The sequence below is a fragment of the Streptomyces sp. NPDC026575 genome, from assembly GCF_055567415.1.
In genome coordinates, this window is the sequence record NZ_JBVHQM010000014.1 from 167,499 (window position 1) to 222,145 (window position 54,647).

Genomic DNA, 54,647 nt, shown 5'->3' on the forward strand with positions numbered 1-54,647 from the left:
GGCGAGGGGGCGGACGCCGCCACCGGGGCCGTGACCGACGCGGTGAAGGGCGCGGTGAAGGGGGCGGTGCGGGACGCCGTCTCGGGCGCCACCTCCGCCTCGGACGCCACGCACCCGGTGGTCGTCGAGCCCGCCACCGTGGCGCCCGGCGCCGCCTTCACCGTCTACGACGGCGGCAACTGCCGGGGCGAGCCGGCCGAGGCCGGCTTCGGCGGCGCGGACATCCCGGCCCTCGCGCTGACCCCCCTCGACGGCCGGTCCGGCGGCACCGCGACCATGCCGCAGGGCATCGCGCCCGGTACGTACCCGGTCACCGTCACCTGCGGCGGGGCGGGCGGCGGACCGAACCCCGCGGCCTACGGAGCGTCCGGCGACCAGCAGAGCGGCGGCGACGGCCGGCATGCCTTCGCCGGCACCGTGACCGTCTCCGACGCCTCCGGCGGCACGGACGTCTCCGACGGCAGCAACGTCTCCGGCGGCACCAACACCTCCGGCGGCACCAACACCTCGGGCGACAGCAACGCCTCCGGCGGTGCCGACGGCGTCGTACCGCAGGGCGGTTCGCACACCGGCCTCGGCGGCGCCGCCCGCACCGGCCCGGCCGGTACGGCGCTCGGCGGTGCGCTGCTGCTGGGCGCGGCCGGCTGGGGATTCCTCACCCGCCGCCGGCCCCGCGGTCCCCGAGGCTGACGGCGGTGCACGCGCACCCGCCGCGGCGCGGCGCCGCCCTCGGCCTGGTCATCGGCATCGTCACCTGCCTCCTGGCGGCCGGGGCCCTCGCCCTCGCCGCCGCCCGGCTGCGCGACCGCGACGCCACCAGCGAGGTCGACGGCGGCACCCACACCGTGCTGCGCACCGAGATAGCCAGAAGCGTCAGCGGCCAGCTCACCCTGCCGTTCCGCCACGGGCCGGACGCGGTGCGGTGCTTCGGCGACCTCCGGCCCGTGCCGGCCGCGGCGGTGCGCTGCACGGCGCACTTCCCCGTCGGCCCCGACCGGCAGCTGACCGTCGAGGTCACCCGGGTCCAGCACGACAAGGTCACCTACCGCCGGCGCGCCGTGCCCCGCTGACCGACCGGCAGCCGACCGTCCGAGGCAGCCGGTCGTCCGGTGCGGCCGGACGACCGGGCCGGCGCGCGGGCCCGCGGACTACCGGCCGAGCCGCACCGCCGTGGCACCCCGCGCCAGCCATGCGTTCGCCGCCTCGACCCGGCTGCTCACCCGCAGCTTCGCGTAGGCGTGCTCCAGGTGCTTGTCGACGGTGCGCGGGCTGATCGCCAGGCGGTGGGCGATCTGCTGGTTGCTCAGCCCGCGGGCGAGCAGGGTCAGCACGGCGGACTCCCGTCGGGTGATCAGGGGCGGGAGGGCGCGCGGCGGGGCGAGCCGGTCCATGGCGTGGCTGAGCCGGGTGCGCAGCAGGGCGGCGGCCGCCACGTCGTCGTCGGAGAAGTCGCTGCCGCTGCGGCTGATCGCCATGCACACCTTGCGCGGCACGCCGTCGGCGTAGCCGGCCGGGAACGACATCGCGAGCTGCTGCTCGGCGCCGAACGGCCGGTAGACGTCGGTGTAGACGGCGAGGGAGTGGAACTCGCTGCGGGTCTGCAGCGTGGAGCGGCGCATCGGGGTACCGGGGCCCGCCGTGGTGTGCAGCACCAGCGAATCGGTCGCCGCCTCGCGGGTGAAGGCGTCCCGTACGTCCTGGCTCAGCAGATCGGCGGGCAGAGTGAGCGGCCGGTCGGATGTCCCGGCGCGGGGCGACCAGATGATGCTGTCGCCGGGGACCGCGGAGAGCATCACCGGAAGCAGCGCCGGGACGAGGGTCTCCTCGTCGACGGCATCGATCAGCAGGTCCACGACGGCGAGAATGCGTCGCAGCCCGGCCTCCGCGGCCGCATTCATACCTCCAGCGTACGAGCGGGTAGGGGGCAGTCAAGGCGGGGCCGCGAGGGCGGGGAGGCGCCGCGGCCCCGGGGATGCCACCCGGCCGGCCGGGGGAAGACCGGCCGGGCGCGTCAGGCGCTACTAACGCCCGACGGCATAGACGCGGTTGACCGGACTCTCGGCCGCGAGTCGCCAGTGGTGGAGTCCGGCCTCGTCCGCGATGTCCCGCAGGGCCTCCTCGCCCGCGTGGTTGCCCAGCGCCTGCGGACCGTGCTGGGCCAGCGCGGACGGCAGGCATACGGCGACCGAGGCGGCGGTGATGGCCCGGCCGACCGGGTTGGCGTTCTCCGTCACGTTCGCCGAGGCGTTCGGCTCGACGATCATGCAGGTCCCGCCGTCGGCGAGCGCGTGCTCGGCGTGCCGCAGCGCGCCGCCGGGGTCGCCGATGTCGTGCAGGCAGTCGAAGAACGTGATCAGGTCGAAGTCCTCGCCCGGGAAGTCCTGGGCGGTGGCGACCTCGAAGCCGACCCGGTCGCCCAGCCCCTGCTCGGCGGCGTTGTCGCGGGCGGCTTCGACGGACGGCCGGTGGAAGTCGAAGCCCTGGAAGCGCGACCGGGGGAAGGCCTGCGCCATCAGCGTCGTGGAGTATCCGTAGCCGCATCCGACGTCCGCGACGCGGGCGCCGCGCTCCAGCTTCTGCACCACACCGTCCAGCGCGGCCAGCCACTCCGGCACCAGAGCGGCTCGGTAGCCGGGCCGGAAGAACTTCGCGGTGCCGTCGAACAACGCCGGGCCGTGTTCCTCCCACCCCACGCCCTCGCCGGTGCGGAAGGCCTCCAACAGGCTCTCCTCGGTGGCGTAGAGGGCCTGCAACATGGTGAAGAAGCCGGCGGCGTAGGTGGGCCGTGCCGGGTCCGCCAGGACCGCGGCGTGCTCGTCGGGCAGCTCGTAGGTGTCGGTGGCGGGTGCGTGCGTGACGTACTCGCCGGCCACCTGGGCGGCGAGCCATTCGCGCACATAGCGCTCCACGAGCCCGGTGCGCTCCGCGAGCTGTGCGGAGGTGAGCGGACCGGCGCCGGCCATGGCCGAGTACAGGCCCAGCCGGTCGCCGAGCGAGGTGCACAGGCCGGCTACCGCGGCCCCGCCGTCGGTGATCACACGCTCCAGGAACTCCTGTACACGCCCCTCGTCCACAGTGGTCCCGCGGGCGGCCCCGGCGGCCCTCGCCATCCCTCCCACCTCCTTACGTTCTCCCTCTTTTCTCACTACCGCTCATCTCTCACTCCAGCAGCACGGCCGCCGCTCGCGCCATACGGGATTCGCCGTATGCGGAGGGCGGGGCCACGGGCCGAGACTGGGAGGGGAGGAGGTGCACCATGCGAAAGAAGATCGACTGCCGTGACTTCCCGAGCGAGACGAACTGCAGCCTCGTCATCTCCGGTGAGGAGGACGAGGTGGTCCGCGCCGCCAGCGAGCACGCGGTCTCCGTCCACGGACACACCGACAGCCCCGAACTGCGCGAGCAGATCAGGTCGACGCTGAAGAACGAGATGCCGCAGCACGCGTGAGGCGCGGCCGGGCGGCGGGGGCCGGGGGCCGGCGCCGGGGCCTACGACCGGCGGCGGGGCTTGCCGCGCTTGCTGCCACCGCCCCGGGAACCGCCGGCCGTGCCCCGTGAGGTCCGGCCGGCCGACTTGCCGGCCGCGGGCTTCCGCCGTGCGCCACCGGTCTCGGGGCGCTTGGCCTTCGCCTCCGCCGGGGCCGGGCGGCGCCCCCGCGAGCTGTTGACGGTCCGCCCGCGGACGATCCCGATGAAGTCCTCCACCATGTCGGTGGTCTCCTCCTGCGGCCACGACAGCGCCACCTGCGACGCGGGCGCGTCCAGGACCGGACGGTAGGTCAGGTCCTTGCGGTGGTGCAGCCGGGCCAGCGACTGCGGGACGACGAGCACGCCCACCCCCGCCGCCACCAGTTCGATGGCGTCCGCCGTCGTGGCGGGACGCTCGATCGCGGGCCGCCCCGGCAGGCGCTCCCAGCCGAGGGTGTCGTCGAGCGGGTGCAGCACGATGTCGTCGGCCAGATCCTCGGCCGACACCTCCTCGACCGCCGCCACGATGTGGTCCTTGGGGACCACGACCACCGTCGTCTCGGTGTACAGGGGGATCGCGCTGAGGTCGTCCCGGTCGACCGGCAGCCGTACGAAACCCGCGTCGGCGCCGCCGCCCCGCAGGACCTCGCACGCTTCGGCGGCGGACACCCCGATGAGGGTCAGGGGGACGTCGGGCAGCCGCTCGTTCCAGATCCGCACCCACTTCGTGGGCGTCACTCCGGGGACATAAGCGAGCCGGAACGAGGGGGATTCTTCCGAGCCGGTCACCGCACCAGGCTACCGGTCGTGGTCAGAGGTAGCGCACACGCTCGATACCCTTGACACATGACGTCGCACAAGACCGCCCAGACGATGAAGCCCGCGACCGCGGCGAAGAAGCTGGGCGTGTACCTCGAAGCCACCCCCGCCGAGTTCCAGGAGGGTGTGGTCTCGCGCACCGAGCTGAACGCCCTGCAGGCCGATCCGCCCGAGTGGCTGCAGGAGCTGCGACGCAACGGCCCGCACCCCCGTCCGGTGGTCGCGGCGAAGCTGGGCGTGTCCATCTCGGGTCTCGCCCGCGGCGGGGTCACCGAGGCGCTCACCACGGAGCAGATCGAGGAGCTCAAGAACGAGAGCCCCGACTGGCTGCAGCAGGAACGCGCCACCCAGGCCGAGGTCCGCAAGGAAGCCGTGCGCATCAAGGAGAAGAACGCGGCCCGCGCCGCCGCCCCCGACAGCCCGCGTTCCTGACCCCACTCGGCGCCGCGCCGCCGCGTCACCGCCGTGGGCCGGTACCGCCGCCGGGACGGGGGAGCCGGGCGCCCTAGCGGACCGCTTCGTCGTCGAGCCGGTCGACGGCCAGCAGCGCCGCATCGTCCGCCAGGTGGCCTCCGGTGTGCCGGACCAGCCCCTGGTGCAGATACTCCAGGAACGCCGCCGGGGGGCAGGCGGGCGCCGCTTCCATCGCCTCGGGGAGGTCGAAGAAGGCGTTGTCGCGGTCCCGGGCCTCGATCACGCCGTCGGTGTGCAGCAGCAGACGGTCGCCCGGGGTGAACGGATAGCTCTCCGCCTTGGCGGGCGGGCCGGTGAACAGGTCCTCCAGACCCAGGGGCGGCAGCGGCGAGGCGGGCATCAGCGCCCGCACCCGGCCCTGCCGCAGTACCAGCGGCGGTGGATGGGCGCGGTTGACCAGTTGGACCACGGCCATGTCCGGCACCTGGGCGATCAGCGCGGTCACGAACCCCTCGGCCAGCGCCTCCGCATCGACCGCACCGGGCACGGCTTTCTCCCGCTGCAGCGCGGCCGCGCAGTGGTTCATCACCTCCACCAGGTCGTCCTCGTAGTGCACGGCCTCCCGGAACGCGCCCAGCACGACGGCGGCGCCCCGCACGGCGGGCAGCCCCTTGCCCCGTACGTCTCCCACGATCATCCGGACCCCGTACCGGGTCTGCACGGCCTCGTAGAGGTCCCCGCCGATCTGCGCCCCGGTCTCCGCCGCGAGGTAGATGCCGGCCGCCCGCACCGGGCCCAGCCGGGCGGGGACCGGACGCACCAGGACCTCCTGCGCCGCCGCGGCGATCCGGCGCACCTGGTCGAGTTCGCTGCGCCGGCGGGTGTGCATGGCGCCGCTGGTCGCGATGCTGGCCGCGGACACCAGGAAGATGGCCAGGAAGTTGGTGTACACCTGCTGGCTGCCCCATGCCTGGTTGTAGGTGGCGGTGGCCACGCTGACGGCCAGCGCGACACACGCCGCGGCGATCGTCCCCTTGGGCCCCATCGTCACCGCGGCCAGCGCCGGTGTCGCGGTGAGCAGCGGGCCCGTGTAGAGAAAGTGCGCGGGCGAGAACTCGATGCCCACCACGAGCAGCGCGATCGCGAACGGCACGCACTGCGCGACGGCGAAGAGGGCCCGGCCGTGACCGCCGGTTCCCGGGCGAGTCGGAGGTGAGCGGAGGGGGGACCGCATGGGTACAGCCTGCCTCGCCGAGGGGGAGTGCTCTACTCAGCGCCCCTGCGCCCCCGGTGCGGCCGGGTGACCCGGCCGACCCGCGGGGCGTCCGCGCCGCTTCTCTCCGCCGGACGGGGCCGGGGCCGCGGACCGGCGAGCACTACCGTGCAGTGCATGACTCTTGCGGTGTAAGGTACTGCCCCATGGAGGAGACATCCGCTCCACGCGCGCAGTGGCTTCGGGGTGTGCTGGACATGTGCCTGCTGGCGCTGATGGCACAGGCTCCGATCTACGGATACGAGATGGCCGTCCGGCTCGGCGAAGCAGGGCTGGACGTCGCCGACGGGTCGATCTACCCGGCGCTGGCGCGCCTGCGCAAGCGCCGGCTCGTCGAGGTCGAACGTCGCACCGGAGAGGGCGGCCCCGCCCGCACCTACTACAGGCCCAGCCCGGCCGGATGGCAGATGCTCCGGTCGTGGAGCCGCGACTGGAACGAGTTCGCCACCAGCATCGGCTCCATAGTCACCCACACCGCGGAGAAGGAACCATGACGATGACCGTCGAGACCGTGATCTCCCAGGCCATGGAGACATGGTGCCGTCTGGGGGTCGACGAGGACGCGGCCGCCGAGATGGCCGAGGAGCTGGCCGCCGACCTGACCGCCGCGGTCCGCGACGGCCGGGACCCCGGCGCGTACATCGGGGACGACGTGGACGCGCTCGCCACATCCTGGGCGGTCGAACGCGGACTGCTCCTGCAGCCGCGCCTGAAGGAGACGGCGCTGGCCGCGGCCGGGGGAGCCTTCGTGCCGGCCGTCCTTGCGCTGGTGTTCGCCTTCCTGTCGTGGAGCCACACCTTCGATCCCTGCACGGGCGTGGGGACCGGGCCCGACGGAGAGGTGCAGGGCTGCCGCAGCACACTCGACGCTCCCTGGATGTGGGTCGGCTGGGTCGCGTGCACGGTCGTCGCCTACTTCATGGTGCGGCGCAATGTGGCGGTGACGCTCCAGCACCATCTCGCGCCCGTGCGCGAAGCGACCATGCGGGCCCTGACCAGGAGGCTTCCCCTCGTCATCGTGGCGGCGGCCCTGGTGGGCGGGGGAATCGGCCTGCTGGGGCCCGCTGTGTTCGGGTACTTCGCGATCCTCGCCTTCCCGCTCGCGCTGCTCGGGATGCTCGGCGCCGTTGCCGGGGGAGTCGCCCTGGTCCGGCACCGGACCTGCCCGAAGCCGGAATCGGCGTCACCGGCCGAGTGAGCCGTCGGGGCGCCGCCGGTCCGAAGCGACGCCGGGCTGAGCCAGTTCGAGTACCTCGTGCCGGTCGGCCTCTTCCGCCCCGCCGGCCGCGTAGCGGGCACCCAGGGAGAGGCCCGTCACCGTGCCTCGCGGAGCCGGAGAAGGTACGCCGCGGTCAGTGCGACGGCACGGTCCGCGTCCTGCGAAAGCTCCACGAGGGCATGTGACGCCCTCGTCCCCGGGATGCCCGCCAGCGCCTGGGCCAGCCGCCCGCGTGCCGGCGCTTCGGTGGCGTCGTGGGCGAGGCGGTCGACGAGCCGGCTCGCGATCCGATCCGCCGTCGCGGTGTCGCTCGCCAGCACACTCAGGGCGTCGGCCGCCTCGGTGTCGTTCCTCCCCGCCACGATCATGTCGAGGAGCGTCGGGACCGCATCGGCCACACCATGCGCCCCGAGCGCCAGGGCCGCATGTCCGCGGACCACGGCGTCGGGGTGCGCCAGGGCGTCCCGCAGATGCGCGGCAGCCGCACCGCCGGGCATCTCGGCGAGGGACCGCACGGCACGTTCCCGCACCGCGGCCACCGGTGAGCCGAGGCCCTGCGCCAGCAGCGCCGGGCCGCGGTCGCCCGATCGCGCCAGCGCCCATCGAAGGGCCCCGGCGACGTTCGGCTCCGTCTCGCTCAGTGCCGCCTCGACCAGGGCCTCCACCGGCACCGGAGCCTCGTCGACCGAGGAGAGGGCCGCGCGCTGGCGCGCGCCGGCGCTCGTCGACTCCAGCGCCTGGAGGAGCGCGACGACGTGGAGGACGTCTTCCCAGCCGGCGGGGTGTGCGGCATCGATCCGGCGCAGCCGCGTGAGCAGCTCGGTCTCCGCCGCGATGCGTGCGCGGGTCCGGCGGATGAGGTCGTCGACGAGTACCGAGGGCGCGAAGCCGGGATCGTCGAGCGCGCGCCCGATCTCGCGCAGCGACAGCCCCAGCGACCGCAGGCTCTCGATATGGAAGATCCGCTGGATGTCCTCCCCGGAGTACTCCCGATAGCCGGAGCCGGTACGGCCCGAAGGGCGCACCAGACCGAGCGACTCGTAATGCCGGAGCATCCGGGCGCTGACCCCGGACCGTCGCGCCACCTCACCGATCAACACGCCCTATCGTCCCTCCCGGCCGGCCCCGCCGAGGGCCACGACGCGCTTCGCCTCCTCGATGGCGAACCCGAATCCGGCGTCCGGGTCGCGCAGCAGCCGTTGGGTGGCGAGCGCGTGCACGCGCCTGCCCGGGTCGGGGGCCGTCGTCGCGGCACGCACCGCCGGCACCATCACCTCGCCCAGCGCGACCAGCGCCCGGCTGAGACTGAGCTGCGTCTCCCGCCCACCGCGCCCGAGCTGTGTCGCCAGCACCGCGGCCAGCGCGGACTCCTCGCCTTCCGGCACCAGCACGACCGCGGCCCGCCAGGCGCTCCGCGCCACCTCGTCGTCGGCGTCGGACAGCAGCGCCCGCGTGATCGCCGGCCACGCCCGCCGGTCCCCGATCTTGGACAGCGTGTGCAGCGCCTGGCTCCGCGCCTGCGCACGCTCCGAGCGGACTTCGCGCAGCAGCCCGGGAAGTGTCATGGACACCGGGTGGCGGGTGAGCGCCCAGGTCAGCATGTCGCGGACGAAGAACTCGGGCTCGCTCGCGCATCGCTCGATGAGCGTGTCGACGAAGCGCGGGTCGGGCGTCGTGCCGACCGCCAGAGCGGCCCGCAGCCGCACCGGAGAACGGCCGTCCGCCAATCCCCGGAGCGCCCGTACCGCATCCGTCTCCTGTCTCGTGATCGTCATCGAGACCACCTCCTCGGCGAGCAGTGAAGCCCTTGTCACCGTGTCAAGGTCAAACCGTGCCCGCCGCGGGAGCGCCGGTCACCTGCCGCGGAAGGCCCGCAGTCGGCCCACCCTCGGTCGCACAAGCGACCCGTCGCCCCACCCCAAGGGCATTGCATAAAACTGCTGCATTCCGTATAGTCATGCCATCGAGGAGGAGGGTCCATGACGGTACGAGCGGCAGTGGCCGGTGCGAGCGGGTATGCGGGCGGTGAGGTGCTGCGCCTGCTTCTGGGGCACCCGGAGGTCGAGATCGGTGCGCTGACCGGGCACTCCAACGCGGGCCAGCGCCTGGGATCGCTGCAGCCGCAGCTGCTTCCGCTGGCCGACCGGGAGCTTCAGCCGACCTCCGCGGAGGTGCTGGCCGGCCATGACGTCGTCTTCCTCGCGCTGCCGCACGGCCAGTCCGCCGCGGTCGCCGAGGAGCTGGGGCCGGACGTCCTCGTCGTCGACATGGGGGCCGACTTCCGGCTCAAGGACGCGGCGGACTGGGAGCGGTTCTACGGCAGCGAGCACGCCGGCACCTGGCCCTACGGCCTCCCCGAACTGCCGGGTTGCCGTGCTGCGCTGGAGGGGTCCAAGCGCATCGCGGTGCCCGGTTGCTACCCGACCGCCGTCTCGCTCGCGCTCTTCCCCGCGTACGCCGCCGGGCTCGTCGAGGCCGAGGCCGTGGTCGTCGCCGCGTCCGGCACGTCCGGGGCGGGCAAGGCGGCCAAGCCGCATCTGCTCGGCTCGGAGGTCATGGGCTCGATGTCCCCGTACGGCGTGGGCGGTGTGCACCGGCACACCCCCGAGATGATCCAGAACCTCGGCGCGGTCGCGGGCGAGCCGGTCACCGTCTCCTTCACCCCGACCCTGGCGCCGATGCCGCGCGGCATCCTCGCCACCTGCTCGGCGAAGGCGAAGCCCGGCGTGGACGCCGCCGTCGTACGGGCCGCGTACGACAAGGCCCTCGCCGACGAGCCGTTCGTCCACCTGCTCCCCGAGGGGCAGTGGCCGGCGACCGCCGCCGTCTACGGCTCCAACGCCGCGCAGATCCAGGTGGCGTACGACGCGGCGGCCGGCCGGGTCATCGTGATCAGCGCCATCGACAACCTCACCAAGGGCACCGCGGGCGGCGCCCTGCAGTCCATGAACATCGCCCTCGGTCTCGACGAGACCACCGGACTTTCGACGATCGGAGTCGCGCCGTGACCGTTACGGCAGCCAAGGGATTCACGGCGGCGGGCATCGCCGCCGGGATCAAGGACAACGGCAACCCGGACCTCGCCCTCGTGGTGAACAACGGGCCGCGACAGGCCGCCGCCGGCGTCTTCACCTCCAACCGCGTCAAGGCCGCCCCGGTCGTCTGGTCCGAGCAGGTCCTCAAGGGCGGCACGGTCTCCGCCGTCGTCCTCAACTCCGGTGGCGCCAACGCCTGTACGGGCCCGCTGGGCTTCCAGGACACCCACGCCACCGCGGAGAAGGTCGCCGAGGTGCTCGACGGGCACAGCGCCGGCGAGGTGGCGGTCGCCTCCACGGGGCTGATCGGCATCCGGCTCCCGATGGACAAGCTGCTGGCCGGCGTCGGGCAGGCCGCCGCCGAACTCAGCGAGCACGGCGGCGAGAAGGCCGCCATCGCCATCAAGACCACGGACAGCGTGCACAAGACCGCCGTGGCCCAGGGCGACGGCTGGACCGTCGGCGGTATGGCCAAGGGCGCCGGCATGCTCGCCCCGGGCCTGGCCACGATGCTCGTCGTGCTCACCACCGACGCCGATGTGCCCTCCGCCGGCCTCGACGCGGCGCTGCGGGCCGCGACCCGCACCACCTTCGACCGGGTCGACTCGGACGGCTGTATGTCCACCAACGACACCGTGCTGCTGCTGGCCTCCGGCGCCTCCGGTGTCGTACCGGACCAGAGCGCCTTCGCCGAGGCCGTGCGCACGGTCTGCGACGACCTCGCCCGGCAGCTGATCGGGGACGCCGAGGGCGCCAGCAAGGACATCCGCATCGAGGTGGTCAACGCCGCCAGCGAGGACGACGCCGTCGAGGTCGGCCGGTCCATCGCCCGCAACAACCTCCTCAAGTGCGCCATCCACGGCGAGGACCCCAACTGGGGCCGGGTGCTCTCCGCCATCGGCACCACCTCCGCGGCCTTCGAGCCCGACCAGCTCAACGTCGCCATCAACGACGTCTGGGTCTGCAAGAACGGCTCGGTGGGGGAGGACCGCGACCTGGTCGACATGCGCTACCGGGAGGTGCGGATCACCGCCGACCTCGCCGCCGGCGCCGAGTCCGCGGTCATCTGGGCCAACGACCTCACCGCCGACTACGTCCACGAGAACAGCGCGTACTCCTCATGAGCGAGCAGAGCGAGGGAATCATGCACGGGTGCGCGCTGAGCTCACAGCCCGCCGAGCGAAGCGAGGCCGGCGCATGAGCGCACGCAAGCACACCGCGCTGCCCAAGGCCCGCACGCTCATCGAGGCGCTGCCCTGGCTGACCCGGCACCACGGCAAGACCGTCGTCATCAAGTTCGGCGGCAACGCGATGGTCGACGAGGACCTCAAGCGGGCCTTCGCCCAGGACGTGGTCTTCCTGCGGCACGCCGGACTGCGCCCGGTCGTCGTGCACGGCGGCGGCCCGCAGATCAGCGCCCAGCTGGAGCTGCTCGGCCTGGAGTCGGAGTTCAAGGGCGGCCTCCGGGTCACCACGCCCGAGGCGATGAACGTCGTACGGATGGTGCTCGCCGGCCAGGTGCAGCGCGAGCTGGTCGGCCTGCTCAACGAGCACGGCCCGCTCGCCGTCGGCATGACCGGCGAGGACGCCCATCTGATGACCGCGACCAAGCACTTCGCCGACATAGACGGCGAGCGGGTGGACATCGGCCGGGTCGGCGAGATCACCGCCATCGACCCCGGCGCGGTGCACGCCCTGCTGGAGGACGGCCGGATCCCGGTGATCTCCTCCATCGCCCGCAGCAGCGACGACGGTGACCACTCCGGCGTCTTCAACGTCAACGCCGACACCGCCGCGGCCGCGCTGGCCGCCGCGCTGGGCGCCGAGACGCTGATGGTGCTCACGGACGTGGAGGGCCTCTACGAGGACTGGCCGCACAGCGACGAGGTGATCTCCCGCCTGACCGCCACGGAACTGGAGCAGCTGCTGCCCGACCTGGCCAGCGGCATGGTTCCCAAGATGCAGGGCTGTCTGCACGCCGTCCGCAACGGGGTGCACACCGCCCGGGTCATCGACGGCCGGGTCCAGCACTCGATCCTGCTGGAGATCTTCACCGACGAGGGAATCGGCACGATGGTCGTGCCGGACACGAACACGATCGAGGGGGCGACGTGACCAGGGCGGCACACGACCAGGGGGCGGCGCTGACCAACGCCGGCCTCACCCGGCGCTGGCAGGGCGCCATGATGGACAACTTCGGCACCCCCCGCATCCCGCTCGTACGCGGCGAGGGCGTCAAGGTGTGGGACGCCGACGGCAAGGAGTACCTCGACTTCCTCGGCGGCATCGCGGTCAACGCGCTCGGCCACGCCCACCCCGCGGTGCTCCGTGCGGTCTCCGACCAGGTCGCCACGCTCGGCCATGTCTCGAACTTCTTCGTCAGCGAGCCCACCGTGGCGCTCGCCGAGCGGCTGCTCGCACTGGCCGGCCGCCCGGGCCGGGTCTACTTCTCCAACTCCGGCGCCGAGGCCAACGAAGCCGCCTTCAAGATCGGCCGGCTGACCGGCCGCACCCACATGGTCTCCACGGTCGGCGGCTTCCACGGCCGCACGATGGGCGCCCTGGCCCTCACCGGACAGCCCGCCAAACAGGCCCCGTTCGCCCCGCTCCCCGGCGAGGTCGACTACGTCCCGTACGGGGACGTCGAGGCGCTGCGCTCCGCCGTGACCACCGACACCGCCTTCGTCATCCTGGAGCCCGTCCAGGGCGAGAACGGCGTCGTCGTCCCGCCGCCCGGCTACCTCCGGGCCGCCCGCGAGATCACCGCCGCCACCGGCACCCTGCTGGTCCTGGACGAGATCCAGACCGGTATCGGCCGGACCGGGCACTGGCTGGAATCCCGCGCCCAGGGTGTCGAGGCGGACATCGTCACGCTCGCCAAGGGCCTCGGCGGCGGTCTGCCGATCGGTGCGACGCTGGCGTTCGGTCCGGCCGCCGAGCTGCTCACGCCCGGTTCGCACGGCTCGACGTTCAGCGGCAACCCCGTCGTCTGCGCCGGCGCCCTCGCCGTCCTCGACACCATCGAGAAGGACGGCGTCCTGGAGAACGTCACGCGGGTCGGCGAACGGCTGCGCAAGGGGATCGAGGCCCTGGGGCACCCAATGGTCGGCCAGGTCCGCGGCGCGGGCCTGCTCCTCGGTATCGTCTTGACGGAGTCCCTCGCGCCCCAGGTGCAGCAGGCGGCTCAGGACGCGGGTCTCCTGGTGAACGCGGTCGCGCCGGACGTCATCCGGCTCGCCCCGCCGCTCATCGTCTCGGACGAGGAAGCGGAGGTGTTCCTCCGGAGGCTTCCCGCCGTCCTCAACACGGCCCACCAAGGGGCCCACGGGGAACAACGATCCGGAGACTGACGAGACCGATGACCGAGCCGCAGGACAACGAGGTGCACAACGGCGGTCAGGCCGTGCCGCAGACCCGTACCGCCCGCCACCGCCGGATCGTGGACATCCTCAACCGGTTGCCGGTCCGCTCCCAGAGCCAGCTGGCGAAGCTGCTCGCCGACGACGGGCTGTCCGTCACCCAGGCGACCCTCTCGCGCGACCTGGACGAGCTGGGCGCGGTGAAGATCCGCAACACCGGTGGCGAGCTGATCTACGCGGTGCCCAGTGAGGGCGGCGACCGCACACCGCGGGCGCCGCTGGGCGAGTCGGCCAAGGAGGAGCGGATGCGCCGCCTCTCCGGCGAACTCCTCATCTCCGCCGAGGCGTCCGCCAACCTCGTGGTCCTGCGGACCCCGCCGGGTGCCGCGCAGTTCCTGGCCTCCGCCATCGACCAGGCCGAGCTGCACGACATCCTCGGCACCATCGCCGGCGACGACACCCTGATGCTCATCAGCCGCGACCCGGCGGGCGGCCAGGCGCTCGCGGACCATCTGCTGAGGCTGGCGCAGAAGGCGCACTGACCTCACCCGACTGCCGCGAACAACTCTTTGTGTCGAAACATATGCATATAGTTACGGAGGTCTGATCACCCTCGACTGCGCCGGGCGCGCCCGGTCCGCAGGAAGGAGCGCCGGGGAGTGAAATCTCTGTGCAAGGGCGGGCCGCGCGTCAGGGCGATCGGGGCGCTGGCGGCCTCCGGCGCCCTGGCTCTGACGGCCTGCGGTGCGAACGCCACCTCCAGCCCCTCCGCCGCCTCGCCCGGCACCGGCAGCACCACGGCCTCGGCCGGCGCCGCCGGTATCGCCTGCGGCGCGGCGGCCACTGTGCGGGCCTCCGGTTCGACGGCGCAGCAGTACGCCATGAAGTACTGGATCAAGAACTACACCCGGGCCTGCCCCGACACCAAGATCAACTACACCGGCAACGGCTCCGGGGACGGCCAGGACGAGTTCCTCCAGGGCAAGACCGCCTTCGCGGGCTCGGACTCGCCGCTGTCCGGCGAGCAGATGGACCAGTCGGAGAAGGTCTGCCCCGGCGGCCACGCCGTCCATCTGCCGATGGTCGGCGGACCGATCGCGGTCGGCTACCACCTGCCCGGCGTCGACCGGCTGATCCTCGACGCCCCCACGCTCGCCAAGATCTTCAACGGCCAGATCACCACCTGGAACGATGCGGCGATCGCCCGGCTCAACAAGGGCGCCAAGCTGCCGTCGACCCCCATCAAGCAGTTCCACCGCTCCGACTCCTCCGGCACGACGGACAACTTCACCGCCTACCTCGGCGCCGTCGCCCCGGACGCCTGGCCCTACGAGCACAGCAAGGAGTGGAAGGGCAAGGGCGGCACGGGCGTCAAGGGCTCCTCGGACCTCGCCACCCAGGTGCAGCGGACCACGGGCGCGATCGGCTACTTCGAGCTGCCGTACGCGGTCGCCCGTATGATCCGCACGGTCTCCCTCGACACCGGCGCACCGGCTCCCGTCGATGCCAATGTGATCTCGGCGTCCCAGGCGATCGCCGGCGCCGAGCCCGCCGGCGACTCCGACCTCGTCCTCAAACTCGACTACACGACCAAGGCCCCGGGCGCCTACCCGATCGACGTGGTCACCTACGAGATCGTCTGCAACAAGGGCAACAAGTCCTCGACCTGGCCCGCCACCAAGGCGTTCCTGACCTATGTCGCCAGCCAGAAGGGCCAGGAGAACCTGACCTTCCAGGGCTATGCCACCCTCCCGGCCAAGGTCGTCGACAAGGTCCGCACCGAGATCGGCGGTCTGTCGTGACCCGCGTCTGACGCGCCGCGGCGCCGCCTGGGCGCCGCACACCCCGCGCTTCGCCGGGGGAACGGCAAAGGGTCCGTCGGACGGAAGAGACTTCCCGTCCAACGGACCCTTTCGCACCGTCGGGACGACAGGATTTGAACCTGCGACCCCTTGACCCCCAGTCAAGTGCGCTACCAAGCTGCGCCACGTCCCGGTGCTCGAACCGGCCGGAAGCTTCCCGGCCGGGGCGTGCAGAAGAAAAATACCCTGTCCCGGCCCCTGAATCCAAAGCGGGGCCTCGGAGGGGGGCTCGCCGGGCTCCCGGTGCGGCGGCGGCGCCCGTGGTTCGATGGGGTTATGGGTGAAATGTCCGCTGGTGATGGTATCCGGGTGCGGCGGGTGTACGAGCCGCCGGAGGCCGCGGACGGGGCGCGGGTGCTGGTGGACCGCCTGTGGCCGCGCGGGCTGTCCAAGGAGGCCGCGCAGCTCTCCGAATGGTGCAAGGACGCGGCACCCTCGTCCGAGCTGCGGCGCTGGTACGGCCATCAGGAGGACCGGTTCGCCGCCTTCGCCGAGCGCTACCGCCAGGAGCTGGAGGGCGAGGCCGCGCGGCGGGCGCTGGAGCGGCTGCGCCGGCGCGCCGAGCGGGGGCCGCTGACGCTGCTGACGGCGACGAAACAGGTGCCCCTGAGTCATGTGGCGGTGCTCGTCGAGGTGCTGCGGGAGGGGGCGGAAGAGGGGGCGACGTAGGGCGGAATGGCGTCCGAGGTGGCGGTCGGCGCGCCGCTGACCTGCGTGTTCCTCTCCGCGTTGACGAATCATACGGTGGAGTGCATACTTATACCCATCAGTGAATGCACCGTAAGGAGAAACCCGTGACCGAGCGCGTCGTACTCGCCTACTCGGGCGGCCTGGACACCTCTGTCTGCATCGGCTGGATCGCCGAGGAGACGGGCGCCGAGGTCATCGCCGTTGCCGTGGACGTCGGCCAGGGCGGCGAGGACCTGGACGTCATCCGCAAGCGCGCGCTCGCCTGCGGTGCGGTGGAGGCGGAGGTCGCCGACGCCAAGGACGAGTTCGCCGACGAGTACTGCCTCCCGGCGATCAAGGCCAATGCGCTGTACATGGACCGCTACCCGCTGGTCTCCGCGCTCTCCCGGCCGACCATCGTCAAGCACCTGGTCGCCGCCGCCAGGAAGCACGGTGCCACCACCGTCGCCCACGGCTGCACCGGCAAGGGCAACGACCAGGTCCGCTTCGAGGCCGGCATCTCCTCCCTCGCCCCCGACCTCAAGTGCATCGCGCCGGTCCGTGACTACGCGATGACCCGGGACAAGGCGATCGCCTTCTGCGAGGAGAAGAACCTCCCGATCGCCACGACCAAGAAGTCGCCGTACTCGATCGACCAGAACGTCTTCGGGCGGGCCGTGGAGACCGGCTTCCTGGAGGACATCTGGAACGCCCCGATCGAGGACGTGTACGAGTACACCGAGAACCCCGCCGTCTCTCGGGAGGCCGACGAGGTCGTCATCACCTTCAAGGAAGGTGTGCCGGTGGCGATCGACGGCAAGCCCGTCACCGTCCTGCAGGCCATCCAGCAGCTCAACGAGCGGGCCGGCGCCCAGGGCATCGGCCGGATCGACATGGTCGAGGACCGGCTGGTGGGCATCAAGTCCCGTGAGGTGTACGAGGCGCCGGGCGCGATCGCGCTGATCACCGCGCACCAGGAGCTGGAGAACGTCACCGTCGAGCGCGAACTGGCCCGCTACAAGCGGCAGGTCGAGCAGCGCTGGGGCGAGCTGGTCTACGACGGCCTGTGGTTCTCGCCGCTCAAGCGGGCCCTGGACGGCTTCATCGACGAGGCCAATCAGCACGTCAGCGGCGACATCCGGATGACGCTGCACGGCGGCCGCGCCGTGGTCACCGGCCGGAAGTCGGACAAGTCCCTGTACGACTTCAACCTGGCGACGTACGACACCGGCGACACCTTCGACCAGTCGCTGTCGAAGGGCTTCATCGAGCTCTTCGGTATGTCCAGCAAGATCGCGGCCAAGCGCGACCTGGCCTGAGCCCGACCCGTCACCTTCGTACGGCAGCCGCCTCCCCGCCCCGCGGCAGGGGGGCGGCTGCCGGGTCCGGCGGCGTCCCCCGGACGGCCGCCGGCACAGCAGCCTTGAGGAGCAGAGCAAGTGAGCAACGGAAACAGCGGCGACGTCCGGCTCTGGGGCGGGCGTTTCGCCGACGGACCGGCCGAGGCGCTGGCCCAGCTGTCCGCGTCGGTGCACTTCGACTGGCGGCTGGCGCCGTACGACATCGCCGGCTCGCGCGCACACGCCCGGGTGCTCCACAAGGCGGCCCTGCTCACCGAGGACGAGCTGACGCGCATGCTCGCCGGGCTCGACCAGCTGGAAGCGGATGTCGCCGACGGCTCGTTCACCGGCACCATCGCCGACGAGGACGTGCACACCGCCCTGGAGCGGGGGCTGCTGGAGCGGCTCGGCCCGGACCTCGGCGGCAAGCTGCGGGCCGGCCGGTCGCGCAACGACCAGGTCGCCACGCTCTTCCGGATGTACCTGCGCGACCACGCCCGGATCATCGGCGCGCTGATCGCCGACCTCCAGGAGGCGCTGGTGGGGCTCGCCGAGGCCCACCCGGACGTCGCGATGCCGGGCCGCACCCATCTGCAGCACGCCCAGCCGGTGCTCTTCGCGCACCATGTGCTGGCGCATGTGCAGTCGCTGTCCCGGGACGCCGAGCGGCTGCGGCAGTGGGACGAGCGCACCGCCGTCTCCCCCTACGGCTCGGGCGCGCTGGCCGGCTCCTCGCTCGGCCTCGACCCGGAGGCGGTCGCCGCGGACCTCGGCTTCGAGCACGGCAGCGCCGGGAACTCCATCGACGGCACGGCCTCCCGGGACTTCGTCGCCGAGTTCGCCTTCATCACCGCGATGATCGGGGTGAACCTCTCCCGGATCGCCGAGGAGGTCATCATCTGGAACACGAAGGAGTTCTCCTTCGTGACCCTGCACGACGCCTTCTCGACCGGCTCGTCGATCATGCCGCAGAAGAAGAACCCGGACATCGCGGAGCTGGCCCGGGGCAAGTCGGGGCGGCTGATCGGCAATCTGACGGGCCTGCTGGCGACCCTGAAGGCGCTTCCCCTCGCCTACAACCGCGACCTCCAGGAGGACAAGGAGCCGGTCTTCGACTCCTGCGACCAACTGGAGGTGCTGCTCCCGGCGTTCACCGGCATGATGGCCACCCTGACCGTCCACCGCGAGCGGATGGAGGAGCTGGCGCCGGCGGGCTTCTCGCTGGCCACCGACATCGCGGAGTGGCTGGTCAAGCAGGGTGTGCCGTTCCGGGTGGCGCACGAGGTAGCGGGCGCTTGCGTCAAGGAGTGCGAGGCGCACGGCATCGAGCTGGACCAGCTCACCGACGAGCAGTTCGCCAAGATCTCCCCCCATCTGACCCCCGAGGTCCGCGGCGTGCTCAACGTCCCCGGCGCGCTCGCCTCGCGCAGCGGCCGCGGCGGCACCGCCCCTTCGGCGGTCGCGGTCCAGCTCGCCGAGGTGCGGGCCGATCTGGTGAAGCAGCAGGAGTGGGCGGCGGCCAAGCAGCCGCGGTGAGCAGGACAGGCGTCTGGCGACGGCCCGTACCCGGAAGCGACCGGGTACGGGCCGTCGGCGTTCGATGAGAGAGCAAACCCTCCAGTGAGACGTCTGTGTCTCATTCGGCTAGCATGTGTCTCATGGCCGTGGACCGCGAACATGTACTCAAGGAAGCCGCCGCGCTGCTCACCCGCCGGGCGACGACGTCGATGGACGAGATCGCCCGGGCCGCGGGGATCAGCCGCGCCACCCTGCACCGGCACTTCGCCGGGCGGGACGCCCTGATCAGAGCCCTGGAGGAGCACGGCATCGCGCAGTTCGCGCAGGCCATGGACGCCGCGCGGCTGGACGAGGACGACGCGGCCGAGGCGCTGCGCCGGCTGATCGCCGAGGCCGAACCGGTCGCCGCCGTACTCGCCTTCCTCTTCACCGAGAACCAGCTCTTCGAGGGCGGCGAGATCAACGCCGGCTGGGAGGAGCTCGACGCGCGGATCACCGCGCTCTTCCGCCGCGGCCAGGAAGAGGGCGACTTCCGGGTCGAACTGAGTGCCGCCTGGCTCACCGAGGCGTTCTACGGCCTGATGGGCGCCGGCGCCTGGGCCGTGCACGAAGGCCGGGTCGCCCGCAACGACCTCAACCACTCGATCGCCGAGCTGCTGCTCGGCGGCATCCGACGGAGCATGGAGAAATGACCGAGACCATAGCGTCAGGACGGGCCGGTTCGGCCCATGTGGACGACCAGCCCCGCCCGGGCCGCTGGCTCGCGCTCGCCGTCCTCGTCCTGGCCGTACTGCTCGTCGGCGTCGACGCCACGGTCCTCGGCCTCGCCACCCCCTTCCTCAGCGAGGACCTGCAGCCCTCAGGGACGCAGCTGCTGTGGATCGGTGACATCTACTCCTTCGTCATCGCCGGTCTGCTGGTCTCCATGGGCAGCCTCGGCGACCGGATCGGACGCAAGAAGCTGCTGCTGATCGGCTCCGTCGCCTTCGGCGCCATGTCGGTGCTCGCCGCCTACGCCATGAGCCCGGAGATGATGATCGTCGCGCGGGCGCTGCAGGGCGTCGCCGGTGCGACGCTGATGCCGTCCACCCTCGCGCTGATCCGCAACCTCTTCCACGACCCCAAGGAACGCAGCCTGGCGATCGGCATCTGGGGCGCGATGGCCTCGGCCGGCATGGCCGTCGGTCCGGTCCTCGGCGGCTTCCTGCTGGGGCACTTCTGGTGGGGCTCGGTCTTCCTGATCAATCTTCCGGTGATGGCGCTGCTGGTGGCCGTCGGCGCCAAGGTGATCCCCGAGTCGCGCAATCCGGACCCCGGGCCCTGGGACCTCCCCAGCGTGCTGCTGGCCCTGGTGGGCATGGTCAGCGTCGTCTACGCCGTGAAGGAAGCGGCGGTGGAGGGCTACCGCTGGGACATCGCGGTGGCGGCCGTCGTCGGCGTGCTCGCACTGTTCGTGTTCGTCCGCCGGCAGCTCACCCTCGCCTCGCCGCTGCTGAACATGAAGCTCTTTCACCACCGCGGGTTCACCGGGGCCGTGCTGGCGGATCTGCTGACCATCCTCGGCCTGTCCGGGCTGGTCTTCTTCCTCTCCCAGTTCCTCCAGATGGTGCAGCAGCGCTCGCCGCTCAACGCCGGACTGGTCGAACTCCCGGCCGCGGTCGGCGCGGTGGGCGCCGGTCTGGCCGCCGGATGGGTCGCCCGGCGGCTGTCCGTACGGATCGTGGTGGCCGGCGGACTGGCGATGGTCGGGCTCTCGCTCGTCGGCTGCACCACGCTGCACGCCGACACCGGCACCGCGGCGATGTGCGTGATCCTCTTCGTCGTCGGGGTCGGCGCCGGCTTCTCGTTCACCGTCACCGCCGATGTGATCCTCTCCAGCGTGCCCAAGGAGGAGGCGGGCGCCGCCTCCGCGGTCTCCGAGACGGCCTACGAACTGGGCGCCGCGCTCGGCATCGCGCTGCTCGGCTCCATCGTCACGGGCATCTACCGGGACTTCGCCACCCCGCCCGGCGTGCCCGAGGGCTCCGCCGACGCCGCCCGCGAATCGCTCGGCGGCGCCGTCGAGACGTCCGGCCAGCTGCCCGCCGACCAGGCCCAGGCGCTGCTGAGCGCCGCCCAGGGCTCGTTCGTGGACGGTGTGGACGTCGCCGCCGGAGTGGGCGCGGTGGTGCTGCTGGGCGCGGCGGCCGCCGCCTGGTTCCTGCTCCGCGGCCAGAAGCTGGCCGACAGCCCGGCCGAGGCCGAGGCCGCGGACCTGCCCGCCGCCCAGGCGCCGCGCGGCTGATCCGCCGGCGGCGCGACCGGCGCGGCGTACGGCCGCTCCGCCGGATGGCGGGTGTGAGCCCGGCCCCAGGGCGTGTCTTGTAGATCACTTCGCTCCGCACCCGCGATGATCATCGGGACACGCCCTGGGGGCGACTGTCCCCCGCCCGTTCACGCCCGGTACGCGCCTTGGCGACCGGCCGTCCCGCGCGGCTCGGTTGACTCTCCGGTCGTCCCCCTACGGACGGCCCGCTCAGGAGAGTGACGCAGTGCGCGACATCGGACGACGGTCCTTCTTCACCGCCGCGGGGGCCCTGGCCACCGCGAGCGCCATCGGCAGCGACGCCTACGCCACCGACCACGCCCGCGACGCGGGCACCGCCGACGAATACGTCGACGTCCAGCTCCTCAACATCACCGATCTGCACGGCTATCTGCAGGGCGCGCCCGGCGCCCACTCCGTCATCACCGGCGCCGGCGGCAAGCAGTACACCGTCGGCGGAGTCGCCTATATGGCGGCTCACCTGGAACGGCTGCGCGACGGCCGCCGCAACTCGCTGTTCTTCGCACCCGGCGACCTCTTCTCCGGCTGGGAGTTCGACGCCGCCTCCTTCGCCGACGAGCCGACCATCGAGGCCCTCAACGCCATGGGGATGGACTTCGCCTCGGCCGGCAACCACGAGTTCGACAAGTCGGCGACGTTCCTGAGATCGCACATGGAGGACGGCGACGGGTTCCCGGTCACCGGCCGCGACGACGACTTCGAGGACTCCACCGGCCGCCGCTTCCGGGGCGCGAAGTTCCCCTACTACAGCGCCAACATCGTGTGGAACGCCAGCGGCGAACTCGTCCTGCCGCCGTACAACATCGCGTACGTGGACGCCGGCGGCGGCCGCCGGCTGCCGGTCGGCTTCATCCATCTGACCGCCATCGGCACCGAGTCCTTCCCCGGCTCCTACCAGCCCGGCCTGCGCACCCTGGACGAGCTGGAGACCGCCAACCGCTGCGCCAAGGAGCTCAAGTCGCGCGGTGTCAACGCCATCGTCCTCAGCGTGCACGACGGCGCGGTGGCCGGCAGCGACTTCTCCAGCGGCAAGAACCCCTCGGGGCCCGCCTACGAACTGGCGCTGCGCGCCTCCCCGGACATCGACGCCATCGTCACCGGCCACTGGCACAACGCCTTCACCATGATGCTGCCCGACCCCGACGGCACCCCCCGCCCGTTCGTCGAGGCCGGCTGCTACGGCCAGCTCGTCAACGAGATCAACCTGCGGCTCGACCCCGACACCGGAGCGGTGATCCGTGAGCTGACCACCTCCGTCAACCACCCCAACACCCGTGATGTGGCACCCGACCCGGAGCTGCGGTCGATCGCCGCGTACTGGGCGAACTACGGCTCCCGCCGCGCCGGCAGCCGGATCGGGACCCAGACCGCCTCCTTCACCCGGCGGCGCAACGCGGTGGGGGAGTCCACCATGGGCGACCTCGTCGCCGACTGGGCCCTGTGGGCGGGCCGGCAGCCGCTCGGCCCGATGGACGACCCCGCCGACCACCCCAACACTCCCGCGGAACTCGCCGTCATCGCGGTCGCCCCACGCGTCGGGCAGGCCGTGATCGCCGGCGATCTGATCCGCGACGAGGCGGCGGACGGCGCCCTCACCTTCGGGCAGGCCTGGAACGCCGTCGGCTTCGGCGACCCCATCATGACCGTCACCGTCACCGGCCGGCAGATCCACGACGCGCTGGAGGAGCAGTGGGCGCCGACCGCCGGCGGGAGCCTGGGCTTCTCGCCGCTGGCGGTCTCCGGCAACGTGCGCTACACCTTCGACGCCGCGGGCAAGGTCGGCCGACGGATCGACCCGGCCGAGGTGTTCATCGACGGCACCGCCCTCGACCTCACCCGCCGCTACCGGCTCGCCGCCCCCTCGTACACCCTCATCAACCAGGACGGCTTCAGCGCCTTCACCGGGTTCACCGCACCGGTCCGGCACACCCGCGACTTCGAGAGCTTCATCACCTTCGTGCGCACCAGGGAGCTGCTGGAGCCCGCACCGCTGAACCGGGTCTCGGCCCGGAACACCCAGGCGCCCGGCGCCCACACCGGCGTGGTCGCCCAGCGCGGGCAGCAACTCCTCCACGACGGCAGCCCCGTACCGCGGCCCGAGGTGGCGCTGCGCACCGCGCGGACCGGCGGTGCCGAGGGCCAGCGCGCGCACCGCGGTTTCCGCGTCCCCTGCTGACCCGCGCGGGCCACGCCCCCGGGCAGCGCAACGGGCCCCGTCCGAGGATCGGATGGGGCCCGTTCGCGGTGGCCGACCGGTGGGTCAGGCGGCCCTGGCCTTGGTGGCGTACATGTCGACGTACTCCTGGCCGGACAGCTCCATGACGTCGCTCATCACCTCGTCGGTGACGGCCCGCAGGACGTAGCGGTCGCGGTCCATGCCGTCGTAGCGGGAGAAGTCCAGCGCCTCACCGAAGCGGACGGTGACCGGGGCGATGCGCGGCAGGCCCTTGCCGCCGGGCTGCACCTTGTCCGTGCCGATCATCGCGAAGGGGACGACGGGCGCGCCGGTCATCAGGGTGAGCCGGGCGATGCCCGTACGGCCGCGGTAGAGGCGGCCGTCGGGGGAGCGGGTGCCCTCGGGGTAGATGCCGAAGGCCTTGCCCTGCTCCAGGATCCGGCGGCCGGTCATCAGCGCCGCCACACCGCCGTGGCCGCCGTCCCGGTCCACCGGGATCATGCCGGCGCTGGTGAAGAACCAGGCCATCAGGCGGCCCTTGAGGCCCTTGCCGGTGACGTACTCGTCCTTGCCGATGAAGTACACCGGGCGCTTGACGAGCAGGCTCAGGAACAGCGAGTCGATGAAGGTGACGTGGTTGCCGGCCAGGATCACCGGTCCGGTCGCCGGAATGCGCTCCATGCCCTCGACCTGTGGGCGGTACAGGACACGCATGACGAATCCGAGGATCGCCTTCAGCACAATGCGGGACAACGGGCCCTCCGGGTCGTGGCTGGTCAATGTCGAGCGGGAGCAGAACTCTGCAGCCCAGGACCATACTCGCGGGTTACTCCCGCGCGCACATCGGGTTCACGAGGTCGATACGCACAGTTGACTCAGGGTTGATGTGTGTTACCACCATGTTCCCTCCGAAGTCGGCGTGCGTCTCCCCGGCATGACCCGTCCGTGCTTACGATCGGCCCGGTTCCGCGGGCAGGTGCGCAACACGCCTTGACGCATCCCGGAAAACACCCGGAAGCACCCGGAACCTCACCAAAGAACACACACAAGGAGCGTGGGTATGCAGAAGCGGCAGCAGCCGGGACGGCGGACGGTGCTGGGGGCGGCGGCTCTCGGCGCGGGAGCGGCGGTGTTCGGCGGGGCCGGCCAGGCGAGCGCGAGCGGACGCGGTGCCGCGGGCCGGGAGCTGCCGGTCCCGTTGATCGTCGGCCACCGCGGTGCCAGCGGCTACCGCCCCGAGCACACCTTCGGGTCCTACCAACTCGCCCTCGACATGGGCGCGGACGTCATCGAGCAGGACCTCGTCCCCACCAAGGACGGCCACCTGGTCTGCCGTCACGAGAACGACATCACCGCCACCACCGACGTCTCCGCGCACCCCGAGTTCGCGGACCGCAAGACCACCAAGACCGTCGACGGCACCGCGCTGACCGGTTGGTTCACCGAGGACTTCACGCTCGCCGAGCTCAAGACGCTGCGCGCCAAGGAGCGCATACCGGGCACCCGGCAGCACAACACCCTCTACGACGGCCGGTGGCAGGTGCCGACCTTCGAGGAGGTCCTGCGCTGGGCCGAGAGCGAAGGCCGCAAGCGGGGGCGCCGGGTCTGGCTGCACATCGAGACCAAGCACCCCACCTACTTCCGCAAGCTGGGCCTGGGGCTGGAGGAGCGGGTGGCCAGGGCGCTGCGCGCGCACGGCCGGCACCGCAAGGACTCCCCGAACTTCCTCCAGTCGTTCGAGCCCGGCAGCATCCAGCGGCTCGGCCGGCTCGTGGACTGCCCCAAGGTGGTGCTGCTCGACGCCCCCGACACCCGGCCCTGGGACTTCGTGGAGGCCGGTGACCCGCGCACCGTCGCCGACCTCATCAAGCCCGCCGGCCTGAAGTGGATCGCGGGCTTCGCCCAGGGCATCGGCCCGTCGCTGACCGAGATCATCCCCAGGGACGCGGCCGGCAAGTCCGGCAAGCCCACCTCGCTGGTCAAGGACGCGCACGCGGCCGGCCTGGTCCTGCACCCGTACACGGGCCGCAACGAGAACACCTTCCTGCCCACCGACTACCGCCGCGGCACCGACCCCGACGCCTACGGGGACGCGCTCGGCTACTTCGCCGCGTGCCTGGCCACCGGCATCGACGGCATGTTCTCCGACAACCCCGACACGGCGCTGCTGGCCGCCGAGGAGTTCCGCAAGCGCTGATCTTGCTTTCGAAGGCGCGCGACGCCTTCCGGACCGGCACCAGCAACCTGGATTCTCATTTGAGTTGGGAATGTCACAGGCGAGCTGGCTGCCGGTCCGTTCCGTTTGCCCCAAACGCCTGCGCAGAATGCTCACGGCGGCGATTGCCGCCGCCACATTCCGGGGAGTCCGGAAGTCAGGGCACCACGTCCGGGCGCACCCCTCTCACCCTCAGCGCGCCCGGGCCAACCGACAAGGGGAGGCATACGGGCATGGGCACGAGTGTGACCATCTCTGCGGCGACCGACGAGGACGCCGAGCAGATCCTCAAGCTGCAGTACCTCTGTTACCAGACGGAGGCCGCGCTGTACGACGACTACGGCATCGAGCCGCTCACCCAGACCCTGCAGGCGCTGCGCGCCGAACTGAGCGGGGGCTGCGTCGTGGTGGCCCGGCTCGGCGAGGAGGTGGTCGGGTCCGTGCGCGGCACGGTCGAGGCGGACGGCACCGCGCGGATAGCCAAGCTCATCGTGCACCCCCGGCTGCAGCGGCACGGCCTGGGCGGCCGGCTGCTGGCCGCGGTCGAGGAGCGGCTGGCCGCCGAGCGGGCGGCCCGGCGCTTCCGGCTGCTGACCGGCCACCGCAGCGAGGGCAACATCCGGCTCTACCGCAGCCACGGCTACGCCCCGGTGGCCACCGAGCAGCTCAGCCAGCGGCTGAGCGTGATCACCCTGGAGAAGGAAGCGGCCGCCGAGGAGTTCGCAGCCCGGGCCTAGCTCCCGGCCAGGACCCATCGGACAGGCCCTAGGCACGCCCCTTCGCGGAACGGGAACGGGCCCGCACGACGGCGGGCCCGTACACCGGACTTCGGCCGCCCTACGCGCTACGCGCCCGGCGCAGCCACAGCATCCCGGTGACCGGCAGCAGGACGGGGATGAAGAGGTAGCCCATCCCGTAGTCCGACCAGACCGTGGCGTCGGGGAAGGCGGACGGCTCGATCAGCGTCCAGGTGCCCACGGTCAGCACGCCCACCAGCTCGGCGGCGCAGCACACCAGCGCCGCCCTGCGGGCTGCCTCCCCGCCGCGTACGAGCGAGTAGGTGATGAAGCCGTAGACCAGGCCGGCCAGCGCGGACAGGGTGTACGCGAGCGGGGCGCGGTCGAAGTCCGTGGCGATCTGGACGACGGAGCGCGACACGGCGCCGACGACCATCACGCCGTACAGCCAGACCAGCAGGATGCCCGGGCCGCCGATCAGCTTCCGGCGGGTGCGCGGCGCGCCCTCCTCGGCGGTCTTGTCGGTCGCGGTCACCTCAGCCTCCCCAGATGTCGAACAGACGCACTTCGAGCACGGCCAGGACCACGCCGCCCGCGGCGACCGTCGCCGAACCCCAACGGGTGCGCTCCGCAAGGGACATGAACCCCGCCGCCGGAATGCAGGCGAAGGCGCCGAGCAGATACGCCACGAAGATCGTCGTGCCCTGCTCCGGCTTCTCGCCGCGCGCCAACTGGACGATGCCGATGATCAGCTGGACCACGGCGAGCAGCGACACCACGGCCATGCCGATGAAGTGCCAGTCCTTGGTCTGCTGGTCTCGGTAGGCGGCGAAACCGCACCAGGCGGCGAGCGCGAGCGCGGCGACGCTGGTCGCGACCGTCAGGGCATCAAGCATGCGCAGACCCTATTACGGGCCAAAAGACCCGATGCGCCCACCCCCGGGGTCGCCCGTAGGCTCGGACACCATGAAGATTCACGCGGACGCCCTCCTCTTCGACAACGACGGCACACTGATCTCCTCGATCGAGTCCGTGAACCGCTGCTGGGCCCGTTGGGCCGGGGAGTACGGCATCACCGCGGAGGAGTTCGCCCGGATCGAGCTGCACGGCCGCCCGGCGGTCGAGATCGTCGCCGATCTGCTGCCCGCGGACCGGGTTCCGGCGGCGCTGGCCCGGATCGAGCAGTTGGAGGTCGAGGACGTCGCCGGGGGAGTGGTGCGGCTGCCCGGTACCCGCGCCCTGCTGGAGAGCCTGCCCGCCGAGCGGTGGGCGGTGGTCACCTCCGCCACCCTGCGGCTGGCCGAGGCGCGGCTGGGGCAGGCCGGGATCCGCCCCAAGCACCTGATAGCCGCCGACGACGTCCGCCGCGGCAAGCCGGACCCGGAGCCCTATCTGCTCGCGGCGGAGCGGCTCGGCGTGGACCCGGCCCGCTGTGTGGTCTTCGAGGACGCGCCGGCCGGGCTGGCGGCGGGCCGCGCGGCGGGGATGGTGACCGTGGCGTTGACCACAACGCACCGGGCCGACGAGCTGTCCGCCGATGTCCTGGTTCCGGACCTCTCGGCGATATCCGCGCAGGCCATGGACCGGGCGGTGGAGATCACCGTCGCCCCGTGAGCGGCGTCCACGGACCGGTCGAGCCTGTCCGGTATACGGACACTTGATCGGTCCATACCGCCGTCTGGTTTACTTGCCGCCATGACCACGACGAGCTGCCGCACCCCTGCGACCGAGGCGAAAATGACGCCCGGTGCTCGTTGCATGTGTCGAATGTGTGACTGCTGAGGGCCCCCGCCTGTGTCTCGCGCCCCGAAGCGAGGCCCTGCCGCCATGCGCCGTACGTCGGTTCCCGACGCCCTCGGCCGCCCCGCGTCACCGGAACCCGGAGCCGGGCCCTCGCGCCCGCCGCCGCTCCCCGTTCCCCTCTGCCGCACTCGCAAGAATGCCCCGTGCCCGGCGGGCGAGCCGCCGAGCACTCGACAGTGACGGAATTCCCTGTGATCACCACAACGGGCCTGAGCAAGGTCTACCGTTCAGGAGACCGCGAAGTCACCGCCCTGGACGGCGTCGATCTGCACGTCCGCGAGGGCGAGGTGTACGGCGTCATCGGCCAGAGCGGCGCCGGTAAGTCCACCCTCATCCGCTGCCTGAACCTCCTGGAGCGCCCCACCTCCGGCACGGTCACCGTCGCCGGCCAGGAACTGACGTCCATAGCCGGGCGCGGCCGGCGCGCGAGCGCCCAGCTCCGGGCCGCGCGCAGCCACATCGGCATGGTCTTCCAGCACTTCAACCTGCTGTCCTCGCGCACCGTCCAGGACAATGTCGAACTGCCGCTGGAGATCCTCAAGGTCGACCGCCGCGAGCGCTCCCGCAAGGCCCTGGAGCTGCTGGACCTGGTGGGCCTCGCCGACAAGGCCGAGGCATACCCCGCCCAGCTCTCCGGCGGCCAGAAGCAGCGCGTCGGCATCGCCCGCGCGCTGGCCGGCGACCCCAAGGTGCTGCTCTCCGACGAGGCCACCAGCGCCCTGGACCCGGAGACCACCCGCTCCATCCTGACGCTGCTGCGCGACCTCAACCGCAAGCTGGGCCTGACCATCGTGCTCATCACGCACGAGATGGACGTGGTCAAGACGATCTGCGACTCGGCCGCGCTGATGAAGAACGGCCGGGTCGTCGAGCAGGGCACCGTCGCCGAGCTGCTGGCCACCCCCGGCTCGGAGCTGGCCCGGGAGCTGTTCCCGGTCGGCGGCGAGCCCTCGACCGGGCAGAGCACCGTCGTCGACGTCACCTTCCACGGCTCCGCCGCCACCCGCCCGGTCATCTCCGAGCTGTCGCGCACCTACAACGTCGACATCTCGATCCTCGGCGCCGCCATGGACACCGTCGGCGGCAAGCAGATCGGCCGGATGCGCATCGAGCTGCCCGGCCCCTTCGAGGAGAACGTCGTGCCCATCGGCTTCCTGCGTGAGCAGGGACTTCAGGTCGACGTCGCCGGCGTGGCCGGTGAGACCGGTTCCCCGGCGATCCCGGCGCCCGCCGCCGAGCTGGACAAGGAAGGTGCCAAGTGAGCTGGAACCAGATGCAGCCGCTGCTCTACGACAACACGCTCGACACCCTCTTCATGGTGTGGTGGTCGACGTTCTACGCGGTGCTGGTCGGCGTCCCGGTCGGGGTGCTGCTGCATCTGACCGACCGCGGTGCCATCCTGCAGAACGTCGTGGTCAACAAGGTCCTCGGCGCGATCGTGAACATCGGACGGTCCTTCCCGTTCCTGATCCTGATCGTCGTGCTGATCCCCTTCACCCGGCTCGTCGTGGGCGTCTCCATCGGCCCGACCGGCGCGGTCGTCCCGCTCGCGATCGCCGCCATCCCGTTCTTCGCCCGGCTGGTCGAGGCCGCACTGCGCGAGGTCGACCACGGCCTGGTCGAGGCGGCCCAGGCGATGGGCGGCGGCACCTGGACCATCGTCTTCAAGGTGCTGCTGCCGCAGGCGCTGCCCGCGCTGGTCGCGGCCGTGACCACCACCGTCATCACGCTGATCGGCTACTCCGCGATCGCCGGTGCGGTCGGCGGCGGCGGCCTGGGCAACCTCGCCTACACCTACGGCTACCAGCAGTACGAGACCGCGCTGATGATCACCACCGTCGTGGAGCTGATCGTCCTCGTCACGCTCGTCCAGCTGCTCGGTGACCTGGTCGTCCGCCGGCTCGCCCGGCGCGGCGCCCGCGCCTCCTCCGTACGCGTCGGCCTGCGCCGCGCCCGCAGCGAGGAGCCGGCGGCCGCCACCGAGGCCGTCTGATCCCCTCCGCACCACCAGCACCACCAGCACCACCCAAGAGCCCGGACCCTTTGCCGGGCGGACATCACACGGGAACCCCGTTCGTGAACAGGAAAGAGGCACTCTTCGTGCGTAACACCATCAAGATCACCGTGGCCGTCGCCGCCGCCTCCGCCGTGGCCCTCGGCGCGAGCGCCTGCTCCGCCCCCTCCGACACCACCGCCTCCGGCGACAAGGGCGACAAGAGCGCCCCCCTCGTCGTGGCCGCGAGCCCCACCCCGCACGGCACCATCCTCGACTTCGTCAAGAACGAGCTGGCCGACAAGGCGGGCCTGAAGCTGGTCGTCAAGCCGTTCAACGACTACAAGATCCCCAACAAGGTCACCGACGACGGCCAGGTCGACGCCAACTTCTTCCAGCACAAGCCGTTCCTCGACACCTTCAACAAGGAGAACGGCACGCACATCGTGCCCGTCCAGAACGTCCTCATCGAGCCGCTGGGCCTCTACTCCAAGAAGATCGACAAGCTCTCCGACCTGAAGTCCGGCAGCACCGTCTCGGTCCCCAACGACCCGTCCAACGAGGGCCGTGCGCTCAAGCTGCTCGCCGACAACGGCGTGATCACCCTCAAGCCCGGCGTCGGCTCGGAGGCCAAGCTGACCGACGTCAAGGACGACAAGGGCATCAAGATCACCGAGCTGGAGGCCGCACAGACCGCGCCGCGCATCGACGACGTCGACGCCGCGATCATCAACGGCAACTTCGCCATCGGCGCCCAGCTCAAGCCCTCCAAGGACGCGCTCGCCCTGGAGAAGGCGAAGGACAACCCCTACGCCAACTTCCTCGCCGTCAAGAAGGGCAACGAGAACGACCCGCGGATCAAGAAGCTCGCCAAGCTCCTGAACTCCCCCGAGGTCAAGAAGTTCATCGAGGACAAGTACAAGGACGGCTCGGTCATCCCGGCCTTCGGTCCGGCCAAGGGCTGATATGTCCTGACGGGGTGAAATGTGCTTGCCGGCTGCTCCGGTTGGCCTTTCCCCGGTTGGGTTTTGCCGGTTGGCTTTCCCGGTTGGGTTTCCCGGTTGGGTTTTTCCCCTCCGCCCACCCCCCTACGGGGGGTGGGCGGGTGTAGTGGAGAGGTTGCGCGCGCCGCCGGGCCGATCCGCCCCGGCGCGGCCCGGCCTCGTCGCGCGCGACCCGGCCTCGTCGCGCGACCCGGCCGCGTCGCGCCCGTCCAGCCCCCTGGCTCCCGCCCGCACCCGCCCGCCGCCCGCCCCTGCCATCGCTCCGCCGCAGGTCACCGCGCGGTTGCCGGTCGGGCGGACGATCCCCGGTCCCCGGTCCCGCGCCACGCGCGGCCGGGGACCGCGCGCGTGGCACACCCGCAGTCCGATGCTGCATGCTGGTGCATTCATACGGTCAAAACGGCCCGTGACCTCGCGGCGGACAGTCCGCGACGTCCCGGAGCACCAGGTCAACGGCGTTGGAGCAGCGGCATGACATCCACCTTTCCGGACATCTCCATCAGCACCGACCGGCTGGTGCTGCGCCCGTTCGAAGAGGCCGACGTGCCCGCCCTCGCCGAGATGATGTCCGACGAGCTGGTCACCGCCTGGACCGCGCTGCCGCACCCGTACACCACCGCCGAAGCCCGCGCCTGGGCCACCGGCAAGGCCGCCGCCGTACGCACCCAAGGCCGCGGTATCGCGCTGGCCGTCACCGAGTTCCTCACCCAGCGGCTGGTCGGCACCGTCCACCTCGACCACACCGACTGGCGGGTCCGCAGCGCAGAGATCGCCTATGTCACCGCCGCCTGGGCACGCGGCGAGGGCTATGCCTCGGAGTCCGTCCTCGCGGTCGCGCAGTGGCTCTTCCAGGACCAGAAGTTCGAACGCCTGGAGCTGCGCACCGCCGCCGACAACACCGCCTCCCAGCAGGTCGCCCAGAAGATCGGCTGCATCAGCGAGGGAGTGCTGCGCAACGCCTGGATAGCCCGCAGCCGCACGGAGGACGGCGGCTGGACGGACATCCGTACCGATCTGATCGTGTGGAGCCTGCTGCCCGAGGACCTCGACGGCGTCCCCGGCCGGATGGCCGACGCGAACGGATTCACCTACCCCGAGTGGAACTGACCCCGCGCCGCGCCGGGCTCACCGCCCCACGGGGTACTCTCGGCCTGCCGCGCACCCGCGCGACCAGCGCGGACCCGCGCACCATGAGCGGCACCACCACCGGCCCGCGGCGACCCCGCGGCCACTGCGCCGCCGCACCTGCCCGCGTACCCACAGCAGCCCCAGGAGACTGACGAGCATGGCCGACCGGGTCACGGTGATCGGATGGGACGGCTCCCCGCTGACCGACGCCGCCCGCTCCGCCCTCGGCGCCGCCACGCTGGTGGCCGGCGCCGCCCACCACCTCGCACTGCCCGAAGTCCCGCCGAACGCCGAACGGATCCGGCTGGGCAGCGTGACCCTGGCCGCCCGCCGGATCGCCCAGCACCGCGGCACCGCCGTCGTGCTGGCCGACGGCGACCCCGGCTTCTTCGGCGTCGTACGCACCCTGCGCGCACCGGAGCACGGACTGGAAGTGGAAGTGGTGCCGGCCGTCTCCTCCGTCGCGGCCGCCTTCGCGCGGGCCGGCATGCCCTGGGACGACGCCCAGATCGTCGTCGCCCACAGCCGCGATCTGCGCCGCGCGGTGAACGTCTGCCGCGCCCACACCAAGGTCGCGGTGCTCACCTCGCCCGGCGCCGGCCCCGCCGAACTCGCCCTGCTGCTCGGCGGCGTCCACCGCACCTTCGTCATCTGCGAGGACCTGGGCACCGACCGGGAGCGGGTGACGGTCCTCACCTCCGACAAGGTCGCCGACCACGTCTGGCGCGATCCCAACGTCGTCATCGTGGTCGGCGGCGCGCCCGGCGGCGCCGCCACCCAGGGGACCGGCTGGATCGCCGGCCACGAGGTCGGCCATCCGACCGGACCGCGGGGCTGGGGGCTGCCGGCCCGCGCCTACGGAGGGGCCCTGGGCGAGGGCGAGTCCGTCCAGCTGCGCACCGCCCAACTGGCCCGCCTCGGCCCGCAGGTGGGCGACCTGGTCTGGGACATCGGCACCGGCAGCGGAGCCGCCGCCGTGGAGGCCGCGCGCTTCGGCGCCGCGGTCATCGCGGTGGACGCCGACCCGGACGCCTGCGAGCGCACCGCCGCCGTCGCCCGCCGCCACGGCGTCCAACTCCAGGTCGTGCACGGCCGGGCGCCGCACATCCTGGAGGACCTCCCCGAGCCCGACGTGGTGCGGGTCGGCGGCGGGGGAGCGGAGGTCGTCACGGCCTGCGCGGACCGCCGTCCCGAACGGATCGTCACCCACGCCGCCACCCGCGACGAGGCCGAATCGCTCGGCCGGGTGCTGGCGGACGGCGGCTATGAAGTCGAGTGCGCCCTGCTGCAGTCCGTGGACCTGGACACCTCCGCCTGGGTCGAACGCGAGCGGTCCGTGGTGTTTTTGGTCGGCGGGTATCGCGTTCCTCACCCGTGACCAGCACGGCAACCCGCGCGAGGTAGGCTGGCGGATCGTTGCGCCGCCGTTCCGCGTTCGGCTTCGTACGCCAATATCCGGAAATTGCCGTGGTTTTGGATGAATATGAAGCTGTGGAGAGCGGACGTGCCGCGAGGCGTGCTCGCTCGTTCTAGCTATCGGGGCGTCGGCGCGCCCCGGTCGAGCGCGTCGCACGAGCGGTTGGAAGGAGCACTACCAATGGGCGAGGGGTACGCATGACCGACACCGGCCAGGTCCCGGGCGAGGGACTGCCGGAGAACGCAGGCGGACATCCCGGGCAGCCGCAGCCCGCGGCCGCTCCTTCCCCTGCCGACCCCGGACCGACGGAGCTGCCGGGCATGGTGACCCCTCCGGGTGAGTACCCCTACCTCGACCAGACCGACGGCGTCGTCGAGGACGACGACCTGCTGCTGATGCCGGGTGCCCAGGGCGCCTGGAGCGAGCAGCCGGCGCCGCTGCCGCAGGAGACCCACCCTGGTGCGGCCCCGCAGCCCCAGCACGCGGCACCGTTCGACGCCGCCGCGCAGCCGGCCGCCGGTTTCGAGCCGATGCCCGCCCAGGCCGGTGACCACGAGAGCGGCGGCCGGGACTCCGGTTCGGTCGACCTCAGCGCCGTCCGCATTCCCCAGCCCGCCGCCCCGCCGCAGCCGGACCGCGCCCGTGCGACGGCGTCGCCGCGCCGTCCGCTGCACATGGGCCCGCCCGTCCCCGACGCGACCGGCGGCGTGGTGCGTTCGCTCGCCGACCGCGGCCCCGCCGAGACCCCGGCACAGAGCCCGGCGCCGCCCGTCGGTGTGCCGACCGGCGGCCCCGAGTACTTCGACGCGCCGGCGGAGGCCCCCGAGGCCGCGCCGGCCGAGCAGCCGGTTCCCGGCGGCCAGGCGTACGCGGAGCAGCCCGTCGGCAAGCCGGTGCCCGGTCAGCCCGTCGCGGTGCCGGCGCACGGCGAGCAGCCCTACGGCGGCCTTCCCGGCGGTGCGCCTTCCTACGGTGGGCAGTTGTCCGCCGAGCAGACCTACGGGGCCGCCGGCCAGGGCCCGTTGCCCGGCCCGCAGCTCGGTGAGATCCCTTCGCAGGTCCCGCAGTGGGGCGAGGCTCCGGCACCGGCCGTCGCGGCTCCGGCTGCGGAAACGGTCGTGCCCGCCGATGCCGCCGTGCCGGGCGCCGAGGCCGTCCAGCCGGTCGCACAGGACGTGCCGCCGCCGGCCGGACCGGCGCAGCCGGCGCCCATGCCGTCGCCCGCTGAGGACGGTGCGCAGACCGATGAGGCGGCCGTGGTCGCGGACGCCGCCGGTGCCGAGGGCGCCGCGGCCGACGCGGTGCAGGCCGCGCCGGGCGAGGCGGCGGGAGCGCCGCAGGACGTGGCCGCGGCGGCGCTGCCCGACGCGGTGCCGCCGGGTCAGGACGGCCCGGTCGCGGCGGAAGCGCTCGCCGTGGCCGCGGATGCCGTGGCCGCGGATGCCGTCGCGGTGGATGCGCCGGCTGCCGACGCCGCCGCGCCGGACACCCCGGCTCAGGAGGCGGCCCCCGTCCAGGACGCTCCCGCACAGGACAGCCCCGCGCAGGACGCCCCCGTGGCCGTTCAGCAGCCCGAGGCGGTCGCCGCCGAGGGCGAGCAGCAGCCCGTGGACCAGCAGCCCGCCGCCGAAGGCACGGCGACGGCACCGCCCGCCGCCGAGGCCCCCGCCGAGGCCGTCGCGGCCGCGCAGCCCGTGGCGGAGCAGCCGCCCGCCCCCCAGGCGGACGCGCCGCAGGCCGCCCCCGTCGCAGCGCAGGCCGCCGACCAGCCCCAGCCCGGCCAGCCGGCCGCCCCGACCGCCGATGCCCCGACCGCCGATGCCCCGGCGCAGCCCGAGGCTGCCGCCCCGGCCGACGAGCCCGCGGCCGCCCCGGTCGCGGCCCCGCAGGGCCCCGTCGCCCTGCCCATGGCAGAGGGCGCCGCACCCGTGGAGCAGCAGACGGCCATAGAGCCGCCGCAGGCGCAGCAGCCGGCCGACGCACAGCCCCAGCCCGTCGCCCCCGTGGACCCCGCGGCGCAGCAGCCCACCGAGGCACCCGCGCCGGAGGCCGCGCCCCAGGGCGCCGACGCCCCGGCCGAGCAGCAGCCCGCAGCGGCCGGTGCGGACACCCCGGACGACCCCGCCGAGGCGAGCGCGCCCACCGAGCCCGCCGCCCCGATCGAGCCCGCCGCCCCGATCGAGGCCGACGGCTCAGCCGAGGCAGCGGTCCCCGCCGCGGACACGGAAGCGGCGACCGCCGAGCCCGTGGCCGCCGGGCCCACCCCGCCCGAAGCGGCCGCCGACCCGCAGCCCGTGACCGTCCACATCCCTGCCCAGGCGTCCGGCGACCAGCCCGTCGCGCAGGTCGCGGCGCCGGCCACCGCGGACGACCCCGCCACGCCCGCGGCCGACGACCAGCCCGCGGCGGCCGCTCTCGCACAGCCCGAGGCGACCGGCGACGAGGCCCCCCAGCCGCAGGACGCCGCCGAACTCGTCCAGCTCGGCGAGGGCCACGACGACGAGCAGCCGCCGGCCGCCGAGGCGGAGCAGCCCGCGGCCGCCGACGGTCTGCCCGCCGCGGCCCCCGCCGCCGGTTACGACGACTCCGAGCGCGCCGCCGTGCACCGCGTGATGCGCGAGCGCCGCGACATCCGCAACGGCTTCCGCGGCGACCCGATCCCCAACGAGGTGCTGCTGCGCGTCCTGGAGGCGGCGCACACCGCCCCCAGCGTCGGCCACTCCCAGCCCTGGGACTTCGTCGTCATCCGCTCGGCCGAGACCCGCGAGAAGATGCACCAGCTCGCCATGCAGCAGCGCGAGGCGTACGCCAAGTCGCTGCCCAAGGCGCGCGCCAAGCAGTTCCGCGAGCTGAAGATCGAGGCGATCCTCGAAACGCCGGTGAACATCGTCGTCACCGCCGACTCCACCCGCGGCGGCCGGCACACCCTCGGCCGGCACACCCAGCCGCAGATGGCCCCGTACTCCTCCGCGCTCGCGGTCGAGAACCTCTGGCTCGCCGCCCGCGCCGAGGGCCTGGGCGTCGGCTGGGTCAGCTTCTTCGACGAGCGGGAGATGGTCCGCGAGCTGGGCCTGCCCGAGCACCTCGAAGTCGTCGCCTACCTGTGCGTCGGATACGTCGACGAGTTCCCCGAGGAGCCCGAGCTGCTGCAGGCCGGCTGGTCCAAGCGCCGGCCGCTGTCCTGGGTCGTCCACGAGGAGACCTACGGCCGCCGCGCGCTGCCCGGCGAGAACCCGCACGACCTCCTCCAGGAGACCCTCCAGGGCATCCGCCCCCTGGACGCCAAGGCGCTCGGTGAGGCATGGGAGCGGCAGAAGCGGATGACCAAGCCGGCCGGCGCGCTGGGCATGCTGGAGATCATCTCCGCGCAGCTGTGCGGTCTGTCCCGCAAGTGCCCGCCGCCGATCCCGGAGCCGGCCGCCGTCGCGATCTTCGCCGGCGACCACGGCGTGCACGCCCAGGGCGTGACCCCCTGGCCCCAGGAGGTCACCGGCCAGATGGTCGCCAACTTCCTGGGCGGCGGCGCGGTCTGCAACGCCTTCGCCAACCAGGTCGGCGCCGAGGTGTGCGTCGTGGACGTCGGAGTGGCCGGGGAACTCCCCGCCACGCCCGGACTGCTGCCGCGCAAGGTCCGCGCCGGCACCGCCGACTTCACGGCCGGCCCGGCGATGACGCAGGAGGAGGTCCTCAAGGCGATCGAGGTCGGCATCGAGACCGCCCGCGACCTCGTGGCGGCCGGCAACAAGGCGCTGCTCACGGGCGAGATGGGCATCGCCAACACCACCACCTCCGCCGCGCTGATCGCCGTCTACACCGGCGTCGACCCGGTCGAGGTCACCGGCCGCGGCACCGGCATCAACGACGAGACGCACGCCCGCAAGGTCGATGTGGTCCGCCGCGCTCTGGAACTCCACCAGCCCGATCCGGCCGATCCGGTCGGCGTCCTCGCCGCGATCGGCGGACTGGAGCACGCGGCCATGGTCGGCCTGATCCTCGGTGGCGCCTCGCTGCGTACGCCGGTGATCCTGGACGGCGTCAGCGCCGGTGCCGCCGCCCTGGTGGCCCGCGCCATCGCCCCCGAGGCGCTGGCCGCCTGCATCGCCGGCCACCGCAGCGCCGAACCGGGCCATGTCGCGGCGCTGAACAAGCTGGGCCTGCGCCCGCTGGTCGACCTCGATCTGCGCCTCGGCGAGGGCACCGGCGCCCTGCTCGCCCTCCCGGTGGTGCAGAGCGCCGCCCGTGCCATGCATGAGGTCGCCACCTTCGACTCCGCCGGGGTGACGGAGAAGAGCTGAGCGGCGGCGGCCGGTCCCGGCCGCCCCCGCATGACCCCCGGCCCGCAGCCCCATAGGCTGTGGGCCGGGGCCGTACCGCCCCGTGGGCCGTATCGCCCCTCATCAGCCGCTCCGGAGCCGCAGCGACTGAGCTGGTCGTCGAAGTCGTACCACCGCACAAGGAGCCGCACCGCCATGGCTGAGCACGTCGCCGAACACGCCGCCTACCCCGTCGGACTGCGGCTGTCCGGCCGCAGGGTGGTCGTCCTGGGGGCCGGGCAGGTCGCCCAGCGCCGGCTCCCCTCGCTCGTCGCCGCGGGCGCCGACGTCCTGCTGGTCTCCCCGTCCGCCACCCCGTCCGTCGAGGCGATGGCCGACGCCGGCGAGATCCGCTGGGAGCGCCGCCGCTACCAGGCCGGCGACCTGGCCGACGCCTGGTACGCACTGATCTCCACCGACGACCCGCAGGCCAACGCCGCCGCGTCCCAGGAGGCCGAGGACCGCCGGGTGTGGTGCGTACGCGCCGACGACGCCGAGGCCGCCACCGCCTGGACGCCGGCCACCGGCCGCAGCGAGGGCGTGACCGTCGCCGTGCTCACCGGCCGCGACCCGCGCCGCTCCGCCGCCGTGCGCGACGCCATCGTCGAGGGCCTGCGCGACGGCAGCATCGCCGCCCCGCACCACCGCCGCCCCCACACGCCCGGCGTGGCGCTGGTCGGCGGCGGACCCGGCGACCCGGACCTGATCACCGTCCGCGGCCGCCGTCTGCTCGCCGAGGCCGACGTCGTCATCGCCGACCGCCTCGGCCCCCGCGACCTGCTCGCCGAACTCCCCCCGCACGTCGAGGTCATCGACGCCGCGAAGATCCCCTACGGCCGCTTCATGGCCCAGGAGGCCATCAACAACGCGCTGATCGAGCACGCCAAGGCGGGCAAGGCCGTGGTCCGCCTCAAGGGCGGCGACCCGTTCGTCTTCGGCCGCGGCATGGAGGAGGCTCAGGCGCTCGCCGAAGCGGGCATCCCCTGCACGGTCGTGCCCGGCATCTCCAGCACCATCTCGGTCCCCGGCGCCGCCGGCATCCCCGTCACCCACCGCGGCGTCGCCCATGAGTTCACCGTCGTCAGCGGCCATGTCGCCCCCGACGACGAGCGCTCGCTGGTCGACTGGTCCTCGCTCGCCAAGCTGCGCGGCACCCTCGTCGTGCTGATGGGCGTGGAGAACAGCGGCGCCATCGCCGCCAAGCTCATCGAGCACGGCCGCCCCGCCGGCACCCCGGCCGCCGTCATCCAGGAGGGCACCACCGCCACCCAGCGCCGGGTGGACGCGACCCTGGCGACCCTCGGCGAGACCGTACGGGCCGAGGGCGTCCGCCCCCCGGCGGTCATCGTCATCGGGGACGTCGTCACCGTAGGCGCCGCCGCTACCCACAGGTAACCGATCCCGGACGCGGCATTGGAACCTCGACACCGACAAGGCACTATCTCCCCGTGGCAGAAATCATCACCGTCGACGACCCGGACGACCCGCGGCTGGCCGACTACACCGGCCTGACCGACGTCGAACTGCGGCGCCGGCGCGAGCCCGCGGAGGGGCTCTTCATCGCCGAGGGCGAGAAGGTCATCCGGCGCGCCCGGCACGCCGGCTACGAGATGCGCTCGATGCTGCTCTCGGCCAAGTGGGTCGACGTCATGCGCGATGTCATCGACGAGGTCCCGGCGCCGGTCTACGCCGTCAGCCCCGACCTCGCCGAACGGGTGACGGGCTATCACGTGCACCGCGGCGCGCTGGCCTCGATGCAGCGCAAGCCGCTGCCCGCGGCCGGCGAACTGCTCGCCGCCGCCCGCCGCATCGTGGTCATGGAGGCGGTCAACGACCACACCAACATCGGCGCGATCTTCCGCAGCGCCGCCGCCCTCGGCATGGACGCGGTGCTGCTCTCCCCGGACTGCGCCGACCCGCTCTACCGCCGCTCGGTGAAGGTCTCCATGGGCGCGGTGTTCTCCGTGCCGTACGCCCGTCTGGAGAGCTGGCCCCGCGATCTGTCCGTCGTACGGGAAGCGGGCTTCAAGCTGCTGGCGCTCACCCCGGCCGAGAAGGCCACCGCCATCGACGAGGCCGCCCCGCACACCCTGGAGCGCGCGGCCCTGATGCTGGGCGCGGAGGGCGACGGGTTGACCACCGGTGCCCTGCGGGCCGCCGACGAATGGGTCCGCATCCCGATGGCGCACGGCGTGGACTCGCTCAACGTCGGTGCGGCCGCCGCGGTGGCGTTCTACGCCGTGACGACCGGCCGCCCCGCCTGACGGACGGGAATATCCCCCGCCCCCACCCCGTTGCAGGCCCGCAGGGGGCCCTCGCACCCCCTAAGGGTTCTGTTCCCCCACCCCGTAGGGCCGCTCCGCGCCCCCGTGCGGCGCGGCCGGCAGCTGCCGCTCCACCCCCACCGCGTGGGCCGGGCCCTGGCATCCCTGGGCCGCCGCGATACCGAGCGCCACCAGCAGCGTCACCACCACGAACACGATGACCCGCTGGCGCAGCAGCCGCCGGTCGGGGCCGGGCCGGCGCCCGCCCGCTCCCGTGCGCACCGGCGTACGCGAACCGTTTCGGCCCGTGGGCCGCGCCGCCGGGCCCCGCCGCCCGTTGCGCCCGCCGGTCCGCTGGTTCTTCCCCGCGCCCGATGCCGGAGCGGCCGGCCGGGCGGCGGAGTCCCGCGGCGCCGAAGGGCGCGACGGGTGCGAACGCGGCGCCGACGAGCCCGCCGTCCCCCGCTCGGTGCGCTGCCGGGAGTACTCCTCGGCGCGCTGCCCGGTCGGGCGGTCCGAGGGGCGGCGCTCCGTACGGCCCCAACCCGCCCCGGTGCCGACGCCGTTCTCCATCGGACCACCGGACAGGCCGTGCGCCTCACGGGCCGCGATCTCCTTGAGCCGCAGCGACAGCGACAGGGTGCTGGGGCGGTCCGCCGGGTCCTTGGCCAGGCACGAGGCGAGCAGCGGGGCCAGCGCGTCCGGCACCCCGGCCAGCTGCGCCTCCTCGTGGACCACGCGGTAGAGCATGACCTCCGAACTGCCCTGCCCGAAGGGGGAGTCGGCGGTGCAGGTGTAGGCGAGGGTGGCGCCCAGCGCGAAGATGTCGGTGGCCGGCGTCACGGCGGCGCCGCGCACCTGCTCGGGCGCCAGGAAGCCCGGCGAGCCGACGGCCGTACCCACATGCGTCAGTGTGCTGGCGCCGGTCGCCCAGGCGATACCGAAGTCGATGATGCGCGGGCCCTTGGGCGACAGCAGGATGTTGGACGGCTTCAGGTCGCGGTGCACCACTCCCGCGTCGTGCACGGCCAGCAGTCCCTCCGACAGCGCCGCGCCGATCGAGGCGACCTGCGCCGGCGACAGCGGGCCCTCCTCGTTGACCTTGTCGTGCAGGGAGGGCCCCGGTACGTACTGGGTGGCGAACCACGGGCGGTCGGCGTCGAGATCCGCCGCCACCAGGCGGGCGGTGCAGCCACCGCGGATCCGGCGGGCCGCGGAGACCTCGCGGGCGAACCGCGAGCGGAACTCCTGATCCTCCGCCAGGTCCGGCCGGATCACCTTCAGCGCCACCCGCTGGCCGCGCTTGTCCGACCCGAGATAGACCACGCCCATCCCGCCGGCGCCGAGCCGGCGGTGCAGCCGGAACGTCCCGACGACACGCGGGTCCTCGCGTCGGAGCCGCATCATCGCCATGTCCGTCCCCTACCTGCGGTGGGGAAGACCCCTCCGCTGCCAACCGTCTGACGTGGCACAGCTTACGGATTGACGGCTCGCTGTGCTGATAGGCCGCGCATGCGTCGGCGACCGGATTGTCGGTGGCGGGTGCGATCCTCGGAACGCGGGAGGGAACCGGCCGTCGTACGCCACGAATTCCCCTGTGTGATCCCAATGGTCAGTAGCGGAAAGGAGATTGACGCAGCGAAAGGAGAGCGGTACAGGACGGCGCGGGACGCCGCGGACGCGTCCCGGGCGGTGGAAGGCCCGGCGGGACGAGCGCGCCGCGGGGGCGGGAGAGTGCCGCGCGGGGGAGCGGCCGACGTGAGAGAGGTCACGCCCAGGCCGCCTGCGAGGGCCCGCGGCCGGGGGATCGGCCGCGTCCCCTGGGGGATGTCCCCAGGTCCGCCGTGCCCTGTCTCCACCCAGGGGAGTACACGAGGAGCCGTTCCGTCATCCTCCTGGAGGCCGACCAATAGGTACGACGGCATGATGCCCGCCGCCCTCCGCGTGCCTAGTGTTGTCTCCAAGCGGCGGGCGCAGCACTCGTCCCCCGAGGTCAGACGCCCGCCGCTCCGAACACGACGGGAGCGGGACGATGGATCGGATCTCAGGACTGACGGCGCTTCGGGCGCAGGGGCGCAGGTTCGCCTCGACGCTCGGCGGCCAGCAGTCCTCGGGCACCCGCCATCCCCTCGTCGCGGTGGCCATGGTGGTGCCGCTGGCGATCGTTCTCGCCGTGGTCTTCGGCGGCTGGGAAGCCGTCATCACACAGGCGTCGTCCGTGGCCGGAATGCTGGGGCGCTGAGCGGCACCCCAGGACCGGGAGAGCGGCCCGGACGGGGGACTCCGGCCGAAAACCCCGTGGGGACGGGGGTGCGGCGGACGGCACGAACGGCCGGGCATCTGGGGAGATGCCCGGCCTTCGAGCTTTCCCGACCCGCCGCCCGACCGGTCCCGCCGCCCGACCGGTCCCGCCGCCCGACCGGTCCCGCCGCCCGACCGATCCTGTCGCCCGGCAGGTCCCGCCGCCCGACCGGTCCCGCCCCGCGCGCCGTGTCCGCTCCGCGCGTACGATCCGAGGCCGGGCCGCACCCCTGCGCACCACCACCCACGGCACATCCGCCCGCGGCGGCCCCGGGGAGGGGGAACCATGACCGCACCGCCGTCCGGCCGCACCGCCGCCCCGGCCACCGCGCCCGAGGTGCTCGCCGACCGCCCCGACGGCACGGTCGTCCGCAGCGGCCGCACGGTCATCAAGACCCACGCCCCCGACGCCGACCTCCGCGACCTCGCCGCCCGGCTGCGCATCGCCGCCCACCCCCTCCTGCACGGCATCCTGCTGCCCCCGCTCCCGGTCACCGCCCCCGACGGCCTCCTCACCCGCACCGGCGACGGCCGCGCGGTCACCCACTGGCCCTACGGCAGCCCGGTCCCGCCCGACGACCCGGACGCCGCCCCCTGGGAGGACGCCGCCCGGCTGCTGGCCCGGCTGCACGGCGTCGATCCGCGCCAACTGCCCGGCCCCGTCCCGCCGATGCGCGGCCCCGCCAAGGCCGCTCGCGCGCTGGCCCGTATGCGCAGTGCCCTGACGTCCAAGTCCGCCGCGGGCCCGCTCCCCGCGCCCCGTACACCGGCGTCCGGTCCCGGAAACCTCCCCGCGGCCGCCGCGGTCACGGCCCGCGCCTGGTCCCTGCTCCCGCCGTGGGCCCGGGGAGCCGCCCCACCGCCGCAGACCGGCATCCTCTGCCACGGCGATCTGCATCTGGGCCAGCTCGTCCGTCACCCCGCCGCGGACGGCCCCTGGCTCCTGATAGACATCGACGACCTGGGCCTGGGCGACGGCGCCTGGGACCTGGCCCGCCCCGCCGCCTGGTTCGCCACCGGCCTGCTCGCCCCGGACGTCTGGGCCCGCTTCCTGGCCGCCTACCGCGCCGCGGGCGGCCGCGCCGTACGCGCCGACGGCGACCCCTGGCCCGACCTGGAGATACCGGCCCGCGCCCTGACGGTGCAGACCGCCGCGCTCGCCGTCGCCAAGGCCGCCGCCGCGGCCCGCCCCCTGGACGAGGTCGAGTGCGCGCTCGTCGACGCCTGTGCCCGGATGACTTCCCTGCCTCAGCAGTTGGGGCCCGCCGGCCGCGTCGTAGGGTGAACACCTCGCCGCCGGGAGACCGTTCGGGCGGCGCCGCCGTGAGCGGAAGTCGATAACGGGAGTTGAGCCGACGATGCAGTGTCCCAAGTGCCATGCACCGATGCAGACATACCAGCGCAATGGCGTGCAGATCGAGCAGTGTGCCGGCTGTCGGGGGATCTTCCTGGACTACGGCGAGCTGGAGGCGCTGACCCGCCTTGAGGCGCAGTGGACCCAGCAGGCCCCGCCGCCGCCCGCCCCGCAGGCATACCCGGCCGCCCCCGCCTGGGGCGCCCCGCACCACGGCCACCACGGTCACCATGGGCACCACGGCCACCACCGCAGCTTCGGCCACATGCTGTTCTCGTCCTGAACGAGCCCGTACAAAGCCCGAGGGCCGGAGCGAGATGCTCCGGCCCTCGGGCTTGAGTGTGGACGATACTGGGATTGAACCAGTGACCTCTTCCGTGTCAGGGAAGCGCTCTCCCGCTGAGCTAATCGTCCTCGGGACCGCGGATCACGAAGATCCGCAGCTGCGTGCGCGATACTGGGATTGAACCAGTGACCTCTTCCGTGTCAGGGAAGCGCTCTCCCGCTGAGCTAATCGCGCGGGGGCCCGGTGGAGCCGGACCAGTGGACGATACTGGGATTGAACCAGTGACCTCTTCCGTGTCAGGGAAGCGCTCTCCCGCTGAGCTAATCGTCCTTGGAGGTGGAGACGGGATTTGAACCCGTGTAGACGGCTTTGCAGGCCGTTGCCTCGCCTCTCGGCCACTCCACCAGGAGTGAGGGGGTTCGGGAAGATCCCCCACATCGAGCGGACGACGAGACTCGAACTCGCGACATCCACCTTGGCAAGGTGGTGCTCTACCAACTGAGCTACGTCCGCAGGTGTCTCTCCCAGACTACGTCGGGGAGCTACTCCGCCTCCGGGGCGCTTGCGCGTCCCGGCGACGTGTTGAACTCTAGCGGATTCCGGGGCCAGTACAAAAACGCGTTTGTGCAGCGTGCTGCGCTGCACGCTCGGCACAGGCGGCTCGGCGGTCCCCGCCATAGACTCGCTGACGTGCATGACTTCGCTCCGATGGCCCGCTTCGGCGGCCTGATAGCCACCGGCCTGCGGGATGTGACCAGCGACCCCGCGGCCCTGGACTCCACTGGCTGGTGGGCCGTGACCGCCGACTTCGAGGGCTCGGTGGTGTGCGCCCGCTTCGCCGACGTACGCCCCGCCACGGCCGCGGACGCGCCCGCCCCCGACGGCTGGTGCGGCCCCGCCCCCACCGCCTGGACCAGCTCCCTGGACCGCGACGCCTATACCGCCGGCGTACGGCGCGTCCGTGAACACATCGCGGCCGGCGACGTCTACCAGGTGAACCTCTGCCGGGTACTGACCGCGCCGCTGCCCGACCCCGCCCGCGCCGACGTGGACGCGCTTTCGGCAGTCCTGGCCCGCGGCAACCCCGCCCCGTACGCCGGCACCATCCGGCTGCCCGACCACGGCGTGGAGATCGCCAGCGCCTCCCCGGAGCTGTATCTGCGGCGCGACGACCGCACCGTCTCCTCCGGCCCCATCAAGGGCACCGGCCGGACCGCGGCCGACCTCTCGGAGAAGGACCGGGCGGAGAACGTGATGATCGTGGACCTGGTCCGCAACGATCTCGGCCGGGTCTGCGCCACCGGCACGGTCACCGTCCCGGCACTCTGCGCCGTCGAGGAGCACCCCGGCCTGGTCCACCTGGTCTCCACGGTGAGCGGGGAGCTGGACGGGGCCAACGAGAAGACCGCCTGGGCGGACCTCCTGGCGGCCACCTTCCCGCCCGGGTCGGTCACCGGCGCCCCCAAGTCCAGCGCGCTGCGGATCATCGACGAGCTGGAGACCGCGCCCCGCGGCCCGTATTGCGGAGGCATCGGCTGGGTCGACGCCGACCGCCGCACCGGCGAGCTCGCCGTCGGCATCCGCACGTTCTGGCTGGACCGCACCCCGCCCGGCGGACCGGTGCTCCGCTTCGGCGCCGGTGCGGGGATCATCTGGGACTCCGATCCGGAGCGGGAGTGGGCCGAGACGGAGTTGAAGGCCGGCCGACTGCTCGCGGTAGCGTCGGGGCTGCATGAGGTGAGTGGAGGAAAGCGATGAGGATCTGGCTCGACGGGGCACTGCGGGACGCCGAGAGCGCCCGGGTCTCGGTCTTCGACCACGGGCTGACGGTCGGCGACGGAGTCTTCGAGACCATCAAGGCCGACCACGGACGCGCCTTCGCCCTCACCCGCCATCTGGAGCGCCTGACCACCTCCGCCCGCGGTCTGGGCCTGCCCGACCCCGACCTGGACGAGGTGCGGCGCGGCTGCGAGGCCGTCATCGACGCCAACCCGATGGCGCTGGGCCGGCTGCGGATCACCTACACCGGCGGCGTCTCCCCGCTCGGCTCGGACCGCGGCGAGGCCGGCCCCACCCTGGTCATCGCGCTCTCCGCGACCGAGCGCCGCCCCGACACCACCGCCGCCGTCACCGTCCCCTGGACCCGCAACGAACGCGGTGCGCTCACCGGCCTGAAGACCACCTCGTACGGCGAGAACGTCGTCGCGCTGGCCCGCGCCCGCGAACGGGGCGCCTCCGAGGCGCTGTTCGCCAACACCGTCGGCGCGCTCTGCGAGGGGACCGGCTCCAACGTCTTCGTCGTCCTGGACGGCGAACTGCACACCCCGCCGCTGCACTCCGGCTGCCTCGCGGGCATCACCCGCGCCCTGACCATCGCCTGGGCCGGCGCCAAGGAGACCGATCTGCCGCTGGACGCCCTGGAGCGGGCCGAGGAGATCTTCTTGACCTCCACCCTGCGCGACGTGCAGGCCGTGACCCGGATCGACGGCCGCCAACTGGCCGACACCCCGGGCCCGGTGACCGCGGACGCCATGCGCATCTTCGACGAGTACTCCGCCGCCGACTTCGATCCGCGGTGATGACGGGCCCGCGCGGGGCGAGTAGAAAGTCCTCGTGACCACTACGCTGCGCCCCGCCGGACCGGAAGAACGACAGGACGACGGCACCCGGGCCCGCCGGTACGACGTCTGCGTCAACAGCCGCCGGGTCGGCGGGATCCACCTGGCGACGGACGCCCGTTTCGGCCCGACGGCCGGCCGGATCGGGTACCTGAACATCGACCCGGCGGACCGGCACCGCGGCCGCGCCACCGTCGCCGCGCTCGCCGCCGAGGAGGTGCTGCGCGGCTGGGGCTGCCGGCAGATCGAGCTGACCGTCCCGGCGGAGGCCGAGGCCGCCCTGCGGCTCGCGGCGGCCCTGGGCTACACCGAGCGCAGCCGCACGATGAGCAAGCCGCTGGCCGGGCCGCCCCGCCTGCCGGAGGGCAGCCGCGACCGGCCGCTGGAGGAGGCGGAGTACCCGGGCTGGCGCGAGGCCGCGCTCGCCGAGTACGTCCGTACCCAGCTGGGGCAGGGGATGTCCCGCGACCGCGCCGAGGAGAGCGCGCTGGCGGCCCATCGCGCGCTGCTGCCGGACGGCGCGGCCACCGCCGACCAGGTGCTGCGGGTCCTCGTCCACGACGGCGCGGAGGTCGGCAGCGTCTGGGTCGCGCTGCGGATGCCGCAGCAGCCGGGCGGCTATGTCGTCGACGTCCAGGTGGCGCCCGGCCACCGCGGGCGCGGCCACGGCCGCACCCTGATGCTGGTCGCCGAGCGCGAGAGCCTGGCCGCGGGGTGCACCGGCCTCGGCCTGAACGTCTACGCGGACAACGCGCCGGCCCGCGGTCTGTACGACTCGCTGGGCTACCGGCCCAGGGCGCACCTGCTGTGGAAGCCGATCCTGTGAGCGGGCCGGCACACCCCCGGCACCGGGCTCAGCGACCGCTCCGGTGGATCATGGCCGGGCCCGCCCCCGCCCCATCGGACACCCGTTAGCCCTGCTCGGCCAGCAGACGGTCGGCGATCTCCTCGACGCGGGCGCGCAGGCCGTCCTGGCTCTTGCCGCCGTCCAGCCGCTCGTCGCCGATCACATACGTCGGGGTGCCGGTCACCCCGATCGCCTTCCCCTCGGCCTGGTCCGCGTCGACGATCAGCAGATGCCGCCCGTCGATCAGCGCGGTGTCCAGCTCCTCGGTGTCGAGCCCCAGCTCCCCGGCGACCTCCAGCAGCAGCTTCTCGCCGCGCTTGCCGAGCTCCTCGGTGCGCGCCAGCACCGCCTCGACGTACGGCCAGCCCTGCCCCTGCTCCATGGCCTCCTCGGCGGCCTGGGCGGCCACATAGGCGTGCGGGTGCTTCGCCAGGGGGAAGTGGCGCAGCCGGATGTCCAGCCGGTCGCCGTAGCGCTCGCGCAGCGCCCGCAGGTCCGTGAGGGCGGTGCGGCAGTCCGGGCACTGCAGTTCGCACCAGACGTCCAGGACGGGACGGACGGGGGCGGAGGTGGTGGCGTCGTTCATGGGGCCAGTCTTCCAGCCCGGCGCCGGCCGGCCGAACTGGGACCTGCGGAGGACCGCGACCCCGAGATGTCCCTGATGCCGTACCGGAACATGGCCGACGGGGGGCCGGACAAGGCAGGATGGAAGGGAGCAGAGCGCAGCCTGCTCGCCCATCCACCGGCAGGAGGACCGGATGCTGACCTCGACCGTCTGTGCCGCGGTGTCGGCGGCGGGCCTGGGCATCGCCGCCCTGACGGCGTACCGCAAGCGGTTCCTGGCCGCGACCCGTATCGCCGCCTTTTCGCTGATCCCCATCGGGCTGGTGATGACCGGCGTCATCGACTGGCTCACCGGCATCGTCTTCAAGCCCACGGTCTGGGCCGGCTTCGGCCTGCTCGCGCTCTCCGCCGTGCTGTTCATGGTCAGCCGGGGTGTGGAGCGCCGCAGGGGCGGGCTCGGCGGCCGCAAGGAGCGCAGGTCCGCGGCGGCAGCCAAGCCGGACGCGGTGGCGCCGGCCGCCTCCGCACCGTCCCTCGGCGCCGGGCGCGCGCCCGCCAAGGCGAAGGCCCCGCAGGGCGGGGGCAGTGCACCCAAGGATGACTTCTCGGACATCGAAGCGATCCTGAAAAAGCACGGGATCTGATGAACTACCACTGCTGAGACGCTTATTGGGCGTAGTCAGACGATCATCTGCGTCATGATGCGCGCGAGATGAACGATGAGTGCGCCCTCGCCCAAGACGACGCCCCGTCCGCCGAACCGCGCGGTTGCCTGTTCGCGCTGTCCCAGCCGCCGCTGATGCTCTTCCTCGCCGTCATCGGCTTCCTGCTCCTCCTCGGTGCCGTACACGACCTCTTCATCCTGTGAGGCCGGCCGTGCTCCACCGCCCCGCCATGACGGGAGTCAGCCCGCGGCCTCCCGCCGCCGTGCCCGGTAGGCCGCGACATGCAGGCGGTTTCCGCAGGTGCGGCTGTCGCAGTAGCGCCGGGAGCGGTTGCGGGAGAGATCGACGAAGGTGTGCCGGCAGTCCGGTGCCTCGCAGTACCGCAGCCGCTCGCGCTCGCCGGCGACGACGATGAAGGCCAGCGCCATCCCGCCGTCCGCGGCCAGATGGTCGGCGACCGACGCGTCCGGCGCGAAGTAGTGGACATGCCAGTCGTACCCGTCGTGATCGGTCAGCTGCGGTGTGGTGCCCGCCGAGGCCACCAGCGCGTTGAGCCGCTCGGCCGCGGTGCGGTCGTCCTCGGCCGCGAAGACGTCGGCGAACCGCGCCCGGACCGCCCGTACGGCCGCCAGATCGCCGGGGCCCAGTGCGCCCACCCCGCTGACGTCGTTGCGCCGTACGAAGTCCTCCAGGGACTCCAGGTCGGTCAGGCTGTCCGGCGCGCCGGGCCCTTCGCCCTCCGGGGCGGTGTTGAGCAGGTCGACGACCGCGTCCAGTGCGCACCGGGTGTCATGGGTGATCATCACGGTTCCGCTCCCTGGCCGCATGAGGCCGGACGGGTGCCGCCCGGTGTCGTTGCCGAATGGTCGCCGACTCTAGCGTCTGGAACAAGCTCCCCAAGCGTCTGGAACAAGCTCCACAGCGCCGGGAACAAGCTCCAGCGCCGTCTCCGCGGTGGGCCCGCGGCGACGACGCCGAAGTGTGCCGTATGAACTTGTCGGTCCTGCGCCGTCTCCCCGAGTCGGACGGTCGCAAGTGTGAGCGGATGAGTGCTTTCGGTTACCGCTCCGCGTCTCAGCTCTCCGCCAGGATGTGGGAGAGCTCGGTGTCGAGATCGAAATGCCGGTGCTCCGTACCGGGCGGTACGGCGGCATCGGTCCTTTTGAGGAACGACTCGAGGGCCCGTGCGGGCGCCTCCAGCAGTGCTTCGCCTTCCGGGGAACTCAGGGCGATGCAGACAACGCCCTGCCCGTGGCTCCGGGACGGCCATACGCGGACGTCTCCGGTGCCGGTGGGTCGATGCAGACCCTCGGCGAGGAGGTCGCGGGCGAAAACCCACTCGACGGTCTCCTCGGCTCCGGTGTGGAAGGTGGCATGCACGGCATAGGGATCGGCCGTGTCATACCGCAGGCCCGCGGGTACAGGCAGTGAGGACTCGCTCGACACAACGAGGCGCAGGTGCAGCTCGCAGCTGACCGTGGTGTTCATAAGCGCCAGGGCCTTTCGCTCAGTGTGCGCTCGGGGATTCGCACGTCGGCGAAATCGACATGCCACCTACGGTGCCGTTGTAAACCCCTCTGACGGTTTTGAGTGGTTTCAGGTACCTCTTACGGCGGATTGCGAGATCGTCCTCGGCGGTAATTCCGCGGAGTGATCCCGTCCGGTAAGTTTGGCAGTATGAATACGCAGAGTAACGGGGGGCCGGGAGTCGCCGAGGAGGATGCCGTGCCGGCCGAGCAGCCGCTGGGATCGCGGGCGCCGCACTTCATCAAGCGCTCCCGGCCGCTGCACATGAGCTGGCAGGTCGGGGTCTTCGTCGTCGGTCTCGCGGTCGTCGTGGCCGGCGTGATCATGCTGCCGCTGCCGGGCCCCGGCTGGCTGGTGATCTTCGGCGGTATGGCGATCTGGGCGACGGAATTCGTCTGGGCGCAGCTGGTGCTGCGGTGGACCAAGCGAAAGGTCACCGAAGCCGCCCAGAAGGCGCTCGACCCCAAGGTGCGGCGCCGCAACATCATTCTCACCACCATCGGCGTGGTGATCATCGCGGCGGTGCTCGCGGTCTATGTGTGGAAGTTCGGCTTCGCGATGCCCTGGAACGTCTCCGAGTGACCTGGCGCCGTTCCGGCCGCGCTGGGCCCGAGCGGCCCGGCCCATGGTCATGAGTGCCCGCCGACGTGCGGTAATGTTGGCGGTGCGCCCGGGCGATTAGCTCAGTGGGAGAGCGCTTCGTTCACACCGAAGAGGTCACTGGTTCGAACCCAGTATCGCCCACCCCGGACGACGGCCCGGAGACTTTCAAGTCTCCGGGCCGTCGCAGTTGTTGGGCGCGCGCGGCCGCGAGGCGCACACTGGGCCCATGCCCGACTGGTCGCGCCGGCTGCACCACTACCGCTTTCGCAGCGTATGGCTGCTCGACGCCCCGCCGGCGGCCGTCTATGCCGCCCTGGCGCAGGCCGAGGACTACCCCCGGTGGTGGCCGCAGGTCCGCGAGGTGACCGCGCTCGACGAGCGCAGCGGCACCGCCCGGTTCAGATCGCTGCTGCCCTACGACCTTGAGGTCACCGCGACCGAGCGGGTGCGGGACCCCGAGGCGGGGCTGCTGGAGATCGCGATGCGGGGGGATCTGGCGGGGTGGGCGCGCTGGACGGTGCGGCCCGCCGGCGGCGGCACCCGGGCCGTATTCGATCAGGACGTCGAGGTCCACAAGCCGCTGCTGCGGCGGTTCGCGCTGGTGGGGCGCCCGCTGTTCGTGGCCAATCACGCGCTGATGATGCGGGCCGGGCGGCGGGGTCTGGCCGCCCGGCTGGCTCGCGGCTGACAGGAATTTGATGGAAGGCCCGGACGACCTGTATTGTTCAGGTCGTTCGCGAGGGAAACCCCGACGACACCCGGGCGATTAGCTCAGTGGGAGAGCGCTTCGTTCACACCGAAGAGGTCACTGGTTCGAACCCAGTATCGCCCACCGGGATCAAGAACCGGGCCACCAAAAGGTGGCCCGGTTTTTTTGTCGGCGGAATGCCGCGGGCCGAATTCCCGTCCGGTAGTGGGCCTTTGCCGGGCGGAGTGCGGAATTCCTGAGGTGTCATCAGGCGGCGGCCGGGAGTTCGGGACGCAGCGGCCAATGCGGATCGACCGCCTCGAAGCTGCCGGTGCGGGCGAACCACGCCTGCAGCCCCCGGGCCTGGGCCGCGTGCCAGACCGCCTGGCGGGTGTGCAGCTCCGCCGGGTGCAGGCCCTCCAGCCGGTCGGCGAAGCGGTGGCCCAGGGCGCGCACGACGCGCAGTGCGGCCAGCGCGTCGGCGGCCGCCTCGTGCGCGTCGGTCAGCTCGACCTCGTAATGCGCGCACAGGTCCGTGAGCGTGCGGCGGCCCTTGCGATAGCGGTCCAGGTGCTTGTCGAGGACACGGGGGTCCAGGACGCACAGCGGGTGCGCGCCCAGATAGGCGTTGAGCGAGCTGGCGCGGTGCCGCTTCAACTCGCGTTCCAGAAGGGTCAGATCGAAGGGGGCGTTCATCACCACCAGCGGTCGGCCGGCCACCGACTGCGCGGCCAGGGCGCGTGCGACCTCCTCCAGCACCGGCGCCGGCCAGCGGCCGTGCAGGGCGAGATGGTCGGCCGTCAGCCCGTGCACCGCCGTCGCGGCTTCCGGGATCTCGACGCCGGGGTTGATCAGCCAGCGGGTGGTGCGGGGCGTCGAGCGCGGGGTCTCCTGGACCACCAGGGCCGCGGAGACGATGCGATCTCGCTCGACATCGATGCCCGTCGTCTCGGTGTCGAAGGCGGCAAGCGGACCGTCATACCAGCACGGCATCATCCCAACTCCTCGTGCTTGTACGGGGGATGGCAGCGCATACCACCCGAGCTGGTGATACCCGAGCCACCCGGTGGTCGAACCGCCGTTGTTTGCGGAGCACTTGACGCGGAGACAACCACAGTGACGGGCCGCGCGATCCGCCGCCTTCCCGTCATCCCAGACGCATCGATCGTGGGGGTGTTCCCCCCAGCCCGGAAGGCCCTGAGCGATGACGCTCGCGCAGCCCGAACCGGGCGGGCTGCTGCCCCAGCGGACCACACCGCAGCGCGGCGGACTCGCCACCACTGCCTGTATGGAGACCCTCCAGGTGGGCTATCTGCACGCGGTCGCCGCCGCCTCCGGATGTTCGCTGGCGCAGCCCTTCCCGGACAACGGAATCGACTGGCACGTCAGCCATGGCGCGCCGGGCCACACCGTCGACGACGAGGTCACCATCAAGGTGCAGCTCAAGTGCACCTACCAGACCGCCCCGCGCCCACCGGGGCCGACCTTCGCCTTCACGCTCGACAACGACCACCTGGCCAAGCTCGCCCGTACGCCCGTGTCGGTGCACAAGATCCTTGTCGTGATGCTGGCCCCACGGACCCAGCAGGACTGGCTGCGGGCCTCCCACGACCGCCTCGAACTGCGGCACTGCTGCTACTGGACGAACCTGGCCGGCCATCCGGTGACCGGCCGGCGCAGGACCACTGTGCGGATCCCGACCACGCGGATCTTCGACGACCGAGCGCTCTGCGAGATCATGACGCGGGTCGGGGCGGGAGGGAGACCCTGATGTACCGGCCGACCGATGAACCCGACGCGCGGCTGCTGGATCCCGCGCTGCTCGACCCTGCGGTGCTCGGCGCGCTGCTGGCCCGGCACGGCTGGCGCCGCCGGGGCGGCGCCGCCGGCCACTACACCCGATGGACGCCGCCCGGCGGGGTGGGCGGCACCAGCCTGCTGGTGCCGCACGACCGCCGCTTCCCCGACAGCGCGGAGCTGCTCGCCGAGGCGCTGGCGGCGCTGGCGCAGAGCGCCGCTCCCTCCGCGCGTGAGGTGCTGGTGGGGCTGGCGGTGCCCAGCGACGAGGTGCGCTGGGAGCGCGAGGTCTCCGAGAGCGGCTCGGGCGCCGCCTACTGGGTGGCCCAGGAGCAGCTGCGCGGCGCGGCCCGCTCGATGCTGATCGCAGGGGCGCTGGGCACGTACGGGCGGGCCGGCTTCTACGGCGCCCGGCACAAGCGGCAGGCCGAGGGGTTCATGGGCGAGGTGCTGGTCGGCCCGGCGGCCGGCGGGCGCCGGCTGACCGCGTTCGTCCCGGTGCGCGGTGGGCGCGGGGCGGTCACCGGACTGCAGCGGGCCCTGCACGCGGCCCGCGACGCCACCGACTACCAGCGCGCCACCGGCGGCATGGAGGCCTTCGACGCGGCCGTCGAGCTGGGCGTCTGCCATGAACTGGCCCAGGCGCTGATCGCGCTGGTCCGCGATGCGGAGGGGGTGCGGATCGCGGTCGAGTGGTCACCGGCCGCCGGCGCCCCGGCCGGCTGCCCGGCACGCCCCGAGCCGGTCGAGTTCTCCCCCGGCGACCTGCCCGCGCTCCAGCAGGCAGCCCAGCGTTATGTGCGCGACGAGCCGTCGCTGCCGGTACGGGTGACCGGCGCGGTCGTACGGCTGCGCAGGGAGCGGCCCGGCGGCCCCGGCACGGTCCGGCTGCGGGTGATCACCGGCGCCGATGTGGGGCAGGTGCGGGTCTCGCTGGGGGAGGAGGACTACCGGATCGCCGGGCACGCCCACCTGGTGGGGCTGCCGATCAGGGTCAGCGGGCGGCTGGAGAGCCGGGGCGGCTTCCGGCGGATCACCGGCGGCC

The 54,647-nt window shown here is 72.7% G+C and carries 55 protein-coding genes and 8 tRNA genes (2 of these 63 cut by a window edge); 43 read left to right on the plus strand and 20 right to left on the minus strand.

Annotated elements, in window-relative coordinates; translation table 11 throughout:
- Together ACZ4NB_RS21040 and ACZ4NB_RS21045 are read left to right on the plus strand one after the other, a co-directional pair.
- Window positions 1-690, plus strand: partial view of a hypothetical protein gene (locus tag ACZ4NB_RS21040; protein ID WP_467663578.1) — the 3' portion only. Its footprint begins 81 nt before the window's first position; 690 of the gene's 771 nt are visible here — the last part of the coding sequence; its start codon lies beyond the left edge, outside the window; its stop codon occupies window positions 688-690.
- A 5-nt stretch (window positions 691-695) separates the two neighbouring features.
- Window positions 696-1,070, plus strand: coding sequence for a DUF4333 domain-containing protein (locus ACZ4NB_RS21045; RefSeq protein WP_467663579.1), 375 nt, complete (start codon window positions 696-698; stop codon window positions 1,068-1,070).
- A gap of 78 nt (window positions 1,071-1,148) precedes the next feature.
- On the opposite strand, the gene ACZ4NB_RS21050 is transcribed toward ACZ4NB_RS21045, so the two are convergent.
- Entirely contained in the window at window positions 1,149-1,898 is a 750-nt protein-coding gene (locus ACZ4NB_RS21050; RefSeq protein ID WP_467663581.1) for a helix-turn-helix transcriptional regulator, read from the minus strand.
- Window positions 1,899-2,021: 123 nt separating this feature from the next.
- Complete coding sequence (locus ACZ4NB_RS21055; RefSeq protein ID WP_467663583.1) at window positions 2,022-3,110, minus strand: class I SAM-dependent methyltransferase; 1,089 nt, start codon at window positions 3,108-3,110, stop codon at window positions 2,022-2,024.
- Window positions 3,111-3,256: 146 nt separating this feature from the next.
- Between ACZ4NB_RS21055 and ACZ4NB_RS21060 the strand changes: the two genes are divergently transcribed.
- On the plus strand, window positions 3,257-3,448 hold the full coding sequence (locus tag ACZ4NB_RS21060) for a DUF1059 domain-containing protein (protein ID WP_393488073.1): 192 nt from the start codon (window positions 3,257-3,259) through the stop codon (window positions 3,446-3,448).
- Between the two features lie 41 nt (window positions 3,449-3,489).
- On the opposite strand, the gene ACZ4NB_RS21065 is transcribed toward ACZ4NB_RS21060, so the two are convergent.
- Window positions 3,490-4,257, minus strand: a complete 768-nt coding sequence (locus ACZ4NB_RS21065; RefSeq protein ID WP_467663585.1) for a LysR substrate-binding domain-containing protein — start codon at window positions 4,255-4,257, stop codon at window positions 3,490-3,492.
- A 57-nt stretch (window positions 4,258-4,314) separates the two neighbouring features.
- Between ACZ4NB_RS21065 and ACZ4NB_RS21070 the strand changes: the two genes are divergently transcribed.
- The gene (locus ACZ4NB_RS21070) at window positions 4,315-4,719 is read left to right on the plus strand and encodes a DUF5997 family protein (protein WP_467663587.1); all 405 of its coding nucleotides are present in this window, start codon (window positions 4,315-4,317) and stop codon (window positions 4,717-4,719) included.
- A 73-nt stretch (window positions 4,720-4,792) separates the two neighbouring features.
- Here ACZ4NB_RS21070 and ACZ4NB_RS21075 read toward each other — a convergent pair whose 3' ends face one another.
- Window positions 4,793-5,935 (minus strand): PP2C family protein-serine/threonine phosphatase, encoded by a 1,143-nt coding sequence (locus ACZ4NB_RS21075; RefSeq protein WP_467663589.1) that lies wholly within the window; start codon window positions 5,933-5,935, stop codon window positions 4,793-4,795.
- 185 nt (window positions 5,936-6,120) lie between these two features.
- Here ACZ4NB_RS21075 and ACZ4NB_RS21080 point away from each other — a divergent pair, with 185 nt between their 5' ends.
- Both ACZ4NB_RS21080 and ACZ4NB_RS21085 read left to right on the plus strand, forming a co-directional pair.
- Complete coding sequence (locus tag ACZ4NB_RS21080; RefSeq protein WP_467663591.1) at window positions 6,121-6,468, plus strand: PadR family transcriptional regulator; 348 nt, start codon at window positions 6,121-6,123, stop codon at window positions 6,466-6,468.
- Between the two features lie 2 nt (window positions 6,469-6,470).
- Window positions 6,471-7,172, plus strand: a complete 702-nt coding sequence (locus ACZ4NB_RS21085; RefSeq protein ID WP_467663593.1) for a hypothetical protein — start codon at window positions 6,471-6,473, stop codon at window positions 7,170-7,172.
- Between the two features lie 116 nt (window positions 7,173-7,288).
- Here the strand turns inward: ACZ4NB_RS21085 and ACZ4NB_RS21090 are convergent, their stop codons facing one another.
- Window positions 7,289-8,293, minus strand: coding sequence for a MerR family transcriptional regulator (locus ACZ4NB_RS21090; RefSeq protein ID WP_467663595.1), 1,005 nt, complete (start codon window positions 8,291-8,293; stop codon window positions 7,289-7,291).
- 3 nt (window positions 8,294-8,296) lie between these two features.
- Entirely contained in the window at window positions 8,297-8,968 is a 672-nt protein-coding gene (locus ACZ4NB_RS21095) for a HEAT repeat domain-containing protein (protein WP_467663597.1), read from the minus strand.
- Between the two features lie 204 nt (window positions 8,969-9,172).
- Between ACZ4NB_RS21095 and argC the strand changes: the two genes are divergently transcribed.
- From argC to pstS, 6 genes are all read left to right on the plus strand, one after another.
- Entirely contained in the window at window positions 9,173-10,201 is a 1,029-nt protein-coding gene (gene argC, locus ACZ4NB_RS21100; RefSeq protein ID WP_467663599.1) for an N-acetyl-gamma-glutamyl-phosphate reductase, read from the plus strand.
- The gene (gene argJ, locus ACZ4NB_RS21105) at window positions 10,198-11,352 is read left to right on the plus strand and encodes a bifunctional glutamate N-acetyltransferase/amino-acid acetyltransferase ArgJ (RefSeq protein WP_467663601.1); all 1,155 of its coding nucleotides are present in this window, start codon (window positions 10,198-10,200) and stop codon (window positions 11,350-11,352) included. The genes argC and argJ overlap by 4 nt, the downstream gene beginning before the upstream one ends.
- Before the next feature lie 73 nt (window positions 11,353-11,425).
- Window positions 11,426-12,343, plus strand: coding sequence for an acetylglutamate kinase (argB, locus tag ACZ4NB_RS21110; protein WP_467663602.1), 918 nt, complete (start codon window positions 11,426-11,428; stop codon window positions 12,341-12,343).
- A gap of 29 nt (window positions 12,344-12,372) precedes the next feature.
- On the plus strand, window positions 12,373-13,578 hold the full coding sequence (locus ACZ4NB_RS21115) for an acetylornithine transaminase (protein WP_467663692.1): 1,206 nt from the start codon (window positions 12,373-12,375) through the stop codon (window positions 13,576-13,578).
- A gap of 8 nt (window positions 13,579-13,586) precedes the next feature.
- Window positions 13,587-14,129, plus strand: a complete 543-nt coding sequence (locus tag ACZ4NB_RS21120) for an arginine repressor (protein WP_384428863.1) — start codon at window positions 13,587-13,589, stop codon at window positions 14,127-14,129.
- Window positions 14,130-14,246: 117 nt separating this feature from the next.
- The gene (gene pstS, locus ACZ4NB_RS21125; RefSeq protein WP_467663605.1) at window positions 14,247-15,389 is read left to right on the plus strand and encodes a phosphate ABC transporter substrate-binding protein PstS; all 1,143 of its coding nucleotides are present in this window, start codon (window positions 14,247-14,249) and stop codon (window positions 15,387-15,389) included.
- Between the two features lie 119 nt (window positions 15,390-15,508).
- On the opposite strand, the gene ACZ4NB_RS21130 is transcribed toward pstS, so the two are convergent.
- Window positions 15,509-15,582, minus strand: a tRNA-Pro gene (locus ACZ4NB_RS21130).
- Between the two features lie 152 nt (window positions 15,583-15,734).
- Here ACZ4NB_RS21130 and ACZ4NB_RS21135 point away from each other — a divergent pair.
- The 6 genes from ACZ4NB_RS21135 (at window position 15,735) to ACZ4NB_RS21160 (ending at window position 23,478) form a co-directional block, all read left to right on the plus strand.
- Window positions 15,735-16,118, plus strand: coding sequence for a DUF488 domain-containing protein (locus ACZ4NB_RS21135; RefSeq protein ID WP_467663606.1), 384 nt, complete (start codon window positions 15,735-15,737; stop codon window positions 16,116-16,118).
- Window positions 16,119-16,243: 125 nt separating this feature from the next.
- Window positions 16,244-17,437, plus strand: coding sequence for an argininosuccinate synthase (locus ACZ4NB_RS21140; RefSeq protein WP_467663607.1), 1,194 nt, complete (start codon window positions 16,244-16,246; stop codon window positions 17,435-17,437).
- Between the two features lie 120 nt (window positions 17,438-17,557).
- Window positions 17,558-18,994, plus strand: coding sequence for an argininosuccinate lyase (argH, locus tag ACZ4NB_RS21145; protein ID WP_467663609.1), 1,437 nt, complete (start codon window positions 17,558-17,560; stop codon window positions 18,992-18,994).
- 122 nt (window positions 18,995-19,116) lie between these two features.
- Entirely contained in the window at window positions 19,117-19,668 is a 552-nt protein-coding gene (locus ACZ4NB_RS21150; RefSeq protein WP_467663611.1) for a TetR/AcrR family transcriptional regulator, read from the plus strand.
- Window positions 19,665-21,260: an MFS transporter gene (locus ACZ4NB_RS21155; protein ID WP_467663613.1), complete on the plus strand. Its 1,596-nt coding sequence runs from the start codon at window positions 19,665-19,667 to the stop codon at window positions 21,258-21,260. The genes ACZ4NB_RS21150 and ACZ4NB_RS21155 overlap by 4 nt, the downstream gene beginning before the upstream one ends.
- A 247-nt stretch (window positions 21,261-21,507) precedes the next feature.
- Window positions 21,508-23,478 (plus strand): bifunctional metallophosphatase/5'-nucleotidase, encoded by a 1,971-nt coding sequence (locus ACZ4NB_RS21160; RefSeq protein ID WP_467663615.1) that lies wholly within the window; start codon window positions 21,508-21,510, stop codon window positions 23,476-23,478.
- Window positions 23,479-23,562: 84 nt separating this feature from the next.
- On the opposite strand, the gene ACZ4NB_RS21165 is transcribed toward ACZ4NB_RS21160, so the two are convergent.
- Window positions 23,563-24,231, minus strand: a complete 669-nt coding sequence (locus tag ACZ4NB_RS21165; RefSeq protein WP_467663617.1) for a lysophospholipid acyltransferase family protein — start codon at window positions 24,229-24,231, stop codon at window positions 23,563-23,565.
- 307 nt (window positions 24,232-24,538) lie between these two features.
- On the opposite strand from ACZ4NB_RS21165, the gene ACZ4NB_RS21170 reads away from it, so the two are divergent.
- Window positions 24,539-25,675 (plus strand): glycerophosphodiester phosphodiesterase, encoded by a 1,137-nt coding sequence (locus ACZ4NB_RS21170; protein WP_467663619.1) that lies wholly within the window; start codon window positions 24,539-24,541, stop codon window positions 25,673-25,675.
- 251 nt (window positions 25,676-25,926) lie between these two features.
- Entirely contained in the window at window positions 25,927-26,430 is a 504-nt protein-coding gene (locus ACZ4NB_RS21175) for a GNAT family N-acetyltransferase (RefSeq protein ID WP_467663621.1), read from the plus strand.
- Window positions 26,431-26,530: 100 nt separating this feature from the next.
- Here the strand turns inward: ACZ4NB_RS21175 and ACZ4NB_RS21180 are convergent, their stop codons facing one another.
- Window positions 26,531-26,965 carry a hypothetical protein gene (locus ACZ4NB_RS21180; protein ID WP_467663623.1) on the minus strand — a complete coding sequence of 145 codons (435 nt, stop codon included), beginning with the start codon at window positions 26,963-26,965 and terminating at the stop codon, window positions 26,531-26,533.
- Window position 26,966: 1 nt separating this feature from the next.
- Complete coding sequence (locus ACZ4NB_RS21185; protein WP_393488035.1) at window positions 26,967-27,326, minus strand: hypothetical protein; 360 nt, start codon at window positions 27,324-27,326, stop codon at window positions 26,967-26,969.
- 70 nt (window positions 27,327-27,396) lie between these two features.
- On the opposite strand from ACZ4NB_RS21185, the gene ACZ4NB_RS21190 reads away from it, so the two are divergent.
- The 9 genes from ACZ4NB_RS21190 (at window position 27,397) to ACZ4NB_RS21230 (ending at window position 40,352) form a co-directional block, all read left to right on the plus strand.
- Entirely contained in the window at window positions 27,397-28,044 is a 648-nt protein-coding gene (locus ACZ4NB_RS21190; RefSeq protein ID WP_467663625.1) for an HAD-IA family hydrolase, read from the plus strand.
- A 380-nt stretch (window positions 28,045-28,424) separates the two neighbouring features.
- Window positions 28,425-29,495, plus strand: coding sequence for a methionine ABC transporter ATP-binding protein (locus ACZ4NB_RS21195; RefSeq protein ID WP_467663627.1), 1,071 nt, complete (start codon window positions 28,425-28,427; stop codon window positions 29,493-29,495).
- On the plus strand, window positions 29,492-30,226 hold the full coding sequence (locus ACZ4NB_RS21200) for a methionine ABC transporter permease (protein ID WP_467663629.1): 735 nt from the start codon (window positions 29,492-29,494) through the stop codon (window positions 30,224-30,226). The genes ACZ4NB_RS21195 and ACZ4NB_RS21200 overlap by 4 nt, the downstream gene beginning before the upstream one ends.
- A gap of 107 nt (window positions 30,227-30,333) precedes the next feature.
- Complete coding sequence (locus tag ACZ4NB_RS21205; RefSeq protein WP_467663631.1) at window positions 30,334-31,191, plus strand: MetQ/NlpA family ABC transporter substrate-binding protein; 858 nt, start codon at window positions 30,334-30,336, stop codon at window positions 31,189-31,191.
- 510 nt (window positions 31,192-31,701) lie between these two features.
- A complete protein-coding gene (locus ACZ4NB_RS21210) occupies window positions 31,702-32,337 on the plus strand; it encodes a GNAT family N-acetyltransferase (RefSeq protein ID WP_467663633.1) in 636 nt (211 codons plus the stop codon).
- A gap of 178 nt (window positions 32,338-32,515) precedes the next feature.
- Window positions 32,516-33,736, plus strand: coding sequence for a precorrin-6y C5,15-methyltransferase (decarboxylating) subunit CbiE (cbiE, locus tag ACZ4NB_RS21215; RefSeq protein WP_467663634.1), 1,221 nt, complete (start codon window positions 32,516-32,518; stop codon window positions 33,734-33,736).
- A 236-nt stretch (window positions 33,737-33,972) separates the two neighbouring features.
- The gene (gene cobT / locus ACZ4NB_RS21220) at window positions 33,973-38,070 is read left to right on the plus strand and encodes a nicotinate-nucleotide--dimethylbenzimidazole phosphoribosyltransferase (protein ID WP_467663636.1); all 4,098 of its coding nucleotides are present in this window, start codon (window positions 33,973-33,975) and stop codon (window positions 38,068-38,070) included.
- Between the two features lie 174 nt (window positions 38,071-38,244).
- Window positions 38,245-39,483: a uroporphyrinogen-III C-methyltransferase gene (cobA, locus tag ACZ4NB_RS21225; protein ID WP_467663638.1), complete on the plus strand. Its 1,239-nt coding sequence runs from the start codon at window positions 38,245-38,247 to the stop codon at window positions 39,481-39,483.
- A gap of 53 nt (window positions 39,484-39,536) precedes the next feature.
- Window positions 39,537-40,352, plus strand: a complete 816-nt coding sequence (locus tag ACZ4NB_RS21230; RefSeq protein WP_467663640.1) for a TrmH family RNA methyltransferase — start codon at window positions 39,537-39,539, stop codon at window positions 40,350-40,352.
- A 60-nt stretch (window positions 40,353-40,412) separates the two neighbouring features.
- On the opposite strand, the gene ACZ4NB_RS21235 is transcribed toward ACZ4NB_RS21230, so the two are convergent.
- Window positions 40,413-41,765 (minus strand): serine/threonine-protein kinase, encoded by a 1,353-nt coding sequence (locus tag ACZ4NB_RS21235; RefSeq protein ID WP_467663641.1) that lies wholly within the window; start codon window positions 41,763-41,765, stop codon window positions 40,413-40,415.
- Between the two features lie 619 nt (window positions 41,766-42,384).
- Here ACZ4NB_RS21235 and ACZ4NB_RS21240 point away from each other — a divergent pair.
- From ACZ4NB_RS21240 to ACZ4NB_RS21250, 3 genes are all read left to right on the plus strand, one after another.
- Entirely contained in the window at window positions 42,385-42,594 is a 210-nt protein-coding gene (locus ACZ4NB_RS21240) for a hypothetical protein (RefSeq protein ID WP_467663643.1), read from the plus strand.
- A 345-nt stretch (window positions 42,595-42,939) separates the two neighbouring features.
- Window positions 42,940-43,938 (plus strand): phosphotransferase family protein, encoded by a 999-nt coding sequence (locus ACZ4NB_RS21245; RefSeq protein ID WP_467663644.1) that lies wholly within the window; start codon window positions 42,940-42,942, stop codon window positions 43,936-43,938.
- 73 nt (window positions 43,939-44,011) lie between these two features.
- Entirely contained in the window at window positions 44,012-44,290 is a 279-nt protein-coding gene (locus ACZ4NB_RS21250; RefSeq protein WP_393488016.1) for a TFIIB-type zinc ribbon-containing protein, read from the plus strand.
- A 59-nt stretch (window positions 44,291-44,349) separates the two neighbouring features.
- Here the strand turns inward: ACZ4NB_RS21250 and ACZ4NB_RS21255 are convergent.
- From ACZ4NB_RS21255 to ACZ4NB_RS21275, 5 genes are all read right to left on the minus strand, one after another.
- A tRNA-Val gene (locus ACZ4NB_RS21255) sits at window positions 44,350-44,421 on the minus strand.
- A 34-nt stretch (window positions 44,422-44,455) separates the two neighbouring features.
- Window positions 44,456-44,527: transfer RNA gene (locus tag ACZ4NB_RS21260), tRNA-Val, on the minus strand.
- Between the two features lie 24 nt (window positions 44,528-44,551).
- Window positions 44,552-44,623 (minus strand) — tRNA-Val (locus tag ACZ4NB_RS21265).
- A gap of 1 nt (window position 44,624) precedes the next feature.
- A tRNA-Cys gene (locus tag ACZ4NB_RS21270) sits at window positions 44,625-44,698 on the minus strand.
- A gap of 35 nt (window positions 44,699-44,733) precedes the next feature.
- A tRNA-Gly gene (locus ACZ4NB_RS21275) sits at window positions 44,734-44,806 on the minus strand.
- Window positions 44,807-44,983: 177 nt separating this feature from the next.
- Between ACZ4NB_RS21275 and ACZ4NB_RS21280 the strand changes: the two genes are divergently transcribed.
- Genes ACZ4NB_RS21280 through ACZ4NB_RS21290 form a run of 3 tightly spaced genes read left to right on the plus strand, consistent with a single transcriptional unit; the run spans window position 44,984 to window position 47,737 of the window.
- A complete protein-coding gene (locus tag ACZ4NB_RS21280) occupies window positions 44,984-46,051 on the plus strand; it encodes a chorismate-binding protein (protein ID WP_467663647.1) in 1,068 nt (355 codons plus the stop codon).
- Window positions 46,048-46,872 carry an aminotransferase class IV gene (locus ACZ4NB_RS21285; protein WP_467663649.1) on the plus strand — a complete coding sequence of 275 codons (825 nt, stop codon included), beginning with the start codon at window positions 46,048-46,050 and terminating at the stop codon, window positions 46,870-46,872. The genes ACZ4NB_RS21280 and ACZ4NB_RS21285 overlap by 4 nt, the downstream gene beginning before the upstream one ends.
- Window positions 46,873-46,906: 34 nt before the next feature.
- Window positions 46,907-47,737, plus strand: a complete 831-nt coding sequence (locus tag ACZ4NB_RS21290) for a GNAT family N-acetyltransferase (RefSeq protein WP_467663650.1) — start codon at window positions 46,907-46,909, stop codon at window positions 47,735-47,737.
- Between the two features lie 85 nt (window positions 47,738-47,822).
- On the opposite strand, the gene ACZ4NB_RS21295 is transcribed toward ACZ4NB_RS21290, so the two are convergent.
- Window positions 47,823-48,344 (minus strand): DsbA family protein, encoded by a 522-nt coding sequence (locus tag ACZ4NB_RS21295; RefSeq protein ID WP_467663652.1) that lies wholly within the window; start codon window positions 48,342-48,344, stop codon window positions 47,823-47,825.
- Window positions 48,345-48,516: 172 nt separating this feature from the next.
- Here ACZ4NB_RS21295 and ACZ4NB_RS21300 point away from each other — a divergent pair, with 172 nt between their 5' ends.
- Both ACZ4NB_RS21300 and ACZ4NB_RS21305 read left to right on the plus strand, forming a co-directional pair.
- Window positions 48,517-48,966, plus strand: a complete 450-nt coding sequence (locus tag ACZ4NB_RS21300; RefSeq protein ID WP_467663654.1) for a hypothetical protein — start codon at window positions 48,517-48,519, stop codon at window positions 48,964-48,966.
- Window positions 48,967-49,034: 68 nt separating this feature from the next.
- Window positions 49,035-49,190, plus strand: coding sequence for a hypothetical protein (locus ACZ4NB_RS21305; RefSeq protein WP_384428953.1), 156 nt, complete (start codon window positions 49,035-49,037; stop codon window positions 49,188-49,190).
- A gap of 36 nt (window positions 49,191-49,226) precedes the next feature.
- Here ACZ4NB_RS21305 and ACZ4NB_RS21310 read toward each other — a convergent pair whose 3' ends face one another.
- Both ACZ4NB_RS21310 and ACZ4NB_RS21315 read right to left on the minus strand, forming a co-directional pair.
- Window positions 49,227-49,793, minus strand: a complete 567-nt coding sequence (locus ACZ4NB_RS21310; protein ID WP_467663656.1) for a CGNR zinc finger domain-containing protein — start codon at window positions 49,791-49,793, stop codon at window positions 49,227-49,229.
- 268 nt (window positions 49,794-50,061) lie between these two features.
- Window positions 50,062-50,475, minus strand: a complete 414-nt coding sequence (locus tag ACZ4NB_RS21315; RefSeq protein WP_003959770.1) for an SsgA family sporulation/cell division regulator — start codon at window positions 50,473-50,475, stop codon at window positions 50,062-50,064.
- 189 nt (window positions 50,476-50,664) lie between these two features.
- On the opposite strand from ACZ4NB_RS21315, the gene ACZ4NB_RS21320 reads away from it, so the two are divergent.
- From ACZ4NB_RS21320 to ACZ4NB_RS21335, 4 genes are all read left to right on the plus strand, one after another.
- Entirely contained in the window at window positions 50,665-51,096 is a 432-nt protein-coding gene (locus ACZ4NB_RS21320; protein WP_467663657.1) for a TIGR02611 family protein, read from the plus strand.
- 90 nt (window positions 51,097-51,186) lie between these two features.
- Window positions 51,187-51,258 (plus strand) — tRNA-Val (locus ACZ4NB_RS21325).
- A gap of 85 nt (window positions 51,259-51,343) precedes the next feature.
- Complete coding sequence (locus tag ACZ4NB_RS21330; RefSeq protein ID WP_467663659.1) at window positions 51,344-51,805, plus strand: SRPBCC family protein; 462 nt, start codon at window positions 51,344-51,346, stop codon at window positions 51,803-51,805.
- 72 nt (window positions 51,806-51,877) lie between these two features.
- Window positions 51,878-51,949 (plus strand) — tRNA-Val (locus ACZ4NB_RS21335).
- Between the two features lie 123 nt (window positions 51,950-52,072).
- Here the strand turns inward: ACZ4NB_RS21335 and ACZ4NB_RS21340 are convergent.
- Window positions 52,073-52,798: an exonuclease domain-containing protein gene (locus ACZ4NB_RS21340; RefSeq protein WP_393488508.1), complete on the minus strand. Its 726-nt coding sequence runs from the start codon at window positions 52,796-52,798 to the stop codon at window positions 52,073-52,075.
- Between the two features lie 211 nt (window positions 52,799-53,009).
- Between ACZ4NB_RS21340 and ACZ4NB_RS21345 the strand changes: the two genes are divergently transcribed.
- Window positions 53,010-53,576, plus strand: coding sequence for a DUF4365 domain-containing protein (locus ACZ4NB_RS21345; protein WP_467663660.1), 567 nt, complete (start codon window positions 53,010-53,012; stop codon window positions 53,574-53,576).
- A protein-coding gene (locus ACZ4NB_RS21350; protein WP_467663661.1) for a hypothetical protein crosses the window boundary here: on the plus strand, window positions 53,576-54,647 show its 5' portion. 119 nt of this gene lie beyond the right edge of the window; only the first 1,072 of its 1,191 coding nucleotides appear in the window; it begins with the start codon at window positions 53,576-53,578; its stop codon lies beyond the right edge, outside the window. Before ACZ4NB_RS21345 ends, ACZ4NB_RS21350 begins: the two co-directional genes overlap by 1 nt.

Bases quoted from the DNA above. Each gene is read 5' to 3' on its own strand.
- ACZ4NB_RS21305 (WP_384428953.1), top strand. From the start codon at position 49,035: ATGAACGATGAGTGCGCCCTCGCCCAAGACGACGCCCCGTCCGCCGAA.
- ACZ4NB_RS21135 (WP_467663606.1), top strand. From the start codon at position 15,735: ATGTCCGCTGGTGATGGTATCCGGGTGCGGCGGGTGTACGAGCCGCCG.
- ACZ4NB_RS21095 (WP_467663597.1), bottom strand. From the start codon at position 8,968: ATGACGATCACGAGACAGGAGACGGATGCGGTACGGGCGCTCCGGGGA.
- ACZ4NB_RS21150 (WP_467663611.1), top strand. From the start codon at position 19,117: ATGGCCGTGGACCGCGAACATGTACTCAAGGAAGCCGCCGCGCTGCTC.
- ACZ4NB_RS21070 (WP_467663587.1), top strand. From the start codon at position 4,315: ATGACGTCGCACAAGACCGCCCAGACGATGAAGCCCGCGACCGCGGCG.
- ACZ4NB_RS21155 (WP_467663613.1), top strand. From the start codon at position 19,665: ATGACCGAGACCATAGCGTCAGGACGGGCCGGTTCGGCCCATGTGGAC.
- argB (WP_467663602.1), top strand. From the start codon at position 11,426: ATGAGCGCACGCAAGCACACCGCGCTGCCCAAGGCCCGCACGCTCATC.
- ACZ4NB_RS21240 (WP_467663643.1), top strand. From the start codon at position 42,385: ATGGATCGGATCTCAGGACTGACGGCGCTTCGGGCGCAGGGGCGCAGG.
- cobA (WP_467663638.1), top strand. From the start codon at position 38,245: ATGGCTGAGCACGTCGCCGAACACGCCGCCTACCCCGTCGGACTGCGG.
- ACZ4NB_RS21245 (WP_467663644.1), top strand. From the start codon at position 42,940: ATGACCGCACCGCCGTCCGGCCGCACCGCCGCCCCGGCCACCGCGCCC.
- ACZ4NB_RS21285 (WP_467663649.1), top strand. From the start codon at position 46,048: ATGAGGATCTGGCTCGACGGGGCACTGCGGGACGCCGAGAGCGCCCGG.
- ACZ4NB_RS21320 (WP_467663657.1), top strand. From the start codon at position 50,665: ATGAATACGCAGAGTAACGGGGGGCCGGGAGTCGCCGAGGAGGATGCC.
- ACZ4NB_RS21210 (WP_467663633.1), top strand. From the start codon at position 31,702: ATGACATCCACCTTTCCGGACATCTCCATCAGCACCGACCGGCTGGTG.
- ACZ4NB_RS21170 (WP_467663619.1), top strand. From the start codon at position 24,539: ATGCAGAAGCGGCAGCAGCCGGGACGGCGGACGGTGCTGGGGGCGGCG.
- ACZ4NB_RS21080 (WP_467663591.1), top strand. From the start codon at position 6,121: ATGGAGGAGACATCCGCTCCACGCGCGCAGTGGCTTCGGGGTGTGCTG.
- ACZ4NB_RS21175 (WP_467663621.1), top strand. From the start codon at position 25,927: ATGGGCACGAGTGTGACCATCTCTGCGGCGACCGACGAGGACGCCGAG.
- ACZ4NB_RS21330 (WP_467663659.1), top strand. From the start codon at position 51,344: ATGCCCGACTGGTCGCGCCGGCTGCACCACTACCGCTTTCGCAGCGTA.
- ACZ4NB_RS21345 (WP_467663660.1), top strand. From the start codon at position 53,010: ATGACGCTCGCGCAGCCCGAACCGGGCGGGCTGCTGCCCCAGCGGACC.
- ACZ4NB_RS21250 (WP_393488016.1), top strand. From the start codon at position 44,012: ATGCAGTGTCCCAAGTGCCATGCACCGATGCAGACATACCAGCGCAAT.
- ACZ4NB_RS21185 (WP_393488035.1), bottom strand. From the start codon at position 27,326: ATGCTTGATGCCCTGACGGTCGCGACCAGCGTCGCCGCGCTCGCGCTC.
- ACZ4NB_RS21050 (WP_467663581.1), bottom strand. From the start codon at position 1,898: ATGAATGCGGCCGCGGAGGCCGGGCTGCGACGCATTCTCGCCGTCGTG.
- cbiE (WP_467663634.1), top strand. From the start codon at position 32,516: ATGGCCGACCGGGTCACGGTGATCGGATGGGACGGCTCCCCGCTGACC.
- ACZ4NB_RS21295 (WP_467663652.1), bottom strand. From the start codon at position 48,344: ATGAACGACGCCACCACCTCCGCCCCCGTCCGTCCCGTCCTGGACGTC.
- ACZ4NB_RS21190 (WP_467663625.1), top strand. From the start codon at position 27,397: ATGAAGATTCACGCGGACGCCCTCCTCTTCGACAACGACGGCACACTG.
- ACZ4NB_RS21340 (WP_393488508.1), bottom strand. From the start codon at position 52,798: ATGCCGTGCTGGTATGACGGTCCGCTTGCCGCCTTCGACACCGAGACG.
- ACZ4NB_RS21055 (WP_467663583.1), bottom strand. From the start codon at position 3,110: ATGGCGAGGGCCGCCGGGGCCGCCCGCGGGACCACTGTGGACGAGGGG.
- ACZ4NB_RS21300 (WP_467663654.1), top strand. From the start codon at position 48,517: ATGCTGACCTCGACCGTCTGTGCCGCGGTGTCGGCGGCGGGCCTGGGC.
- ACZ4NB_RS21235 (WP_467663641.1), bottom strand. From the start codon at position 41,765: ATGGCGATGATGCGGCTCCGACGCGAGGACCCGCGTGTCGTCGGGACG.
- ACZ4NB_RS21075 (WP_467663589.1), bottom strand. From the start codon at position 5,935: ATGCGGTCCCCCCTCCGCTCACCTCCGACTCGCCCGGGAACCGGCGGT.
- ACZ4NB_RS21085 (WP_467663593.1), top strand. From the start codon at position 6,471: ATGACCGTCGAGACCGTGATCTCCCAGGCCATGGAGACATGGTGCCGT.
- ACZ4NB_RS21060 (WP_393488073.1), top strand. From the start codon at position 3,257: ATGCGAAAGAAGATCGACTGCCGTGACTTCCCGAGCGAGACGAACTGC.
- argC (WP_467663599.1), top strand. From the start codon at position 9,173: ATGACGGTACGAGCGGCAGTGGCCGGTGCGAGCGGGTATGCGGGCGGT.
- cobT (WP_467663636.1), top strand. From the start codon at position 33,973: ATGACCGACACCGGCCAGGTCCCGGGCGAGGGACTGCCGGAGAACGCA.
- ACZ4NB_RS21315 (WP_003959770.1), bottom strand. From the start codon at position 50,475: ATGAACACCACGGTCAGCTGCGAGCTGCACCTGCGCCTCGTTGTGTCG.
- ACZ4NB_RS21120 (WP_384428863.1), top strand. From the start codon at position 13,587: ATGACCGAGCCGCAGGACAACGAGGTGCACAACGGCGGTCAGGCCGTG.